The following is a 55,849-nucleotide window of genomic DNA, read 5'->3' on the forward strand; positions in this document are numbered from 1 at the left end:
CACGGGAGAGCGCACAACCGACCGGGAAACCGGCGGCATGCAGGCCCTCGGCCCTACCGTCAGTGATCATCATCTCTCCAGTTCCCGACCCGACTTTTCTCGTCTTCGTTCAGGCGTTCGCGGTCGGCAGGACCAGGCGGCGGAAGCGGCGTGGGCCGTAGAGCCGTTCCAGCAGTTCGTCGAGTTCACCGAGGAGCCGCCAGGCGTCGTACGGCCGTCGACGCGGGTCGCGCAGGGTGCAGCCCCGGACGAACCGGAGCAGGGCGGTGTCGGCCCGGGCCCCCATCAGCCACCCCATGCATCGGCTGGCCAGGTGGATGTCGGTGGCCGGCATGGCCGGGGCGCGGCGGGTGACCTCGGGTGGGTACCAGTCGCGGTAGCGGGCGACCAGTGCGGGCACCGAGCCGCCACCGGCACCGACGGAGTAGCACCAGTCGACCAGGACCACGCCGTGCCGCTCGGGCTCGATGAGCACGTGGTCGGGGAGGACGGCGCCGTGCAGGACGCCGGCACGGTGTGCCCAGCCGAGCGCGACCAGCAGGCGTCGCCAGATCCAGGCGACGTCACGGGGATCGAGGCCGTCGGGGTAGGCCCGGTTGACCTCGGTGAGCGGGACCAGACCGGGGGAGTGGGTGAGGACGTTCGCGGTGCGGCGTACGCCGGTGACCGGGTCTTCGTGCCGGAAGCTCTCCACCAGTCGCGGTGCGTAGGCGTGGTGTCGGGCCTCGCCGCGTCGGCGCAGCGTGTCGAGGGCGCTCGCCTCCCGGTCGAGCAGGTCGTTGTAGGCGGGCTGGCGGGGGAGCTTGAGCAGGGCGTGTTCGCCGTCGTACCGGACCCGGTAGAGGTTGGCGAGGTCACCGCTGGCGAACCGCTCGCCGATCGTGTAGCGGTGCCGCCGGGTCTGGAGTCCGGGTCCACCACGGCCCTGGTGCCGGGCCCAGAGGTCGGCGAGTCGGGCGAAGACGGCCGTCGCGGTCGAGGTTTCGCCGGTCGGTGCGACGTCGGGGTGCAGCAGCCGGGCCATTCTCCGGTACGTCACCGCCGGCTGTTCGTTCCCGAACAGGTCGCTGGGCGTACGGGCGGCGCGGACCAGCGCCACGGCTTCGGCGAAGGTCACCGCACACCGTCCTCTCGGGACGGCCGGAGCAGTGCCGGGTGGAGCAGCTTGGCGTCACCGGCCCGGTAGAGGCGGGCCCGGGGTCCGCCGCGTTCGCCGCCACGGGAGGTGGTCTCGCCGGTGCTCTCGACGAAGCCCGGCACCGAGAGCACCTTGCGGTGGAAGTTGCCCGCGTGCAGTTCCTCGCCCCAGACGGCGGTGTAGACCGCGCGCAGTTCGCCGATGGTGAAGCGTTCGCCGAGGAAGGCGGTGGCCAGTGGGGTGTATTCGAGCTTGGCGCGGGCCCGTTCGAGACCGGCGGAGAGGATCGCGCCGTGGTCGAAGGCGAGGGTGCCGGCCGAGCCGACCGGCACCCACTCCGCAGCCGCCGCGTCCGAGCCGGCCCGGGGATCGGGCAGGCTGGGCGCGAACGCCAGGTGGGCGACGGAGACGACGCGCATCCGTGGGTCCCGTTCGGGGTCGCCGTAGCTGGCCAGTTGTTCCAGATGTAGCCGGGCCAGTTCGCCTTCGCCGGGGTGCAGCCCGGTCTCCTCGGCGAGTTCGCGGACTGCGGCGGCGGCCAGCGGTTCGTCTCGGACGAAGCCGCCGGGCAGGGCGCGTTGTCCGGTGAACGGAGGCGCCCCGCGGGTCACCAGTAGCACGTGCAGGTCACCGTCGCGGATGGTCAGGGCGACCACGTCGACCGTCACGGCGAGCGCGGGGTAGGCGCTCGGGTCGTAGCTGTCGAGGAATTCCTGTTCGGTGCTCATGCCCTGCCTCCGGCCGATCATTCTCAAGCTGAGTGTTTCTCGGAACGAGAGTAACTTAACGCGTCGAGTGGGCCGGGTCAACGATCGGGAAGTGCCGGGTTCGGTTTCGGGCCCCGAGCTGGCAGCCCTTTGAGAGAGGGCTTTTGTGTCGTGATCGGTTGGGTTTTCCGGATGTTCCAGCCTTCGGGGTGAATCCGCCGATAGGGGGGTTTACCGCGAGTCTTCCTCAGTTACCTTCAACCGGAAGATTCGCCCAAGTCGGACATTGACCTTGGACGGGCTGTTGCCAACCAAACGTGTCGAAGAAGTGGCGGAAGGTGGAAAGGCAAATGGTTGCACGAAGGCAACTTCTCGCGGCCGGTGCCGCAGGCGGTGCCGCACTGATGATTCCGACAGCGAGCCGTTCGGCGAGCGCGAACGGTCGCTCGGCGTTCGCGATGAACCCCGCGACCATCCCGAAGTACGTCACCGACCTGGTGATCCCACCGGTCATGCCGCCACTGCCGTCGGACGGCAAGCAGGCCCTCGACGACTACCTCATCGCCGTACGACAGTTCCAGCAGCAGGTCCTTCCGCCCGGCTACCCGAAGACCACCATCTGGAGCTACGGCTCACCCACCCACGGCAACACCTTCACGTACCCGGCGTACACGGTGGAGGCGAAGGTCAACCGCCCGGTACGGGTCACCTGGGCCAACGAACTGGTCGACGACAACGGCAACTTCCTGCCGCACCTGCTGACCGTCGACCCCACCCTGCACTGGGCGAACCCGGCCGGCGGTATCGAGCACCGCGACCACCGCCCGACCTTCACCACCACGCCCGAGGCGTACACCGGGCCGGTCCCACTGATCACCCACCTGCACGGCGCCCACTCGACCCCGGAAAACGACGGCTACCCCGAGGCGTGGTACCTCCCCAACGCGAAGAACATCCCGCCCGGCTACGCCCCGGTCGGCAGGTACTACGACGAGTTCCACGAGACCTTCGCCCGCCAGCACAAGGTGGCGTGGAAGACCGGCTCGGCAACGTTCCAGTACCCGAACGACCAGCGCGCCACCACGCTCTGGTACCACGACCACACCATCGGGATGACCCGGCTGAACGTCTACGCCGGACCGGTCGGTTTCTACCTGCTGCGCGGTGGCGCGTCCGACCTGCCTCCCGGTGTTCTCCCCGGGCCGGCCCCGGCGCTGAACGATCCGCCGGGCTCCCGCTACTACGAGCTGCCGCTGATCATCCAGGACCGCTCGTTCCACGAGGACGGTTCCCTCTCCTACCCGAGTACGACGCAGATCGACGGCTTCGACGGCCCGTACATCCCGGAGAGCGACGTCTCGCCGATGTTCAACCAGACCTTCTTCGCCGACACCATCGTGGTCAACGGCGGCACCTGGCCGTTGCTCAAGGTGGAGCCGCGCCGCTACCGGTTCCGGCTGCTCAACGCGTGCAACTCGCGTTTCCTGGTCCTTCGGGTGGCCAGCGACGGCACGGCCCGGCCAGCCACCACCGCCCTACCGATCTGGCAGATCGGCAGCGACGGAGGCTTCCTGCCCAAGCCCGTACGGCACGAGCAGTTGGTGATCGGCAACGCCGAACGGGTCGACGTCGTGATCGACTTCACCGGCATCGCCGAGGGAACCGCGCTCTACCTGATCAACGAGGGTCCAGATCACGAGTTCAGCGGCGGTACGCCCGGCACCGACTACGCGGTCGCCAATCCGTCCACCACCGGACAGGTGATGAAGTTCCTGGTCGGGTCGCTCGTCGGACCGGACGGGAGCGTCCCGCCGGAGCGGCTGGAACTGCCCGCCTTCACGCCGCTGGGCAAGGAGACCGTCACCCGCCGGCTCTCGCTCAACGTGCAGCCCTCCGCGTTGGCGCCGGCTGCGGGTCCGATCGCCCACCTCGCCGGGGGCGTCGACGCCAACGGTGCCCGGGTGCCACTGCACTGGCACGACCCGGTCCGGGACAACCCGACCCTGGGGGCCACCGAGATCTGGGAGTTCCAGAACTTCACCCCGCACGCCCACCCGGTGCACATCCACCAGGTGCAGTTCCAGGTGCTCGGCCGGGGACCGGACGGGCAGACACCACCGGACCCGTCGGAGACCGGCTTCAAGGACACCGTGATCACGCTTCCTGGCCATGTCACCCGGGTCAAGGCAAAGTTCGACCTGCCGGGACGGTACGTCTGGCACTGCCACATCCTGGAGCACGAGGACAACGAGATGATGCTGCCGTTCTTCGTCGGCCAGCCTCCCAAGGGTGGCGCGCACACCGGTGACGGCGGCGCGAGCCGCGTCGACCCGGTGCTCGCGGCGGCCGGGGCGACCATGGTGGCGGCAGCCGCCGCCACCGGCATCGTCATCACCCGCCACACCTCCGCTTGAAAGGAAGGGCCCCCTGTTATCGCTTTCGGTAGAGGAAGGGCCCCCTGTTAACACCTGGCGGCGCGCGGTCAGGAGCGTGGACTGCGCGGTGTCGGGTGGCGTGGTGAGTGCGGGTCGCGGCCCGGCGTCGTTTTGGGCGCCGGGCCGCCGATCGGGGCGAGGATGTCGTCGAGCAGTGCCCGCATCGCGTTCGACGGCTCCAACTGCAACTCGCTGAGGATCAACTGGCGGTACGCGTAGAAGGCGTGCAGCGCCTCGTACGCGTTCCCCTCGTCGAGGTGGACCTGGACGATCAGCCGGTGCGGCGTCTCCCGCAGCGGTTCGGCACGCATCGCCTCCAGAGCCGCCTGCAACGCCTCGCCGTGCTGGCCGGCGCGCAGGTACGCGCGAGCGACCTGCTCCAAGGTGTGCAGGCGCAGTTGACGCAGGCGTTCCCGTTCCAGCAGCACCCAGTCGTCGTACCAGCCGGGGAGCAGGTCGTGCCGGCCGGCGGCGAGCACCCCTTCGGCCCAGCGCGGGTCACCACCCTCGCGAACCCGGGCTGCGGCCCGAACCAGGTCGTCCACGTCCACCTCGACCCGCGCGTCGAGGCGTACCGCACCTCCGGTGGTGACCACCGGGCAGGCACCGTTGCGGCGCAGCCGCCACAGTGCCGTACGCAGCCGGGAGAGTGCGCGCTCCTCGGGGGTGTCCGGCCAGAGCAACCCGGCCAGATGGGTACGGGTGGCGCCCGGCCGCAGGCCGATCAGCGCGATGACCCGTTGCAGTCCACGCGGGACGACCGCCGGTGTCCCCGCGTGGAGCAGTCGGAACCCGTCGAGCAGGAAGAGCTGGACCGTCCCGGGCGGGTACCGCTCGCCGGTGACCGGTTGGCGGAGCACGGTGGGCGCCATGCTGCTGTCAGAGGTCATGGTCGAACCCCCTGCACCGGAACCCGTGTCCCGAACCGCGCTGGCCCAGGGGTGGTGCCCCTGGCCTGGCTGGGCATGACCGTGTGCCAACGGCTCTGTCGTTGATCGGTCCCATGCCCCCGAAATTGTGACGAAGAGTAGCAATCGCCCATATGCTCGGTCAATCGTCGCGGCGCTCTTCCGACTCCCGCGCGCCGCCGCCCCGGCCGGCTCGTTGGGCTCAGCCCGAGTCGTTCTCCCAGGTCAGACGGGGTGTCGATCCGATCGATGATCCACGGACAGCGTCACTGGAGCGTCACCGGATCGGTACATCGACCCGCTCCATGCCGTGACATCACGTTGACGGTCCTGAGCGCATCGTGACCAGCGTTTCCGTGGACGCGTCGTCGCCGAGCAGTGGCGGCGACCGGAACGTCCGTTGGTCCGATCGCAGTACGCGCCACATCACGTCCCCACTCCGATCCGATGCGGCACGGGGCACTGACCGCTGGGAGGTCGCTGATGCATCGATCGCTGATCGTCGCCAAAATCATGCCCGGAGCCGAGTCGGAGGTGGCGCGGATCTTCGCCGACTCAGACCAGACGGAGCTGCCGGGGATCGTCGGCGTACGACACCGGTCCCTGTACCGCCTCGACGACCTCTACGTACACCTGCTGGAAACCGAGGAACCGGTCGCCGCCGGGCTCATGACGGCCAGCCAGCACCCCGAGTTCGTCCGGGTCAGCGAGCGACTGCGGCCGCACATCTCGCCGTACCTGTCGACCTGGCGCTCCCCGCGTGACGCGGTCGCCGGTTGCTTCTACCGGTGGGACGCGGCGGTCCAGGCGAGCGGGAGTGGACGATGACCGCGACCACCACCGAGGCTGTCGCCGAACAGTTCTGGACGCGCTGCCGGTCCTGTTCCTCGCTGCTCTACCTCAAGCGGCTGCGCCGCAACCTCGACGTCTGTCCCGAGTGCGGCGATCACCAGCGTCTCGCCGCGCCGGACCGGATCCGGCAACTGGTCGACCCGGGAACCTTCGCCGCGCTGCCCGGCGAGGTGGCTCCCGTGGATCCGGTCGAGTTCGTCGACTCGGTGTCCTACCCGCAGCGGCTGGTCGCCGCCCGGTCCGACACGAACCTGGCCGAGGCGGTCCTCTGCGGCGAGGCCCGCATCGACGGCTATCCGCTGGTTCTCGCGGTGATGGACTTCCGTTTCCTCGGCGGCAGCCTCGGGGCCGTCGTCGGTGAGCTGATCACCCGGGCCGCTGAGCGGGCACTCGACCGGCGCCTTCCGCTGCTCCTGGTCACCGCCTCCGGCGGTGCCCGGATGCAGGAGGGCGTGCTGTCGCTGATGCAGATGGCAACGGTGAGCCAGGCGATCGCCGCGCTGCGCGAGGCGGGCCTGCTCACCATCAGCCTGATCACCGATCCGACCTACGGCGGGGTCGCCGCATCCTTCGCCACCAACACCGACGTGGTGGTGGTGGAGAGCGGTGCCCGCATGGGCTTCGCCGGCCCGAGGGTGATCCACCAGACCATCCGCCAGCCGCTCCCGGAGGGATTCCAGACCGCGGACTTCCTGCTCCGTCACGGCCAGGCCGACATGGTGGTCGAACGGTGGAGTCTGCGGGGTCGCCTGCGGCCACTACTCGCCACCGCATCCGCCGTCCGGCCCGCACCCGTACCCGAGGATGACCGCGGCACCGACGTCGACGACGCGGTGTCGCCGCTCGGGCCGGGACGTGCGGTCCTCATCCGGGACCCCGGGCAGCTCGCCGAACCGGATGGCTGGCGCGCGGTTCAGGCCGCCCGGAACCTGGACCGCCCCACCACGCTGGACTACCTCGCCACCGCGTTCGACAGCTTCACCGAACTGCACGGCGACCGACTCGCCGCCGACTGCCCGGCCATCGTCGCCGGCCTGGCCCGCCTCGGGGGACAGCCACTGGTCGTGGTCGGACACCAGAAGGGACACCACACCAAGGACCTGCTGGCCCGGAACTTCGGCATGCCCACACCGGCCGGCTACCGCAAGGCACAGCGGGTGATGCGGCTCGCGGTCCAGCTGGGTCTGCCGATTGTCACGCTGATCGACACACCGGGCGCGTACCCCGGCATCGATGCCGAGAAACACGGACAGGCGGCGGCGATAGCGGACAGCATCCTGGCGATGACGGGGCTGCCGGTCCCGATCGTCGCGGTGGTCACCGGTGAGGGGGGCAGCGGCGGTGCCCTCGCCCTCGGGGTGGCCGACCGGGTGCTGATGCTGCAGAACGCCGTCTACTCGGTGATCAGTCCGGAGGGCTGCGCCGCGATTCTCTGGAACGATCCGACGGCCACCCCGCGTGCCGCCCGGGCGCTGCGGGTCACCGCGCCCGATCTACTCCGGCTCGGCGTCGCCGACGCGGTCGTACCCGAGCCGCCTCAGGGTGCGCAGAGCGACCCGGCCACCGCCGCCGATCTGTTGCGGCACGCCGTCGTCGAGGCGCTGACGCCACTGCTGCGGATGCCGGCGGAAACCCTGGTACGCCAGCGCCGGCTGCGGTTCCGCCGGTTCGGCGCGGGCAACGGTAGCGTCCCACCTCCGGTGGACCCGCGATGACCGGCGAACCGATCGAGAACGACCACCTGCTGGCCCAGTTGCGTGAGCAGGCGAGCCGGCTGGTGGCCGAGGTGGACGGTCCGCTGCGGCGGATCAGGATGCGCAGCGGCAACGCGGTGGTGGAGATCGAGTGGCACGGTGCCACGACACCGGTCGACGCGGGTCCCGTCCTCCCCACCGACACCGTGGGACGTCCGGTCTCCGCCGTCTCCGGCACACCGGCGGCGGCCGGCTCCAGCGCCGGCGCGGGGTCCCGCGACTGGGTGGTGGCACCAATGGTCGGCACCTTCTACCGGGCCGCGGAACCGGGCGCGGCGCCATTTGTCGAAGTCGGTGACCTGGTCGAGCCGGGGCAGGTGATCGGCATCGTCGAGGCGATGAAGTTGATGAATCACATCACCGCAGAGCACGCCGGCAAGGTCGCCGAGGTGCTGGTCGGTAATGGCGATCCGGTGGAGTTCGACCAACCACTGATCGCCCTGGTATCTGCCTGACGCCGAGGACGGTGTCCGATGTTCGAAAAGCTGCTGATCGCCAATCGGGGTGAGATCGCCCTCCGGGTTGCCCGCGCCTGCCGTGAGCTGGGCATTCGTACGGTCGCCGTGCACTCGACGGTGGACCGCGAGTCGGCCGTGGTCCGGTACGCGGACGAGAGCGTCTGCATCGGCCCGGCCGCCAGCCGGCACAGTTACCTGAATGCGGCCGCCATCATCGAGGCGGCCCGGCAGACCGGCGCCGGGGCGATCCACCCCGGTTACGGTTTCCTTTCCGAGGACCCCGACTTCGCCGAGATCTGCGCCGACAACGGGCTGGTCTTCGTCGGCCCCCGTCCCGAGGTGATGGCCGTCCTCGGCGACAAGGCACGCGCGCGGGCGCTGATGCGTGACGCGGGTCTGCCGTTGCTGCCGGGCAGCGTCGAGACGCTGGCCACGGTCGGGGAGGCGCGGGCGGTCGCGGACGAGATCGGCTACCCGGTCATCATCAAGGTTGCCGCCGGTGGGGGCGGCCGGGGCATGACGGTGGTCTGGTCCGCCGCCGACTTCGCCCGGGCGTACGCGCACACCCGAACGGTGGCGCGGGCCATTTTCGCGGACGACCGGGTGTACGTCGAGCGGTACCTCCCCCAGGCCCGTCATGTCGAGGTGCAGGTTCTCTGCGACGGGCACGGTAGCGGAGTGCACCTCGGCACCCGGGACTGCTCGGTCCAGCGCCGGCACCAGAAGCTGGTCGAGGAGGGGCCGGCGCCGGCGCTCTCCGCCGGCACGCTCGACGCGATCGCCTCGGCTGCGCTACAGGGTGCGCTCTGTGTCGGATACAGCGGTGCCGGCACCGTCGAGTTCCTGGTGGACGAGGCGGAGCGGTTCCACTTTATGGAGATCAACTGCCGGATCCAGGTGGAGCATCCGGTGACCGAGATGATCACGGGAGTCGACCTGGTGCACGAGCAGCTCCACCTGGCCAGTGGTGCACCGCTGCGGATCCGCCAGGACGAGGTCCAGTTACGGGGCGTAGCGATCGAGTGCCGGGTCAACGTGGAGGATCCGGAGCGGGACTTCCTGCCGACCCCCGGCCGACTGGACCGGTTCCAGCCGCCGTCCGGCCCGTTCACCCGGGTCGACACCCACGGCACACCCGGGTACGTGGTCGGCCCGCACTACGACTCGCTCCTGGCCAAGGTCGTGGTCTGGGCACCGGAGCGGACCATGGCCCTGGACCGGCTGGAACGCGCGCTGGACGAGTTCGACATCGCCGGCCCCGGGGTGCACACCACGATCCCGTTCATCCGTCGGGTCCTCGACGACGCCCGCTTCCGCAAGGGCCGGTATTCGACCGACCTCGTCGACCGCCTGCTACGCGACGCCGGGGCACCAGCCGAGACGCCCGCCGGGGCACCAGCCGAGACGCCAGCCGAGACGCCCGCCGAGACGCCCGCCGAGACGCCCGCCGAGACGCCCGCCGGGGCGCCGGCCGGGGAGCCGGTCCGCGTGCCGGCCGTGGCGCCCGCGGAGCCGCCGGTCGACCGCGCGGGCGAGCCGGCCGCGCCGACGCGGTAACCGGCCGTACGCCACCTGACAATTTCCGATCTTCGACGTGAAGGAGAGCCAGATGACCGTGCAGAGGGCGGACAAGCGGCTGGCGACAGCCGAGGACATCACCTCGATCCTGGTCCGCAACTGCGGGCTCAACGCCGAGTCGGCCACGGCCGCGCCCACCGCCTCCCTGGAGGAGCTGGGCATGGATTCCCTGGCCCTGCTCGAACTACAGGCTGTCGTCGCGGAGCGCTACCAGGTGCAGATCCCGGAGGAGGTCAAGCACCTCACCATCGCCGACATCGCCGAGCTGGTCGACCGCCAGGCCGATCCGGCGGTGGTGCCCACCCAGACCACCGGACCGGACGAGACCGCCGGACCGCTCGCCGCGAACGCCGGCACCGATCCCACGGAACCGGCCGCCCCGCTCCAGGAGAACGCCCCGGTGGGACAGCACGCGCCGCCGAAACGAACCGAGCCGCCAGGACACGTCGACCCACCCGGGCACACGGAGAACAGCGTGGTGATTCTCGCGCCCCGACAGTTGGTCTGGGACCTGACCAACGACGTGAGCACCTGGCCCGGCCTCTTCACCGAGTACCAGTTGGCGGAGGTGTTGGAGCAGCGTGGCAACCGGGTGCTGTTCCGGCTGACCATGTTTCCCGACGAGAACGGCATCGCCTGGAGCTGGGTCAGCGAACGCACCATGGACCCGGTCGAGTTCGAGGTGCACGCGCGCCGGGTGGAGACGGGGCCGTTCGCGTACATGCGGATCTACTGGCGCTACGACGAGGTTCCCGGTGGCACCCGGATGACCTGGGTGCAGGACTTCGCCATGAAGCCCACGGCCCCGGTCGACAACGCGCAGATGACCGAGCGGATCAACACCAACAGCAGGATCCAGCTCAACATCATCCGCGATCGGATCGAACTGGCCGCGCGCGAGCGGGCCCTTGACGTACCCGGTGGGGGCGACGATGAGTGAGTTCAGTCCGTACCTGGTCGCCGCCCGCGACGTGGCACCCGACCAGCGCCGTGGCGGCGAACTGCGGGTCCTGCTCGGCCCGAAGACGGTCGGTAGCACCTCCGGTTTCATGGGGGTGGCGACGATGGCACCCGGGGAGCGGATCGCCGAGCACTATCACCCCTACAGCGAGGAGTTCCTCTACGTCACCCGTGGGTCGATCACCGTCGACCTCGACGACCAGCCGGTGCCGCTCGCCGCCGGCGAGGCGCTCTACATCCCGGTCGACACCCGGCACCGGCTGCGCAACACCGGTGACGAGCCGGCCGAGGTGGTCTTCCAACTCGGCCCGCTCGCGCCCCGACCGGAACTGGGTCACGTCGACACCGAACGGTCCGCCACCCCACCGTCGCGGCCGGAGTTCGCGTCATGACACCCCGCCGTACGGTGGTCACCGGCATCGGCGTGGTCGCGCCCGGCGGACCGACCCGCAAGCAGTTCTGGGCCACCATCACCGAGGGCCAGACCGCGACCCGTCGGATCAGCTTCTTCGACCCGTCCCCGTTCCGGTCGCAGATCGCCGCCGAGTGCGACTTCGACCCGGGTGCCGCCGGCCTCACCCCCAGAGAACGCCGCCGCGCCGACCGGTACGTGCAGTTCGCGCTCGCCGGCTCGATCGAGGCACTGGCCGACAGTGGGCTGGAACTGACCGACGAGATCCGAACCCGTACCGGGGTGGTGCTCGGCTCGGCCGTCGGCGGCACCATGGCCCTGGAGGACGAGTACGTGGTGGCCAGCGATTCCGGCGCCGAGTGGCTGGTCGACTACGAGTGCAGCGGACCGTACCTCTACCAGGCACTGGTGCCGAGCAGCCTGGCGGCGGACGTCGCGGTCCGGCACGGGCTCTACGGACCGGCGCAGGTGATCTCCACCGGCTGCACCTCCGGCATCGACTCGATCGGGTACGCCTACCAGCTCATCGCCGACGGCGAGGCCGACATCGTCGTCACCGGAGCTTCGGACACGCCCATCTCACCGGTGACGGTCGCCTGCTTCGATGCGATAAAGGCGACCACACCGGACAACGACGACCCGGCGCACGCCTCCCGGCCGTTCGACCGCGACCGGCACGGTTTCGTGCTCGCCGAGGGGGCCGCGGTGCTGGTGCTGGAGGAACTGGAACACGCGCTGCGCCGGGGTGCGCACGTCTACTGCGAGGTGGCCGGATACGCCAACCGCAGCAACGGCTACCACATGACCGGCCTACGGCCAGACGGGGTGGAGATGGCGCTCGCCATCAGCTCGGCACTCGACCAGGCCCGGATCAACCCGGACGAGATCTCGTACATCAGCGCACACGGTTCGGGCACCCGGCAGAACGACCGACACGAGACGGCGGCCTTCAAGCGGGCCCTCGGCCCGGCCGCGTACCAGGTGCCGATCAGTTCGATCAAGTCGATGGTCGGGCACTCACTCGGCGCGATCGGTTCGATCGAGATGGCCGCCTGCGCGTTGGCGATCGAGTACGGCGTGGTGCCGCCGACCGCGAACTGGGCCAACCGCGACCCCGAGTGCGACCTCGACTACATTCCGAACATCGCCCGGGACCACCCGGTCGACGTCGCGCTCTCGGTCGGTAGCGGATTCGGCGGCTTCCAGTCGGCGATGGTCTTCACACGGCTGCGGGAGAGCGCCCGATGAGCCCCCGTCCGGTGGTTACCGGCATCGGCGTTGTCGCGCCGAGCGGGATCGGCGCGGACACCCACTGGAAGACCGTGCTGGCCGGGGAGAACCGGATCGGGCGGATCACCCTGTTCGACCCGGACCGCTACCCGACCACCCTCGCCGGCGAGGTGCCCGACTTCGACGCCACCCGGTACGCGGACAACCGCCGGCTGGTGCAGACCGACCGCTGGACCCATCTCGGCTTCGCCGCCACCCGACTCGCCCTGGCCGACGCCGGACTGCCCGAGGTGGCCGGCAACCCGTACGGCTACGCGGTGACGCTGGCGAGTTCGTCCGGCGGCAACCTGTTCGGGCAGCGCGAACTGCAACGGCTCTGGAGCCAGCCGTCCCGGACCGTCGGGGCGTACCAGTCGATCGCCTGGTTCTACGCGGCGAGTGTCGGTCAGGTCTCCATCCACCACCAGTTCAAGGGACCGTGCGGGGTGCTGGTGGCCGAGGCGGCCGGCGCGTTGGACAGCCTGGCCCACGCCGCCCGGATCATCCGCAGGGGGACCCCGGTCGTGATCGCCGGCGGGACCGAATGCCCGCTCAGCCCGTACGCCCTGGCCTGCCAGATGCGCAACGGGCTGCTCAGCGCCAGCGACGACCCGGAGCGTGCGTACCGGCCGTTCGACATCGCCGCGTCCGGGTACGTCCCGGCCGAGGGGGGAGCGGTCTTTGTCGTCGAGGACCTCGAACACGCGTTGGCCCGAGGGGTCACCACCATCTACGGCGAGATCGCCGGTTGGGGCGCGACCCACGACGGGCGGCACACCGGGCAGGTCGGCCCGGTCGACCCGACCCAGTACGCCCGGTCGATGCGGCTGGCGCTGGACCGGGCCGGATGCGCCCCGGAGCAGGTCGACGTGGTGTTCCCGGACGCGCTCGGGGTGCCGCGCTACGACCGGAGTGAGGCGACCGCGCTGCGTACGGTCTTCGGCCCGGACACCCCGCCGGTGACCACTCAGAAACCGTTGGTCGGACGGGCGCACCAGGGCGGGTCGGCGCTGGACGCGGCGAACGCGCTGCTGGCGCTCCGGCACCGGGTGCTGCCGCCGACCGCGGGGTTCGACCAACCGGCCCCGGGCTGTGAGCTGAACTTCGTCCGGCGGACCCGGGAGCACCCGGTGAACGTGGCGCTGGTGGGGGCACGGGGGTTCGACGGGTTCAACAGCTCGGTGCTGATCCGCGCCTACCAGGCAGCGGGAGAGCTGCCTGAACAGCGCACCGGTGACGACCGGTGAGCCGGGCGGCGGGAGAGGAGGAGCGACCGGTGGCGGGGGAGGAGACGACGATGGGCGAGTCCGGCAAGGCGCGGGTGGTGTTCCTCATTCGGATACCCCGGGAGCGGACCGACGAGTTCCTCCGGGCGTACGACCGGATTCGCTACCAGGTCGCCGAGGGGGTGCCGGGGCACCTGGTGGACCAGGTCTGCCGTTCGGCCACCGACCCGGAGCAGTGGTTGATCACCAGTGAGTGGAGTTCGTTGGCGCACTTCGAGGCGTGGGAACGCAGCAGCGACCACCGCGAGCTGGTCAAACCGATGCGTGAGTGCATGACCGAGGCCCGCTCGCTGCGATTCGCCGTCCACGAGCAGACCTCAGCCCGTGACCGCACGCCCGCGCGGGCCGGCTCCGCCGAGCGGGCCGACGAGTGATGGACAGGTACGGCGCACGTCCGGCTGGGACGCCGCGGTACCCCTAGGGAAGGAAGAACGGATGACTTCGAACTGGCACGCGCTCTACTACCCGCTCAAGCCGGGCAGTGAGGAGAAGGTCAAGGAGCTGTTCCGGATCAGTGGACGGCCGCAGTTCGAGATCTATGGCGACGACGGCCGGCTGGTGGGGCGGCTGCTCGGCACGATGGCCTTTGTGGGACGGGAGATGGCCGTCCGGGTGATCGAGGTCGAGGGGCCACTCGGCCTGGTCGCCGCGCACATGAGCCGCCAGGAGGCGGTCCGGGAGTTCGAGCGGGAACTGCACGAGCACCTCGCGGTGCCGCGGGACATGGCCACCCCGCAGGGGGCCCGGGACTTCTTCCGCAGCGCCTCGATGGAGTGTGTGCTCTCCCGCCGCCACGACCAGTAGCGGGCCGGGCGTACGGGTGTCCCCTCACCACCACCGTCCGCCCGGCCGCACGTGTGATGACTCGGTGGGTCGTACCCGGCAGCCGCTGGCCGGTCACCACGTCCGGCAGCTCGGGTGCGGCCGGCAGGACCAGCGGGTCCCGGGCCTTGGCCACCAGATCCTGGCGTGGGGGCCGTTCAGTGCCTCCGGTGCCGCCTCCGCCGAACGATCACCCAGCGGACGATCACGGCGAGCACCACGGCGGCGGCGAGCACCACGCTCGCCTGACCGAGGTAGTCCTGTGCCCGTTGCCAGGACGCGCCGAGGGCGTACCCGATCAGGACCACCGCGGTCGCCCAGGTCACCCCGCCGATGACGTTGAAGAGCAGAAACCGCCGGTACGGCATCCGGGTCATCCCCGCCAGCGCCGGCACCAACGCCCGCAGCACCCCCACCCAACGGCCGAGCATGACGGCGGCCGGACCGTGCCGCTCGATGAAGGTCTCCGCGCGCTGCCAGCGTTCTTCGCCGACCCACCGGCCGAGTCGACTGCGCCGCAGCGGCATGCCGACCCGGCGGCCGATCTCGTACCCGACGCTGTCCCCGAGGATGGCGCAGACCGCTGCCACGATCACCAGGGCGGCGATGTTGGTCCGCCCGGTGGAGGCGAGAGCACCACCGAGTAGTAGTGCGGTCTCGCCGGGCAGGATCAGGCCGACGAAGGCCGCGCATTCCCCGAAGGCGAGCACCCCGACCAGGACGAGCAGCGGCCAACCGGAGAGGTCGGAGAGGATGCCGGTGAACGTGTCCACCCGGAGTCCGATCAGCCGTCGCCGTACGGCGGGCGGGTCCTGCCGCCACCGGTCCGGCGCGACGGCGCTCCGACGGTTATCGGCATCTCGTCCCTCCGCCGGGTGGGGTGAGGCCGCTGGCATCGCCGCGAGCCGGTGGCTGGTCTCTTCCTGCCACCAGGACCATCAGATCACTCGGCGCGGTCCTCACCAGCGGAAATCCCCAGCCTCACAGACTCGACCGCTGTCGCCGTGACAGGCGTCGTTGTTGCCGGGCCGGGCGGTTCACGCCTCGGGGCGGAGCCGACGTGCGGGTGAACCGCCCGGCGCGGAGGTCGGTCAGCCGACCTTGATGTCGCCGAGTTCCAGTGTGATCGGAATCCAGGACAGGTCCGGGGTGCGGTCCTCGGTGCGGATGAGGACGTGTCGTTCGGTGGGCACCACGATCCCGCCGACGGGCTCCTGTGCCCGGATGTAGTGGGCGACCGGTGTGCCGCCGGTGACGTCGGGCTGATAGTCCATCCGGCGCAGGTGTCCCGCCTGGTCGAAGTAGTAGATCTGGGTCCTGTTGTGGGTGTCGATCGAGTCGGGGAAGGTGACGCTGAGCGCCCGCCAGGTTTGGCCGTTCTCGGTCCACGGCTCCACCTCGTGCGCTTCCACCCCGGGCCAACTGAAGAGGTACGGCTCGACCAGGTAGTGCCAGGTGGCGTAGCCGCGGAAGTAGGCGATCTGGGCGAGACTCCACGGGGTTTCCGGGGTGTAGCCGGCGAAGGTCCGTCGTGGGTTGTCGAGTGCATCGATCACCCGGCCGTCCGCGTCGCTGACGGTCACCCGGTTGGCCGCCCCGTCGAAGACGACAGTGCGTCCGGTCGACTCCTGAACGTGCCGGATGTGCTCCTTCTGGAGGCTCGCCTCGACGGTCTCGGTGCCGACGAAGTCGGCGTGACCCTTGGATTCCCAGAACGGCCCACCGTAGGTGATTCGTGCGTTGAAGGTCGAAAGGCTCTTCCAGTGCTCCAGCCCACCGTTGGCCTTGAGTACGCGTTCCAGCAGCGCATCCACGACTTACTCCTAATTTAGGACTAGTTAGTGTCACACTAGCACCGATCGGTGCGGGTATCATGGGGCTGTGGCGCAGAGGACGTACGAGGACGCGTGCCGCATCGCGCTCACCATGGACCTGGTGGGCGAGCGGTGGGCGCTGCTGGTCGTCCGCGAATTGATCTTCGGTCCGAAGCGGTTCCGGGACCTGCGGGTCGGGCTGCCGAAGGCGAGCCAGAACGTGCTCAGCCAGCGTCTGCGGGAGCTGGAGGAGGACGGCATCGTGCGCCGGGTCGAACTCGGCCCTCCGGTGAGCGCCCACGTCTACGAACTCACCGAACGTGGGCGGCAACTGGAGCCGGTCCTGATCGCCCTGTCCCGCTGGGGGGCGTCGATCCCCGCGCCGCAGGGAGCCGAGGCGAGCACCGACGCGTTCATGTTCCTGTTCAAGGCGCTTCCGCTTCCGCCGGCGCGGGAGGTGCCGACGCTCGCCGTCCGTCTCGTCGTCGGTGCGGACTCGTTCGACGTCGAGGTCTCGCCGACCTCGGTCGAGATCACCCGGGGCGCCCGCGCGCACGTACAGGCAACCGTGCGCGCGGACGTGGCGACGCTCTGGGAGTTGATCTTCACCGATCTGACCGTGGCGGCGGCCGTCGACGCGGGAACACTCGACCTCACCGGCGACCGGTCTGTCGCACAGCGGTTCTTCACGCTCTTCGGCTCGACGCCGACCTGATCCTGGTCAGAGGTCGAGCACCAGCCGAGGCCCCAGGGACCGGGAGACGCAGATGAACATCGTGTCGTTGGCCGCCCGTTCCTGCTCGGTCAGGAGCGAGTCGCGATGGTCCGGCTCTCCGGCCAGCACCGTCGTCTCACAGGTGCCACAGGTCCCCTCGGTGCAGGAGAAGAGCACGCTGACTCCTGCCGCCTCGATCGTTTCCAACACCGAGCGGTCCGGCGGCACGGTCAGCACCAGGCCCGACGCCGCGAGTTCGACCTCGAAGGAGCCCTGCCGCACCGGCGGTCCCTGCTCCTTCGGGGCGAACCGCTCCACCCGCAGGGCGCCCGGTTGGCAGACCGCCTCCATCGCGAGCAGCAGCGGCTCCGGGCCGCAGCAGTAGACCAGGGTCGACGGGGCCAGGTCCGCCATGATTCGGTCGAGGTCGAGCAGGCCGGTCTCGTCCTGCGGCCGGATCTCGACGCGGTCGCCGTACCGGGCGAGCAGTTCGTCGACGAAGGCCATCGAGTCCCGGGTCCGGCCGCCGTAGACGAGTCGCCACGGCGTTCCGGCAGCCTCGGCGGCGGCCAACATCGGCACGATCGGGGTGACGCCGATGCCGCCGGCGACAAAGAGATAAGCGGGCGCCGATTCGAACGCGAAGTGGTTGCGTGGCCCGCGCACCCGTACGGCCACGTCGACCGCCAGCCTGTCGTGCACGAACCGGGAACCGCCCCGCGACTCCGGCTCGAGCAGCACGCAGACCGACCACTGTCGCCGGTCGGCCGGGTCGCCGCAGAGCGAGTACTGGCGGGCGATGCCGTGCTCCACGATCAGGTCGATGTGCGCGCCGGGCGCCCACTCCGGCAGCGGGCCGCCGTCGGGCCGCACCAGCGTCAGGCGTACGACGCTGGCGGCGACCCGTTCCCGGTCCCCGACGACCAGGTCGAAGTCCACCTCGTCGCCGGTGCCGCCCATGTCCGTTCCTCCTGGTGCCTCATCGTGCGGGGGAACCGGCCAGCGACCGCCCCGGAGGGACCGGCCGGCTGGTCGTCCCGTCCTCGTCGTCGTGCTGGTCCGGGTGGTTCAACAACCAGTCCCAGAGTGCGACCGGATCCTCGGCGTCCCGGGTCGCGCCGCACCAGCAGTGCCCGCGGAGCCGGTCCGATCCGGGCAGCCAGACGATGCGGTAGATGCCGGTGCCGGTGAGCCTGGTCGGCTCGGCGGTCATCGCGCCGCAGCCCGCGCCGGCGGCGGACTCGCCGCCGCCATCCGCCGGAGAATCCGCCGGGCGGCCAGCCCGCCGGTGTCGATGTTGATGCTGAGTTCCTGGTAGCCGTCCGGCTCGCTGGCGATGACCTGTTCGAGTTTGTTCAGGGCGGCCACATCCTGGAGCACCACGGTCCGGTTGCTCCGCTCCAGGAAGTCCGAGACATCCTGGTCGTCCAGGGCGAAATCGCGGGCCACGGCCCAGAAGTCGTGTGTGCTCGTCTCGGTCTCCGGCGTGATGGCGTAGACGACCTCGACATGGAACGCGTGTGCGTCGTTGCCGTCCGCCTCCGGGTAGACCCCGACCGGGGCGATCCGGCTGTGCAGCAGGTAGAGGCAGGGCGGGTGGTACTCGATGTCCTGCCACCGAACGATCCGCCCCTCGATGCCGGTGGAGCGGGAGTAGAACGGCGGGCACTCGGCGTCGTCCATGTGCCGGCTGACGTAGACGATGCCCCGATCCTCGTCGACCTCGGTGGTGATCGGGGTGTTCGCCACCTCCGGCGTGCCGATGTACCCACCGTGCAGGTACGTCTCGTGTGACAGGTCGAGCAGGTTGTCGACCAGCAGGTCGTAGCGGGCGGCCAACGGTTCCATCCCGTACACGGTGGTGTAGCCCGCCAGTCGCAGCCATGGTGCCCGGGGGATCAGCGACTCGTCGGCCAGTGCCCGCTCGCCGATCCAGACCCAGACGAAGGAGTCCTGCTCCTTCACCGGATAGGCGGTCAACCTGGCCGTACGCGGGATCCGGGTCTGGCCCGGCACCGCCACACAGACCCCGTCCGCGCCGTAGGTGAAACCGTGGTATCCGCAGACCACCGTGTCGCCGACCAGGTGGCTCGGCGGCTCCGAGAGCGGGAACCGCCGGTGCACGCAGCGGTCGCTCATCGCCACCACCGCCCCGGCCTCGGTCCGCCAGAACAGGATCGACTCGCCGCAGACGGTACGGGAGAAGAGTTCCCGTCCGATCTCGGTGCCGTAGGCCGCGACGTACCACTGGTTCCTGACGAACTCCATCTCCGTCTCCTTCCCGTCGACACCCGTCGGGCTGGCGGCCCCGGACTACTGGAACAGTGCGCTCACCTGCGGTGGCTTGGTGACCAGCCCGTCGCGCTCGGCCATGTCGGCGAGGGCCTGTACGGACTCGCGGTTGATCTGTGCCGGGAAGGCGGGCAACGTCAGGGTGGGGATGATTTCCGCCCCGATCGAGGTGTACGTGGAGAGCACCTGCCGGGTTTCGTCCGGGTGCGTCGCGGCGTACGCCTGCGACTCCACCATCGCCTCGCTGAATGCCTTGACCAACTCCGGGTCGGACTTGATCAACTGGTCGGAGGTGAAGTAGGTCGCCACCGAGAGGTTCGGGGCCGCCTCCGCGTAGGCCGAGGCGATGTCCCGGCCCTTCTGGTTACGGGCGATGGTGAGGAAAGGCTCGACGACAAACGCGGCATCCACCCGTCCGTTCGCGAGCGCGGCCGGCATCTCCGGGAATGGCAGCTCGACGAACTTGACACTTCGGGGGTCGCCGCCGGCCTTACGGACCGCCTCGCGTACGACGGTGTCGCTGATGTTGTTGAGGGTGTTGATGGCGACGGACCTGCCGGAGAGGTCAGCGCTGGACCTGATCGGGCTCCCGTCGGGAACCACGACGCCGGCGAAGTCCTTGCCGGGGGTGCCGGTGGAGGAGGAGCCCGGCGCCACGATCTTCAACGGCAGGCCCCGGGTCTGCGCGAGCAACAATGAGGTGTTGTTGCTGAAGCCGAACTGGAACTGGCCGGAGAGAACCGCTGGCACGATCGCCGCACCTCCCTGGGCCAGCTCCAGCTTCACCTCCAGTTTGCGATTGCTGAAGAATCCTTTTTGGACGCCGAGGTAGATGGGGGCGACGTCGAGGATCGGGATGACCCCGACGGTGATTTTCCTGGTCGCGTCGGTGCCGCGGCTGTCCGGGCTCTCTGTGCCCCCGTCGCCGCACGCGGTCAGCAACAGCGCCGTGGACAGCAGGAGGGCAAGCTTTCTGCGCATCATGGTGCTCCCGATCCGGCCGGTGACGGTGTGATGTCCCGGCCAACCCCGTGTGAATCGTGAAGGTGAATGCCTCTATGGACCCTAGAGTCCGCCCGGTCGGCCGGTCAACAAACAGTCGATCGGTGGTCGTCATTGCCTGGCAATGAGGTCGACCGCTGACGTCCGTGGGTGGCTAGTCCTTGTTTTTCTCGCAGGCCACGCCGTCGCCGTCCTTGTCCAGCTTCGTCGAGTAGCCCGGATCGCCGGCCCGCAACGGAGTGACGCCGGCCCTGCGCGCCTGGTTGCAGTTCTTGTAGACGACTGAGGGTTGGCTGGGCTGGGTTGTGGCCGGCGACACCACGGGCTGACCCGTGGGCGCGGTCCGGGGTGCGGCGGTGGAGGTGCGCGGACCGGGGTCGGCTGGGAGGAGTGGCCGGTCCTGCCGCGCCGGAGGCGTCGTCCCGGTCGGAGGTCGGGGGGTCGGCGGTCCCGGTGGCGGTGCCACCCGCACCGGGGCCGGTGACGCCCCGTCGGGTGCGAGCGCGCTGGTGGTTGGGCTCGGCCCGGCGAAGACGGCCCCCAGGGTCGCCGCGCTGATGCCCAGGGCCACCAGCAGTGCCAGGGCAAAGAGCCAGAAGCGTCGGCGGTTTGGCCCGCCGGAGCGGGCGGGAACCTCGTGGGGCGAGGTCTCCGCTGGGCGGGGGATGGGCGACCGGTAGCGCGCGGCTGCCTGGTTGCCCCGTCGGTAGGCGGCCGCTCGGGGCACCTGCCGCTGGTTGTCGAGGGGCGGCTGGCTCACACGGGCAGGCTACAGGTGTGCAGTGAAGGTGACCGATACCGCCCGGGGGATGCGGGAAAGTGTGGGATCGATCCGGCACGCCGTGCTGCCCGGATTGCCAGAGACCCGCCTGTGGCCTGCGTCACAGCCAGGAACACGGGGCACCATTTGTTACTTGAGTCGTACAGGCTCAACTCAAACGATGGCAGGTGTTCGATGGCAACTCTTCCGGTTCTGCCCCTGACCGACGCAGTCCTGCTGCCCGGGATGGTCATCCCGGTGACCCTCGACCCGAGCACCCAGGCTGCCGTCGACGCCGCCCGCGCATCGGGTGACAAGAAGGTCCTCGCGGTGCCCCGGGTCGACGGGGAGTACGGCTCGATGGGCGTGATCGCCCTGATCGAGAAGGTCGGCCGGCTGCCCAGCGGTGAGCCGGCGGCAGTGGTCCGGGGTACCACCCGGGCCCGGATCGGCTCCGGCGTGCCCGGACCCGGGGCGGCGCTCTGGGTCGAGGCGACCGAACTCGACGAGGCCACGCCGAACGGCAAGGCCAAGGAACTCGCCCGCGAGTACAAGGCGCTCGCCACGTCACTGCTCCAGGAGCGCGGCGCGTGGCAGGTCATCGACGCCCTGGAGCGGATGACCGACCTCTCCGAACTCGCCGACTCGGCCGGGTACGCGCCCTGGCTCAGCCTGACTCAGAAAATCGAACTTCTCACCGCGCCCGACGTGACGACGCGGCTGGAACTGCTCGTCGGCTGGGTCCGCGACCACCTCGCCGAGCAGGAGGTCACCGAGCGGATCAACTCCGACGTACGCGAGGGACTGGAGAAGTCCCAGCGCGAGTTCCTGCTCCGGCAGCAGCTCGCCGCGATCCGCAAGGAACTGGGGGAGGACGAGCCGGACGGTTCGGCCGACTACCGGTCCCGGGTCGAGGCCGCCGACCTGCCGGAGAAGGTACGCGAAGCGGCGATGCGCGAGGTCGGCCGGCTGGAGCGGGCCAGTGACGCCTCCCCGGAGGCCGGCTGGATCCGTACCTGGCTCGACACGGTGCTGGAGATGCCGTGGACGACCCGTACCGAGGACAACACCGACCTGGTCGCGGCCCGTGAGGTGCTCGACGCCGACCACGCCGGCCTGACCGACGTCAAGGACCGGATCCTGGAGTACCTGGCGGTACGGAACCGTCGGGCCGCCCGCAACCTCCAGGTCGTCGGCGGCCGTGGCTCCGGCGCGGTGCTCGCCCTCGCCGGTCCGCCCGGGGTGGGTAAGACCAGCCTCGGCGAGTCGGTCGCACGGGCGCTCGGACGCAAGTTCGTCCGGGTCTCCCTCGGCGGTGTACGCGACGAGGCCGAGATCCGAGGCCACCGGCGCACCTACGTCGGCGCGCTGCCCGGCCGGATCGTGCGGGCACTGCGCGAGGCGGGTTCGATGAACCCGGTGATCCTGCTCGACGAGGTCGACAAGATCTCGGCCGGCTACGCCGGTGACCCGGCCGCGGCACTGCTCGAGGTCCTCGACCCGGCGCAGAACCACACCTTCCGGGACCACTACCTGGAGGTCGATCTCGACCTCTCGGACGTGCTCTTCCTGGCTACCGCCAACGTGGTCGACACCATCCCCGGCCCGCTGCTGGACCGGATGGAACTGGTCACGCTCGACGGCTACACCGAGGAGGAGAAGGTCGCGATCGCCCGTGACCACCTGCTGCCCCGGCAGCTCGATCGCGCCGGGCTGACCAGCGAGGAGGTCAGCGTCAGCGACGAGGCCCTCGGCCAGGTCGCGGCCGAGTACACCCGCGAGGCGGGGGTACGTCAGCTGGAGCGGGCTCTGGCCCGGATCCTGCGCAAGGTCGCGGTCGCGCTGGCCACCACCGACGGACCGGTACGGGTCGACACCGACAACCTCAAGGACTACCTGGGACGGCCCCGGTTCACCCCGGAGTCGGCCGAGCGCACCGCCGTCCCCGGCGTGGCGACCGGTCTCGCGGTCACCGGCGCCGGTGGCGACGTGCTCTTCATCGAGGCGACGAGCATGGAGGGTGAACCAGGGCTGACCCTGACCGGCCAACTCGGCGACGTGATGAAGGAGTCGGCGCAGATCGCCCTGTCGTACCTGCGCTCGAACGGACGCAAGTTCGGGCTCGACCCGAACGCGTTGGCCGGACGCCGGATCCACCTGCACGTGCCGGCGGGTGCGGTGCCCAAGGACGGCCCCAGCGCCGGCATCACCATGGTGACCGCGTTGGCGTCGCTCGCCTCCGGACGGCCGGTCCGCCCCGAGTTCGGGATGACCGGTGAGGTCACCCTCGCCGGCCGGGTGCTGCCGATCGGCGGGGTGAAGCAGAAACTCCTCGCCGCGCACCGGGCGGGCCTCACCGAGGTCATCATCCCGGCGCGTAACGAGCCGGACCTGGACGACCTGCCGACCGAGGTACGCGAGGCGCTGACCATCCACACCCTGGCCGACGTGGCCGACGTACTCGCGCTGGCCCTGCGGCCGGCCGAGGAGGTCGACGGGATCCAGGCGCTGGGCGACTCGGCGCTGGCAGCGGCTTGACACCTGCGATCGCCCACGGTCCCAGGGCGATCCAAGCGGGGGCGCTCCACTTCGGTGGGGCGCCCCCGCTGTTTCGGTGACTGCGATGGCACACTGCCGGTCATGGCTGACGTACGGCTGATCCAGGACGATGCGGGCGGGGACGGGGAGTCGCCGACCCTGCTGTTGTTGCACGGGCTCGGTGCGAACGGTGCCGTGTGGCAGCGGTGGCGTCCCTATCTGGACGAACACTGGGCCGGTCGCTGGCTCGCACCGGACCTGCCTGGTCACGGTGGCGCCACACCACTGCCCCGTTACACCTTCGGCGCTCTGGCCAGCAGCCTTGCCGACCTGCTCGACCGGGACCGGCCGGTGGTGGTGCTCGGACACTCCCTCGGTGGGGTGATCGCCCTCGCCCTCGCCAGCGGCTGGTTCGGGGTGCGGGTGCGGGCCGCGATCGGGCTTGGCATCAAGGTCCAGTGGAGCGCGGACGAGTTGGCGAAGGCCGGGGCGCTCGCCCACCGGCCGGTCACCTGGTTCGACTCGTACGAGGCTGCGGCCGAGCGGTGTCTGCGGGTCTCCGGGCTGGCGGGTCTGCTGCCGCCCGACGACCCCGCCGTGTCGAGCGGAATCGTGGCGCACGACGGGCGGTGGCGGCTGGCGATGGAGAACGCCGCTTTCGGTGTGGGGGAGCCGGACCTGTCCGGCCTGCTCGCGGCGGCACGGGGCCGGGTGGTGCTGGCCCGGGGTGAACACGACGCGATGGTCACCGACGAACAGTTGGCCCGCCTGTCGTCGTCGGCGGTGAACCTGATCGGCCTCGGCCACAACGCTCACGTCGAGGATCCGTCGGCGGTCTCGGCGCTGCTCGCCCCTTTCGTCTGAGGTGACGTCGGCGGGGCGCGTGGATCTGCCGCGCTCACCTGTTGATCGTCCGATGCGTGAGGGCGGTGGCCACCCGAGGGTAGCCACCGCCCCAGTTTCGCGGATTACCGCTGGGCGGTGCGGACGAGGTACTGCACGCCGCCGACGTCGGTCTTCTCCCCGCCCGCCGTGGCGGGGCCGAACTGGATCACGTCGACCACGAACTGCCGTGACGACACGGTCTGCGTGGAGAAGATCAGGCTGAACGCCGGCCGTTCACCGGGGTTGAGCAGCAGATCGCTGATCTTGGCGTTCGCCCCGACGATCTCCACCTGGGTACGGCCGACCTCCCGGATGCCCACACCGGGCCGCCCAGCCTGCACCCACCGTTCGAACAGGACCGGTCCCAGGTCGGCGACAATTCGGCCGCCGGCGTTCTGGAATGGCTCTCCGCGCTGGGCGAAGACGATGTCGTTCCTGGTCGGCACATTGGTTTCGTTGCCAATCGCGAATGGGCGCACCTCGGGGGTTCCCGGAGCCGGGTTGACCGAGTCGACGTTGCGCCACGCGATGTTGTTGTTGTTCCGGGTGTTGGTGCTGTGGCTCGGCCCCTCGGACGTCATCGGGTCGGTGGGAGAGACCCACCGGGCCAGCAGACAGAAGTGCCCGGGACCGGGTACGCCGTTCCACGGAATCGTCACCGTGGTGACGCCCGGGAAGGCACTTGTCGCGACCGCGCCGATCGACGTCCAGTGGATCGGCCAACTCGCACCGCCACCGGGGGTCGTCCGGTAGAGCTGCACCGTGCCCGTGCTGACGCCGGAGCCGTACGGGCCGGGGTTGTTGAGCTTGACGAAGACGTAGTTGGTCACGCCCACGATCGGGTTCTGGCTGGTCGCACACTCGATCGCGGTGGGGCAGACCTTGATGTCGGGGCTCTGCCAGATCGGATTGAGGTTGTGCGGTTCCACGCCCACGTCGCCGGCGACGTCCCGGATGTAGGCGTCGGTGCGGGCCGCGACCGAGGCCCCGTCGGTGCTGGGCCCCCGACCGAGCGCGGCGCCGGCGGTGGTCAGGGTCAGCAGTGCCGTCAGTACCGATCCGACGATCAGCCGTGGAGCGGATCGGTGTGCCTTTTGCCGTACGGTGCCCATGCGTCATTCCCTCCGGTTGGTGGTGGAGTGGGCCGACAAATTCTGCTCCGATGAGCTGCGAAGGTCGGCGCAATTACTGTATGGCACCATTGGGCGACGATGAGATCAGGGCCAATTCTGATTGTGCTTGGTGCCCGGTTATGTCAGATTAGGTTGGCATTTCAAATGGAGCCGAATCGCCGGCATAATGTGATTGTCACGCCGGTTTCGGAGGGGTGTTCGGCCCTTGGTGTTCCGGCGAGGCCAGTGGGTGCCGTCGGCGGATCGTGACGCGACGAGGGGCTCTCGGCAACACTCGTGGTGGTCGGATCCACGCTGGTCGGGCCCGCTGTGACGGGTGTGCGCGGGTGTCGTCGAGGGGGCCGAGCACGCCGCCCCTTGGATCTTCGCCTGGTCCTTGGGGAAAGACCCCTGAGTCTCTCTTACCTGGCTGTTGGTGGCGCCTTCCGCATCGGATAGTGGACCAGTCGAAACGAGGGGGCCAGTAAGCCGGCAGACCGGTTGACGAACGTCCCTGAGTCGTACGTCGTTCCGCCGCCCATCCCCGACTCGATGGTGCGGGCGCCGGGAGGCCGGATGCTCGTTCTTCCCCGAACGAACGGTCCGGCCTCCCTGCGGCCATCGGTCAAGGTGTGTCGACCAGCCCGGTCCCCTCGGTCCTGCGGGACAGGTTCCGGTGGAGGTCGTGCCGGACGTAGCGCTGTCCGACCGCGTGCCGACCCGCGTTGCGGCGAATCCGCCGTAGTTGCCGCAGTCGGTCGACGGAGGGGTCAAAGCGCTGGTCAGCTTGATTCGGCATGCGAACCTTCCTGGTGCTCGTCGATGTTGTCGGAGAGGTGCCGCAGTGCTGAGGTGTCCACGTCGACGGAGGGCCCGTGGCCGGTGTCGATGGAGACGTCGAACGCGTACCCCCGGTAGCTCGGTCTCTCCTCCGCTTCGGACTCCCCGGTCGGGGCGTCGTCGTATCGGGGGGCCGCTCCCTCTTGTCGGCTCACTCGTTCATCCCTTTGTTGTGGGGCGGCAGCCTCGTGTGCCGACCCGGGTCAACGTCAAGATCACCTAGGGTGACCATGACGCTACAGACCATACATCGACTGACCTGAAGCCATATATGTGTGCCCCTATGGCACGGTGTGTCCCGGCAATACCGGCGTTCGGCGTACAACCTGGACCGCTCGCCCGAACGGCGGCGCGGGGTGCCGGCCGGTGCCGACCACTCCGTGAACAATTGGCGGCGATCGGGTACGCCACAGAGACGCCTGTCAAACCCCGACTGTCCATGTCGCACATTCGGTCCGCCGAATACGCCCACCTGGTCCCGTCAGTCACATTCCTGACAGCAGCCTGCCGTCCGCCGGGAATAGCCTCCGGCGACCGCCGTGTGGGCGAGTCGGGCGGTCGATGTCCCGACACCGGTCACGCGCGGATCTGACAGCCGTCGGCGCCGGCCCTGCCGGAACCGACAGTCGAACGGTCGGCATCGAGGGGATAAACCGTGATCACACCCGGGGGCGCGCTGAGACGACCAGGAACAGCACTGGGAGGTCAGCTCGCGGTCCGGGCCGGTGAGGGGTGTCGGCGATGACGCGAGTGACCGACGGGCGGCCTGTCGCCGACGGAGAGACCGAGGACAGCCGGGCAGTGGTCGGGGACCAGGAGGTCGCCGCGGGCATCCCGGCGTCCGGCGAGAGTGGCCGCTCGTTGGTGAAGGTCACGGTGAACCTCACCCCGAGGGCGGTCGACGCCCTCGAACTGGCGTGCGCGCGTACCAGGGACACCAAGACCGACACGATCAACCGTGCGCTGGTCGTCTACAACCTGGTCCTCGAATTGATGGAACGCGGCGGGGGGAGCCTCACCCTGCAGAACAGCGACGGCGGCACCGAACGCGTCCACCTGCTCTGAGCAGACCGGCGCGGCGACGGCGCCACGGAAACAGGGCGGCGCGGTACCGGAGGCCACGGGGAAGCCCACCGGCACCGCGCCGCGATCACACCGGCCGTCGCTGGGCTCAGTTCTGCTCGGTCCGGCCCAGGCGCCAGTAGCCCATGAACGCCACCGCGCGGCGATCCATGCCGTACTCGCCGACCAGTTGGCGGCGGAGCGTCTTGACCACTCCGGCCTCACCGGCCAACCAGGCGTAGAGGTCTCCACCATCGGTCTGTGGCGTCTCCGCACCGTCATCCGGGACCTCCCAGAGGATGTCGGTGTCGACGTCGACATCCTCCAACTCGACCGCTGCCGTCGGGGTCGGCGTGCCAGCGCGCAGTCGCCGCGCCGCGTCCCGTACCGCCGGCACCAGTTGGCTGCCGTGGGCGGCACCGTTCCGGGCCAACCAGGTCACGTCTACGCCGGAAGGGCCGCTGACCGGGAGCGAGTCGCCGCTCTCCGGCACCTCCAGCACCACCTCGCCGACCGCGTCTGCTGGCAACCGTTCCAGGATCGAGCAGATCGCCGGTACGGCGGTCTCGTCGCCGGCGAGCAGCAGCCGGTCGGTTCGGGCCGGTGGGTGGAACTCCAGCCCGCCGTGCACTCCCGAATAGCCGGCGACCGGACCGAACAGCCCGGCGATCGAGCCGGGCCGGGCGGCGACGGCCCAGCGGGCGGCCGGCCCGCCGTCCCCGTGCAGGACGAGGTCGACGTCGACCTCGGCGACCTCCGCGCGGACCGCGCGCACGGTGTAGGTCCGGATCGGGTTGCGCCGCTCGGGCGGCAGTGCCCGCCACCGCGCGTACCAGTCCGGGCCGGGGGGCATCTCCGTCAGGCCGGTCTCCGGCAGCGGCAGGATCAGTTTGATCCGCTGGTCATAGCCGTTGTCGGCGAACTGGCCCAGGTCGGGGCCGGTGAAGGTGACCCGCAGGAAGCTGGGACTCAGTCGATGTACGCGTAGCACCTCGGCGCCGAAGACGCGGAACGGCTGGATCGACGTGGGTCGCTCGGCGGTCTGGGTCACGGACGTCTCCTCATTCCTTAGGCATGGCTAACCTAACCCACCAACTGCGGAGATCGTCAACCCCCGGGGCCTCGCCAGGAGCGGTTTCTCTCACTGGCGATGGAAGGGCATGATGATGCACCACACGCACCGATCGATGGAACCGGTGACGGGCGTCGATCCTGACGACCGGAGGAGGAGCGGATGGAGCTGCCCGAGGAGAGGCCGTGGACGCCGGAGGAGGGGGACCCGTCCGGGCCCAACCTGGCTCGGGTCTACAACGCGCTCGGGGGTGGCACACATACCTTCGGCGCGGACCGGGAGATGGCCAACCGGCTGCTCGCCGTACAACCCGAGGTCGCGTACTGGGTGCGCACCAACCGGGAGTTCCTCGCCCGGTCGGCCCGATTCCTCTTCGAGACCGGTCTCCGACAGGTGCTCGACGTCGGCGCCGGACTGCTCGCCCCCGGCAGCGTGCACGAGGTCGCCGCGGCGGTGGCGCCGGACGCCCGGGTGGTCTACCTGGACCTGGACCCGGTGGTGGTGGCCCAGGCGAACGACGTCCTACGCGACCGACCGCGGGTAACGGCGCTCCGGGGCGATCTGCGTGACCCGGCGGAGGTGCTGCGGCTGGCCGTCGAGGGTGGCCTGGACCTCGCCCGGCCGGTGGCGATCCTGCTGGTCGCGGTGCTGCACTTCGTACAGGACGCCGAGGATCCCGGGGACATCCTCGCTCGGCTGCGCGACGCCGTACCCACCGGTTCCTATGTGGTTATCTCGCACGCCTCGCCGCCGCCGCAGAACAGCGCCGAGGGTGTCCAGGCGAAGAAGGAGTACAGCGAACGGACCGCGCCGGTGGTGCTGCGGACCCGTGAGCAGGTCGAGCGGCTCTTCGCCGGTTGGGAACTGCTGGAACCGGGAATCGTCCAGCCCTCTTTCTGGCGTCCCGAATCCGACGAGCTTGTCGAGCCGGCCGAGATCGAGCGCGCGAAAGGCACTCCCGCCTGGGTGGGGGTGGCGATCAAGCGTTGAGCAGGCGGCCGTGCCAGCGGGTCACGGGCCGTCTGTCGGAATGAACACATACTCCCGACCCAAGGTCCACTTTAGAGTCTGGCGAGGCGATCGAATTGCCTTGTCTCGACCAGGAGGTGACTCTTGGTACGAAGGAGGATGTTTCATGTCCGGTGACTACGAAGTCGGGCGACGGCGGGCGCTCCAACTGTTCGGGCTGAGCGCGGGGGCGAGCGCCGCCGCCATGGTCGCGGCCGACCCGGTGCTCGGCGCCACCCTCGGCTACGACGAACGCACGGGATTCACCCCGTCGACGTACCAGGCACCCACCGACCCGGCCCGCGACAACGCGGCCAAGCAGACCGCGCTGAGATGGATCGACGCAAACGCGGCCGCGCTCACCGGACTCAGCGACCAGATCTGGCAGCACGCCGAGGTGTCCCTGCGAGAGTGGCGCTCCTCGGAGGCGACCGCGGCGCTCCTGCGATCGCACGGCTTCAGCATCCGGTGGGGGGCGGCCGGCTTCCCCGCCGCCTTCGTCGCCACCTTTGGCTCCGGCGGACCGGTGCTCGGTTTCAACGCGGAGTACGACGCGCTCCCCGGACTGTCCCAGAAGCGTGCGGTCACCACGCACGACCCGCTGATCTACCACTACGACGCGTACGGGCCGACCTACGGTCCCGGGCACGGTGACGCGCACAACGCGCTCGGCGCCGGGTCCGTCGGGGCCGCGATCGCGGTCAGCAAGGCCATCCGGGCACAGGGGCTCACCGCCACGGTCAAGGTGTACGGGTCCACCGGCGAGGAGCAGTTGGTCGGCAAGTCGTACGCGGTCAAGGCCGGGGTGTACGCCGGGCTCGACGCGTACCTCGACTGGCATCCGTTCGCGAACACCCTCGCGACCTGGAACACCACCAGCGCACTCGCCTCCGCCACGTTCACGTTCCTGGGAGCGGCCGGGCACGGCGGCTCACCGCTGGGTAACAAGAGCGGGCTGGACGGTGCGCTGCTGATGGCGACCATGTCGGAGTTCCTGCGGGAGAAGAACGTCGCCGCCTCCGGCCGGTTCCACTACGCCATCATCAACGGCGGCGGCGCACCGAACGTCACCCCGGACATGTGCTCGATCTGGTTCTTCATCCGGGAGGGGAGCCCGGCCCGGGTCAAGGTGCTCTACGACAAGATCGTGGAGTGTGCGAAGGCCGCCGCGCAGGCGAGCCAGACCCGGCTCACGTACCGGTACCACGCGGGAACCTGGAACGGACTCGGCAACCGGGCCGGGGCCGAGCTGGCCAACGCCAACATGCAGCTGATCGGTCCGCCGGAATTCACCGCCGCCGACCAGCAGCTCGCCAAGGGGCTGCAGAAGTCGCTCGGTAAGCCGGAGGTCGGGCTGCCGACCACCCTGGTGCCACTGACCCCTCCTCCGCCCACGTTCCTCGGCGGCCCGTCGACCGACTCCGCCGACGTGAGTTGGCAGGTTCCGACGGTGAACGTCCTGGTCACCACGTTCCCGCCGGGCGTACCTCATCACAACTGGGCGGTGACCGCCGGGGCCGCGACCAACATCGCCCACCAGGCGCTGCTCTCCGCCGCCCGGTACCTCTCCGCCACCGCGGTCGACCTGATCATCCAACCGGAGCACTTGGCCGCGATGAAGGAGGAGTTCAGGTCCCGTACGGCGGGCGTGCAGTGGCAGAGCATGATCCCGGACGGTAGTCAGCCGCCGATCTACGAGCCCCCGGCCGACTTCCTCGCTCGGACCGGACAGAGCTGGCCGCCGGCCGGGGTCACCTGGCCGGTGCCGCAGGTCATCGCCACCGAGCAGCTCGGTACCACCGGCCCGGACCTGCCGCCGCAGTCCTGAGCGGTCCGGTTCGCCGCTCTCCGAGCGCGGTAGCGGCTGGCCGCTGTCTCGGCGGCCCTCGTCCACCGACCGGTGGACGAGGGCCGGTCCGGTCCCTTCGGTGCGACGTGGCCGGGGCGACGGCTCACCGAGGAGGTGGCGATCAGGTGCTCGGCCGCGTCCATGCCTTCGTGAAGCACGTCGGCACGTCCACGGCCGCCGTCTCCTTGCGGTACGTCCTCGGCGACCGGCCGACGATGTCGCGGAACGTACGGCTGAAAGTCCCCAGGCTGCCGAAGCCGACGTCGAAGCAGATCTCCGTCACCGGCCGGTTGGTGTCCCGCAGCAGGAACATCGCCCGCTCCACCCGGCGGCGCTGGAGGTAGCGGTGTGGCGTCTCGCCGAACGTGGCCCGGAAGGTGCGGGTGAAGTGGGCCTGTGACACATGGGCGATGCGGGCCAGGGCCGGGACGTCCAGCGGCTGGGCATATCCGCGGTCCATCGCATCCCGCGCGCGAAGCATCCGGCGGTTGGTCTCCTCTACGGCGCGGCTCACGAAGCCATCACATCACGCCTCCTCGCCGCCGTGACGAGCCGGCCGACCGCCGTGACGAGCCGGCCGACCGGTTAGTCCTTGACCGCCCCGGTGAGGCCGTTGACGAAGTAGCGCTGCGCCACGAGGAAGAGCACGATGACCGGCACCACCAGGATCAGCGAGCCGGCCATGATCTCGTTGTAGCGGGGTACGTTGCCCGAGGCGAGCGCCTCCAGGGCCAGCGGCAGGGTGTAGCGGGACTCGTCGTTGAGCGAGACCCGGGTCAGCACGTACTCGTTCCAGGTCGGCACCGCGGTCAGCACCGCGACGGTGATCAGAGAGGGGCGGCTGAGCGGGAGGTAGACCCGCCAGAAGATCCGGGTCTCGCCGGCCCCGTCGACCCGGGCGGCGTCGTGCAGTTCGCGGGGGATCGACCGGAACGCGTTGGTCAGCAGCAGCACGGTCAGCGGCGCGGTGCCGTTGACGAACGGCAGCACCAGTCCCAGGTGGGTGCCGAGGATGCCGAGCTTGTTCTCCAGGATCACCAGAGGCAGCAGCACCGTGATGCCGGGCACGAAGAGCAGCGCGACGAAGAACCAGAAGAGGAACCGGCGGCCGGGGAAGTCGAGCACGGCGAACGCGTACGAGGCCAGGCTGTAGACGGCCAGCACCCCGAGCACGGTCAGTCCGGTCACGTTGACGCTGTTGAGCAGGTAGTCGAAGAAGTGCAGCCGGCTCCAGGTCCCGACCAGGGTGTCCCAGGTCGGTTCGCGGGGCACGAGATGGCCGCCGCGCAGGATCTCGTCCCGGTTCTTCAGCGCGCCGGAGACCATCCAGGCGAACGGGTAGAGGCTGACCACCGCGTAGAGCGCGAGTGCGGCGTACGCGACGAGTCGGCCGGGGGAGAGGTGGCGTACCAGACCTTTCATTGGCTGCTCCGCAGCAGTCGGGCGTTGACGACGGTGAGCAGTAGGGCGGCCAGGAAGATCATCCAGCCGAGTGCGCTGGCCACGCCGAGGGTGGGGGAGAGGCCCTGGAAGAAGGCGAGCTGGTACGCCTGGAGCCCGAGTACGTCCGTGTGGCCGCCCGGTCCGCCGTTCGTCATCAGCAGGAAGATCTGGAAACCCTGCATCGTGTCCCGGATGCCGAGCAGGGTGATCGCCGCCGTGATCGGCACCAACAGTGGCCAGGTGATGTGCCGGACGACCCGTACGCCGCCCGCGCCGTCGAGTTGGGCGGCCTCGATCAGGTGCGGGTCGATCGCCTGGAGGCCGGCGAGGTAGAGCAGCATCGCCACCGGCACACTGCCCCAGATGATGATCACGATGAGGGTGCCGAGCGCGGTGTCCGGGTCGGCGAGCCAGCCCTGGGGTCGGGCCAGGCTGCCCAGGCCGGTCGAGCGGAGCAGCAGGTTGACCGCCCCGTCGGGTTCGAGCACGTACCGCCAGGCGTAGTAGACCGCGATTCCGGTGGTCACGTACGGCAGGAAGTAGATCGACCGAAGCAGGCCGCGCAGCCGCTGGATGCGGTTGAGCAGTACGGCGAGCGGCAGTGCGACCGCCACGGTGCCGAGCGGCACCGCGATCATCGCGATCGCGGTGTGCAGGGCGGCGGCGCGCAGTTCGGGGGCGAGCGACGGGTCTGCGTAGAGCAGGTCGCGGTAGTTGTCGAGCCCGACCCATTCCCAGTCCGGGGTGAAGCCGTTCCACTTCGCGAAGCTCAACGTGACGCTGTAGCCGACGGTGTAGAGCCCCATCACCAGGAAGAGCAGCACCGCGGGCGCGATGAAGGCGTACCCGGTCAGCCATTGCCGGCGGGCGGACCGGCGGCGACGGGGCGGCCGTGGGGACGGCCCGGCCTCGGGTCGTCCCCACGGTCTGATCACGTTCGTACGGGCCACGGTCGTGCCGTCCTAACCGGACTTCTGCCACATGGCGGCGAGCACCTTGTCCAGTTGGGCGGCGGTGGCGGCCGGATCGGTCTCGCCCAGCGGGGAGAACTTCACCAGCGGATCGCCGACCTGCACCTCGTCGTAGTCGGGCGGCCGGAAGCCTCGGTTCGCCGCGTCGTAGGTGCTTTCCGGTGGGCCGGTGAAGTACTGCTGCAACGCGGCGAGTTTCGGGCCGAGTAGGGTGGCGGCCTGCGCGCCGAGGTCGGTCGCCGGCAGGTCGAGTGAGGCCTTGGCGAACGCGCCGGAGCCCTCCGGTGAGGTGAGGTGATCGATCCACTTCACCGCTGACGCCCGGTTCTTCGTCTGCGAGCTGACCGAGAGCCCGGTGAGGGCCAGCGGGGCGAGTCGCAGGTCGCTGACCTTGCCTCCGGTCGCGGGCGGAATCGGGAAGGTGATCAGGTTCTCTGCCGGCATCCCGTTCTGGGAGAGGAAGGCGAGGGTGAAGGTGCCGCCCACGTTGAACGCCGATCTGCCCTGGGCGAAGGCGACGTCGGCCTCGTCGATGCCGAGCGCGCTCACCCCGGGAATCCAGTGGGGCGTGAGTTGCTGGTAGAGGCGGAGTGTCTGGAGCCCTTCGGGGCTGGCGAAGCCCTGCGCCGGGTCCTTGTCGAAGAGCGCCTCGAAGCCGGCCTGGCCGAGGTAGGCGAAGGCGAGTTGTTCGTAGATCCAGTTGAAGCCGGTCTGGCTGACCTTCAGGCCCAGTGACAGGCCGCCCTGCTTCGGGTCCGCGGTGGTGGTCGCCCGGAGGTAGCCGACGAACTCCTCCCAGGTCCGGGGCGGCTTGTCCGGATCGAGCCCGGCCGCCTTCATCTTCTCCCGGTTGCCGTAGACGATGCCGAAGGTACCGGCGGTGAACGGCACGCTGAAGAGGCTGCCGACCTTGGCGTTCTTGACCTCCTCCTGTTCGGCCCGGCGCTTCTCGGTGACGAGCCCGGCGCTGCGGGTGCTGGGCAGGAACCGCGCCATCGCCGACTCCGGGAAGTCCGGCGCGAGGTCGCCGAGCAGGCCAGCGCCACCGACCCGGAGGTCTTCGCCGCCGGCGTGCAGTTCGAGCACGTCCGGCAGGTCACCGGTCTGCGCCGCACTCTGAATCTTGCTGGTGAAGACGTCGTCGGGGGTGTACGCCTCGATCTCGACGCTGATCCCGGTCTTGGTCCTGAACTCGGCGGCGACCTGCTCCAGGGCGGCGACGTGGGTGTTCTTGAAGGTCCACATGGTCACCGACCGGTCGCTGGACTCGCTGTCGTCGTCGCCGCAGGCGGTCATGCCGAGCGCCAGTGTCGCGGCGGCGAGGCTGGCGACCAGTCTGTGGCGGCCCGTCGACGATCTGCTCATGGTCACGGTCTGCTCCCCAGGAGGACGAGTGTGCCGGGTAACGGGTCGGCGGTGCGCGAGTCACCTTCTTCGTGGACCATTCATCCGAGCTATCGCGCACGGTGGGACCGCGACTGCCCGTATCTCGAACATTCCGCCTAGCCAGAGCTGGTAGGCATCCGATGTTTATCGCAGGTTACGAGCATCATGGCGAAGAAACAAGATGTTGGTAAATATTCACGGAGATCGTCCCGGCGATCCCCGGAGAAGTTGTCGGCTGAGCGGCCACTCGACCAGGGTCGAGATTTTGCCCCCATCGGTCCAAATGTTTCAGACATCGATCGGAGTATTGCGGTCATGTGAAGGAAGCTGGCACGATGGCCGCACCCCGCTCCGTCCCGAAAGGGGAAGCACCCATGGCCGTCTCCCGTCGCAGCTTCATCTCGTCGGTCGTGGCCGGTTCGGCGCTCGCCGCAGTCTCCACTTCGGAGCTGCTCGCCGCCCGCCCGGTGCACGCGGCGAGCCCGCCCGGCGACGTGGTCGGCAAGATCTCCGTGGGCTACCAGGGATGGTTCTCCGCGCCCGGCGACGGAGCCCCGATCGGCGGCTGGTGGCACTGGAGCCGAGACCGCTTCCAGCCGCCCTCGCCCAGCAACACCACGATCGTCTCCTGGCCGGACATGCGCGAGTACACCCGGGGATACACCACCTCGTACCCGAACCTCGGCAACGGCCAGCCGGCGACCCTCTTCTCCTCGTACGACCAGCAGACCGTCGACACCCACTTCCGGTGGATGCAGGAACACGGCTGCGACACCGCCGCACTGCAACGCTTCAACCCGTTCGGCGACGAGGGCCCGACCCGCGACGCCATGGCTGTCAAGGTCCGCAGCGCGGCGGAACGGTTCGGCCGCAAGTTCTACATCATGTACGACGTCACGAGCTGGACGGCGATGCAGAACGAGCTCAAGACCGACTGGACCACCAAGATGTCCGCGTACACCACCTCACCGGCGTACGCCCGACAGAACGGCAAGCCGGTCGTCTGCATCTGGGGCTTCGGCTTCGACGACCCGGGACGCCCGTTCGCCCCGGCACCCTGCCTTGAGGTGGTCAACTGGTTCAAGGCACAGGGCTGCTACGTCATCGGCGGCGTGCCGACCTACTGGCGTACCGGCGTCAACGACTCCCGACCCGGTTTCCTCGACGTCTACCACGCCTTCAACATGATCTCGCCGTGGATGGTGGGGCGGACCGGCACCCTCGACGGGCTGGACTCCTTCTACACCAACGTCAACGTCCCCGACCAGGCCGACTGCAACGCCCGGGGAATCGACTACCAGCCCTGCGTCATGCCCGGCGACCTCTCCTCCGGACACCGCTACCACGGTGACTTCTACTGGCGACACCTCTACAACATGGTGCGGCTCGGCGCGCAGGGACTCTACGTCTCCATGTTCGACGAGTACAACGAGGGAAACCAGATCGCCAAGACCGCCGAGACCGCCGCGTGGGTGCCGGCCGGCACCGGGATCCGCCCCCTCGACGAGGACGGCGTCGCCTGCTCCTCCGACTACTACCTGCGGATCACCGCCGACGGTGGGCGGATGCTCAAGGGGCAACTCGCCCTCACCCCGGTCCGCCCCACTCCGCCGGTCGTCGGAGGCCCCGGACCCGGACCGGTGAACCTGGCCGCCGGCAAACCGACCAGTGCCAGCAGCCAGAACGGTCCGTACGCGGCGTCGAACGCGGTGGACGGCAACCCGTCGAGCTACTGGGAGAGCAGTGGCAGCCTGCCGCAGTGGTTCCAGGTCGACCTCGGTGCCAGCACGGCGGTGAACCGGGTGGTACTCCGGTTGCCGGCCGGCTGGGAGAGCCGTACCCAGACGCTGACGGTGCAGGGCAGCACCAACGGGTCGAGCTTCACCACCGTCGCCGGCCCGACCGGCTACCTGTTCAACCCCGCCAGCGGCAACCAGGTCACCGTCGACTTCGCCAGCGCCAACCTGCGCCACCTGCGTCTCACCGCCTCCGCCAACACCGGCTGGCCAGCAGCGCAACTGTCCCAGGTGGAGGTCTACGGTGGTGTCGTCAGCGAGCCGGGCACCCCACCCAGCGCACCCGGCGCGCTGACCGTCACCGCCAAGACGGCGACCAGTGTCTCGTTGGCCTGGACCGCGTCGGTCGACGACATCGGCGTGACCGGTTACCAGGTCCGGCAGGGCGGGACCGTCGTCGGCACGCCGACCGGTACGTCGTACACGGTGGGCGGGCTGAGCCCGGCGACCCCGTACAGCTTCTCCGTGGTCGCGCTCGACGCCGCCAACAACGTCTCACCGCCGTCGAACACGCTGGCCGTCACCACCGACACCGCACCGCCGCCCACCACGAACCTGGCGCTGAACCGACCCACCGCGGAGAGCGGGCACGTGCAGGCGTACGGCTCGGTCAACGTGGTCGACGGCAACCCGAACACCTACTGGGAGAGCCCCAACAACGCGTTCCCGCAGTGGGTGCAGGTCGATCTCGGCGCACCGACGTCGATCCGTCGCCTGGTGCTGAAGCTGCCTCCCTCGTCGGCCTGGGGCACCCGGAACCAGACCGTCACCGTGCAGGGCAGCACCAATGGCTCCAGCTTCGGCACCGTCGTCGGCCCGAGCACACTGACGTTCAATCCGGCCAGCGGCAACGCCGTCACCGTCGCCCTGCCCGCCACCACCACCCGTTACGTACGGGTGCTGATCGGCGCCAACACCGGCTGGCCCGCCGGACAACTCTCCGAACTCGAAATCTACGCCACCCCCTAGCTGCCCTCCTCCGGTCGCTGCTCGCGCCGACCCTGCTGGTTCGTGTACTTCCGGGCCGCGAACCCGTGTGCCTCGGTCAGCAGTGTCTGGACGGTCTCCCACGTCTGCGTGCCCGGATTCACCACGCACACCCAGTACTGCGAGGCATAGACCGGGTGGGGCATGAGCCTGTCCACCACCGCGTAGTCCAACCCTGTCTCCAGCACACCGTCGGCGTCGCGACGGGTGGGTACGGCGCCGAACGAACCGGTGTACGTGGCCTTGGTCAGGCCAATGTTGAGCCGGTAGGTGTCCGGCCGGTTCAGCCTGGAGACGCTGTCGTAGTGATCTCCGGTCACGATCGTCGCGAAGGGGAACTGGCGCTCGGCGGGGAGATCGCCGTCGGGGTCGTACATCAAGAACGTGTCGCCGGAACTGTCGAGGGCTCTGACGCCGTCGAACGCCTCGCAGACGTACCGCTTCATCTCGTTCGCATCCACGGTTCAATTTTCTCATTGAATTGCTATTAGAGACTTTTACCCAGAGCCTCCGACGTGGAAGCTTCTGAACCCTCAAATAGGCTGGCAAGGTGAGCGAGCAGCGGTGGCGCCTGGTGGAACTGGCCCGGTTGGCGGGGATCACCGAGCAACAGGTGCGCAACTACCTGGCCACCGGCCTCCTGCCGCCCGCCGAGCGCGCCGCCAACAACTACCGGGTCCTCACCGACCACCACGCCGATGCTCTGCGCACCGCCCGTGCTCTCGCGGCCGGCCACGGATGGGCCCGCGCCCGCGCGATCCTCACCGCCGTCCACCAGGGCAACCTCTCCGCCGCGCTGGCCGCCGTCGACGACAGTCACGCCGAACTCGCCCGTGAACGCGCGACCATCGCCGCCGCCACCCACGCCTTCGCCCAAACCGCCGGTCGCCCGGCCCCCGCCGCCCGGCGTCGGGCCCGCATCGGCCAGGTCGCCGCCGACATCGGCGTCCGCACTCCGGTTCTGCGCCTGTGGGAGCGTCGGGGACTGCTACGGCCCCAGCGGGACCCGACGACCGGTTACCGCCTCTACGAGCCGGCCGAACAGCGCGCCGCCCACCTCGTCGCCGTCCTGCGCGCCGGTGGCTTCGGTTTCCCGATCATCGACTCTGTCATCGCCACGATCCGCTCCAACGGCAGCCTGGAGCGTGCCCTCGCCGAGCTGTCCCGCCGCGACGAGCAGGTCCATCAACTCAGCCTCCGCCGCCTTCATGCCTCGGCCGCGCTGCACACCTACCTGGCGACGCACTATTCGCCAGCGTGACCAACCGTGCGACGAGTCACGGGCATCCGTCGCGGCGGCCGGGCGGCGTGGTCTCCGGGTGGTCGGGAACCGGGGGCGTCCTGGTCGGTGAAGGCGCCGACGGAATCGCGGATCGCTGCCACGAAGGCGGCGACGGCCGGGTGGGCGGCGGCACCCCGGCGGTACGCGACGCGGGTCCGCCGCCGAGTGTCGAGCGGAAACAGCCGTACGCCGACGGGCGGGTGCGCGGCGGCGAGTTGGGGTACCAACGAGACGCCTTGACCGGCTGCGACCAGGGCAAGCACGGTGGCGAAGTCGTCGGTGTGGTGACGCGCCCGGGGCGTGAAACCGGCCGAACGGCAGACATGCAGCGTGACGGTGTGGCAGAGGGTGCCCGAACTCGCCATGATCCACGCGGCGTCCTGGACGTCCGGCAGCGGGTCGACGCGCCCGATGGTCGGCGCGGTGTCGGGTACGGCGAGGAACACCGTTTCGTCCAACAAGGACACCGTGTCCAGCATCGGGTCCGGCTTGACCGGGACAACGTCGTAGTCGTGCAGCAGTCCGACGTCGAGTTGGCGCTCTCGTAGGGCCGCCGGAACCGCGACCGGGTCCAGTTCGGTCACCATCAGCTCAAGCCCGGGATGTTGCCGGCCGAGTGCGACGAGCGTCGACGGCAGGAGCGTACGCACCGCGCTCGGGAAGGCGCCGATCCGCAGCGGGCCGGACAGTCCGGTGGCCACGGCGGCGAGCGCGGCCGTGGTCCGTTCCAGGGCGGCAAGAACCGTACCGGCGTGTTCGACAAGAACCCGGCCGGCCGGAGTGAGGGCAACCCGACGGCCGGTGCGTTCCAGCAGCGGTACGCCCGCCTCCCGTTCCAGTGCGGACAGTTGCTGGGAGACCGCCGACGGCGTGTACGTGTGCGCCTGGGCGACTGCGGCGATGGTGCCGAGGCGGGCGAGGTCGGAGAGCAGTCGCAGCCGGCGTACGTCGAGCATCAGTAAAGCTTACGGTTTCGTCAAGTAACGTGAACTGGACCTTACATGTCTGCTTGCCAGACGCTGTGACCATGACACTCACCGGTCTGTACGTCCCCCTGGTCACGCCGTTCGACCGCACCGGGGCGATCGCCCTCCCCGCGTTGGAGGCCCTGGCCCACGAGGTGCTGGATGCCGGCGCCTCAGGCGTCGTGGCGCTCGGCACCACCGCGGAACCCACGTCGTTGAGCGCGATCGAGCAGCGCGCCGTTGTCGACGTGATCGCCCGCGTCTGCGGCGAGCATTCGGCTCAGTTGCTGGTCGGCGCGAACACGGTCGAGCAGGTACGGGCCCTTGACGGACGGCCGGAGGTCACCGCGGCGCTGAGCCTGGTGCCGCCGTTTCTCCGCCCCGGGGAGGCGGGAGTGGTCGCGCATTTCGCGGCACTCGCCGAGGCCAGTTCGGTTCCGCTCGTCGTCTACCACGTGCCGTACCGGACCGGACAGTGTCTGCGCACCGACACCCTCGTACGGCTGGCTGCCCTTGACGGTGTGGTCGGCGTCAAGTACGCGGCCGGCGGGATCGACTCCACCGTCGTCGCGCTGCTCGCCGACCCACCGTCCGGCTTCGCGGTGCTCGGTGGGGACGACGTGCTCATCTCGCCCCTGCTGGCACTCGGCGCGCAGGGCGGCATCCTGGCCTCGGCGCACTTTGGCACAACACGCTTCGTCGAAATGATCGATGCCTGGCGAGCTGACGACGCCATTCGGGGTCGGGCGCTCGGTCACCGCCTTGCCATGATGTCGAACGCGATGTTCGCCGAGCCCAATCCCACCGTGGTCAAGGCGGTCCTGCACGCGCAGGGTCGTATCCCGACCCCTGCCGTACGACTGCCGTTCCTGCCGGCCGGCGCCGACACGTCGCGATCCGCGTCGCGACGTGTCGAAGCCGCCAGCGAAGAGTTCCTCCGCCCTCCTGCCCCCTTGTGCTAGGAAGCAGATCGCCGGGGAACGGGGGGATCAGGCGGAGCGGACGCCCTCGGCCAGGTCACGGGCGATCGCCTCCACCGCCGCCAGACCGGACTGGCGATCGGGGGCGTCGAGCAGGGCGCGGACGAAGGCCGAGCCGACGATCACGCCGTCGGCGAAGGCGGCGACCTGCGCGGCCTGCGTGCCGTTGCTCACCCCGAGGCCGACACAGACCGGTACGTCGCTGACCGCCTTCACCCGCTCGACCAGGCCCTTGGCGCCACCGCCGACCGAGGCGCGTTCCCCGGTCACGCCCATCAGCGAGGCGGCGTAGACGAATCCACGGGAGGCGTTCGCGGTCAGCTCCAGTCGCTGCGGCGTGGAGGTGAGCGCCACCAGATAGACCCGGTCCAGGTCGTGCGCGTCGGAGGCGGTCTGCCAGGGTGCGGCCTCGTCCGGGATCAGGTCCGGGGTGATCAGTCCGGAGCCCCCGGCGGCGGCCAGGTCGGCGGCGAACCGGTCCACGCCGTACCGGTCGACCAGGTTCCAGTAGGTCATCACCAGCGCCGGTGCGCCCGCGTCGACCACACCGCGGACGGCGGTGAAGGCGTCCGCGGTGCGGGTTCCGGCGGCGAGCGCCGCCTCGGTCGCCCGCTGGATCACCGGACCGTCCATCAGGGGATCGGAGTACGGCAGGCCGACCTCGACGATGTCCACGCCACCGGCGACCATTGCCCGCATCGCGGCGACGGAGGTCTCGACGTCCGGGAAACCGACCGGCAGGTAACCGATCAACGCCGCTCGGCCTTCGGCCCGCGCCTTCTCGATAGTCGTACGGACCGTCACTTGGTCACGTCCTCTCCGTGCGCCGCGTCGGCGGCCTGAGCCGGCGCGGAGGTGGCGGTCGACGCGGGCGCGTCGTCCAGCAGGCCGAAGTAGCGGGCAGCGGTGTCGACGTCCTTGTCACCGCGACCGGAGAGGTTGACCAGGATGACGCCGTCCGGGCCGAGCCGGCGGCCTTCGCGGATCGCACCGGCGAGCGCGTGTGCACTCTCGATCGCCGGGATGATCCCCTCGGTACGGGAGAGCAGTAGGAATGCCTCCATCGCGTCGGCGTCGTCCACCGGCTCGTAGCGCCCCCGACCGATCTCGTGCAGCCAGGAGTGCCCCGGCCCGACGCCGGGGTAGTCCAGTCCGGCCGAGATCGAGTGGCTCTCCACCGTCTGACCGAATTCGTCCTGGAGGATGAAGGAACGGCTGCCGTGCAGTACGCCGGGCGCGCCGCCGCTGATCGCCGCCGCGTGCCGTCCGGTGTCGATCCCGTCCCCGCCCGCTTCGAGCCCGACCAGCTCGACCCCGGTGTCGTCGAGGAACGCCTGGAAGATCCCGATCGCGTTCGACCCGCCGCCGACGCAGGCGCAGATCACGTCCGGTAGCCGCCCGACCAGGTCGAGCACCTGCTGCCGGGCCTCGATCCCGATGATCTTCTGGAAGTCGCGCACCATCGAGGGGAACGGGTGTGGCCCGGCCACCGAGCCGATCAGGTAGTGGGTGTCGTGCACGTTGGTGACCCAGTCCCGCATGGCCTCGTTCATCGCGTCCTTGAGGGTGCGCGAACCGGCGGTCACCGGGACGACGGTGGCGCCGAGCAGTCGCATCCGGGCCACGTTCAGGGCCTGCCGGCGGGTGTCCTCCTCGCCCATGTAGATCACCGCTTCGAGCCCGAGCAGCGCGGCGGCGGTCGCGGTGGCGACCCCGTGCTGTCCGGCGCCGGTCTCGGCGATCACCCGGGTCTTGCCCATCCGTACGGTCAGCAGGGCCTGGCCGAGGACGTTGTTTATCTTGTGGGATCCGGTGTGGTTGAGATCCTCGCGCTTGAGGATGATCCGGGCGCCACCGGCGTGTTCGGCGAACCGGGGTGCCTCGGTGAGGATGCTCGGGCGCCCCGAGTAGCTGCGGTGCAGCCCTTCGAGCTGGGCGATGAACTCGGGATCCACCAGCGCCGCCTGGTATGCGCTGTCCAGCTCCTCCAGCGCCGCGATCAGCGCCTCGGGCACGAATCGCCCACCGAACCGCCCGAAGTACGGTCCGGTCTGCGCGGAGAGGGGAACGGCCGGGGCCGTCGGATCCTGTGCGGTGCTGTCGGCAGTCTGGGTCACCGGGTCCTCATCAGTTCGGATCAGTCGGGTCGCGGCGGCGTGGCCGGGCCCCGGGGCGGAGCGGCGCGACGGCGGGGTCTGCCACCGGCCGCCGGTGGCCATCCGTCGACCATGCCCACTCCCTCGGCGGGATCCGCCGGTGCCGGAGCTGGTCGGAGCGACGGAGGTCACTCCGGCGGTGAAGATCACCCTGGCCGGGCCACCTTCTGCCTGCGGGCAAGCTTACTGTCCGCGTTTACCAGCTCCGGCGCACCGGATCCGACCTTTCCCGAGGTTCAGGACACGCGGGGCGCGGCGCTGGCCAGGCCGGGCGGGGCGCTGGCGAGCGCGGCCTGGATCGCGGCGATCAGCGCGAGGGCCGACTCCTCGGTCAGCTCCACGGCCACCCGGGCACCCGGACCGGCGGCCGGATTGATCAGGTCGATGTTCACCGTGTGCTCGTACGGGGCGTGCTGGGGGTGGTCGACGTAGACCGTGGCGCCGGTCAACCCGAACCAGCCCGCCGGACCCTTGCCGCTGCCGTCGATCTCGATCTTCTCGGTGACATAGGTGCACATGTCCGGCTCCTCAGGCGCTCAGGTAGCGGTCGAACCAGGTGAGGATCTGCTGCCAGCCCTCGACCGCCGCCTGCGGCCGGTAGCTGGGCCGGTCGACGGCGAAGAAGGCGTGACCGGCGTCCTCGTAGGTGTGGAACTCGAACGTCTTGCCCAACCGGGTCAGCTCCCGCTCCAACTCGGCGGTCTGCTCCGGGGAGGGGTACTGGTCGTCCGCCCCGAAGAGCCCGAGCAGTGGGGCGGAGAGCTGGTCGGCCATCCCGATCAGCGGCTGGAAGGTGGCCGGCATGCCCGCCGGGGGCGTACCGACGACGAACGCGCCGTAGCAGTCGACCGCTGCGTCGAGCGGCAACTGGCAGGCGGCGAGGAACGTCTGCCGACCGCCCGAGCAGTAGCCGATCACGCCGACCTTGCCGTTGCTCGACGGGATCCCACGCAGGTACGCGGCAGCGCCGGCCACGTCACCGACCAACCGGACGTCCGGCACACCCCCGTTCGCGCGGGCAGCGGCTGCCGCGTCGTCGTGGCTCGCCCCGGGTGCCTCCCGGCTGTACAGGTTGGGGCAGATGGCCAGGTAACCGTGGTGGGCGAAGCGACGAGTGATCTCCTTCGTCGCCTCGTCGTACCCGGGCATGTGGTGGATCACCACCACCGCGCCGTACGGGCCGGGGCCCATCGGCCGGGCCAGATAAGCCTCGATCTCATCGCCGTCCGCCCCGGTGATGGTGACCGTCTCCGCCAGCATCGTGTCGTACATGGTGGCTCCCGATTTCCGCGCGTTCGCCGTACCTTGGGCCGGATATTCCGACCCGGACCGGGCCAGCCTAGATCAGCTATCTCCACCGATCAGGCGTGGCCGCCCGCGTCCACTCGGTCGGGCCTGCCAACTCGGCGGACCCGGGCCTCGGCGGTCAGCGTCACCGTGTGGTGCCCGCACGGTTCACCAGCGGTAGTCGGGCCCTTCCGTACCCATGTTGATGAACATGCCGGTGTGGGTGTAGAAGTTCATCGCACTGAACAGGGCGAACCCCAGTCCGGCGATGGTCCAGGACCAGTAGAGGACGAGCCAGGCCGCTCGGCCCCGGCCGCGTACGGCGGCGGGGAAGAGCAGACAGCCTATTGCCGCCGGGGCGTACAGCACCAAGGCGAAGAAGAGGTTCTCCAGCATCGGCCAGTCGTGCAGCAGCCCGGTGATCGGTTCTTCCTTCGGGGCGGAGCCGACGACGTTGAACCGGATGATGGCCAGGGTGCACCAGACCAGGATGACGCCGAGCCAGAACACCACCCAGCTCACCGGGGTGAGCACCGCCCGAAGCGCCGCCGGCTCCAGTTCCTCGCCGTCGGGGCGTCGTCCCAGGTACCAGGCGGCGGCGAGCAGGATGACGCCGAGCAGCAGCGTCGGTTCGCCGAAGATGGTGTCGATGTAGTCCTTGGCGGGGGACGAGGGGTGCCAGACGGTGGTGACGAAGCCGAGCGAGGTGAGGACCACGCCGAGGATGCCGAAGGTGGCGGCCCAGCCGCTGGCACTGACCGGTTGGTTACCCAGCAGAAGGAACGGCGGCCGTTCGCCCCGGACCGCGGCCCAGAAGCGCGGTACGAGGAGCAGTGCGGTGCCGGCGCATACGCCCATCAGGGTGTTGAAGATGATCAGCCGCATGGTGTCTCTCCTTTGGGGTGCGGCGAGAACTGCCATCGTGGTGCCGTCCGAACCGAACATCGCGCGGTAGCGGGTGTGGGCTGACGCAGAGCGGTAGGGAAGGAGGGCTGACGCGGTGGGATGCCGACGGCCGCAGGCTGGCGCGGTGGGATTCCGACTGCCGTGGGGTGGATGTCACCACGGTCCGGGGAGGGTGCCTGTGGGTGGGGCGTTGGGGTTGACTCATGATCGTGATCAGCCTGCCCGTGGTCGTCGTCCGGCGACCGCCGGCATCGGATGGGACTGATCACCGATGGCCCCCGATAGGTTGAAGTTTGTCAACAATCGAGGCGTCGTCTCCGGTGTGTCGGATGAGTGAAAATGAAGCATTCTCGGGCTCACCCCCGGTGGCGCCCCGACCAGCGGTTATGGCTCGCTCACCGAGGGGAGTCACCGGCCGGGCCAGTTCGCCGCCATTGGCTGTCGTCGGTCATCCGGCCCCCGCGTAGGGTCGCGACCATGGAGATCCTTCGGTACGCCGCCTTCAGCACGGACCCGAGCGGCGGGAACCCGGCCGGCGTCGTCCTGGACGCCTCCGGCGTGGACGACGCCGACATGCTCCGGATCGCGGCCGAGGTGGGCTACTCCGAGACAGCGTTCCTGATCCCGGCCGGCGACGCCGAGTTCGACGTCCGCTACTTCAGCCCGCTCGCCGAGGTTCCCTTCTGCGGGCACGCCACCATCGCCACCGCCGCCGCGTACGCCCAGCGCCACGGCGCCGGCCGGATGCGCCTGCACACCCGGGCCGGGCAGGTGGAGGTGACCACCGCGGTCACTCCGGACGGCACGACGACCGCGACGTTGACCAGCGTCGCGCCGCGTACCGAACCGATCGGCGACGCCGATCTCACCGAACTGCTCGCGGCCCTCGGCTGGCGTACGGCTGATCTCGATCCGGCACTGCCGCCACGGGTGGCGTACGCCGGAGCGTGGCACCCGGTGATCGCGGCGGCGACCCGGGCGCGACTCGCCGACCTGGACTACGACCTGCCGGCGCTGGCCGCGCTGATGGCACGCCGCGACTGGACCACCGTCGACCTGGTCTGGCGGGAGTCCCCGGACGTCTTCCACGCGCGCAACCCGTTCCCGCCGGGCGGGGTCGTCGAGGACCCGGCCACCGGTGCCGCTGCCGCCGCGTTCGGCGGCTACCTGCGCGAACGGGGCCTGGTCACGGTGCCGGCGCTGATCACCGTCCATCAGGGCGTCGACCTCGGGAGACCGAGTGTGCTCACGGTTGGCATCCCCGCCGACCCGCACACCGGAATCGCGGTGACCGGCACCGCCGTGCCGTTGGCGTAACCAGCACCGCGCCGCCACGCGCGTCAGGCGACGGCCTCGCCCCGGCGTAGTCCCGCGATGTCGCTGTCCGAGCGGCCGAGTTCGGCCAGGATCTCGTCCGTGTGCTCGCCCGGCTGCGGCGGCGGGCGGCGGATCGCGGCCGGCGTACCACTGAACCGGGGGGCCGGAGCGGGCTGGACGGCACCGGCGTGGTCGACGAAGACCCCCCGCGCACGCAGGTGCGGATGGTCCGGCGCCTCGTCCCAGTCCAGCACCGGAGCGACGCAGGCGTCGCTCCGCTCCAGCAGGGCGGCCCACTCGTCCCTGGTACGAGTGCGGAACAGTTCCGCCCAGGCGGCCCGGTCGACCGCCCAGCGCCGTGGGTCGAACCGGTCCGCGCCACCACCCGTGGGTGGCTCGAATCCGGTCAGGTTCACCAGTTCGGCGTAGAAGCGTGGCTCCAGCGCCCCGACCGCCACGAACCGGCCGTCGGCGCACTCGTACGTGTCGTAGAAGGGGGCACCGCCGTCGAGTAGGTTCCCGCCCCGTTCGCCCGGCCACATGCCGAGCCGACGCAGACCGTGCAGGGCGGTGGAGAGCACCGCGGCGCCGTCCACGATGGCGGCGTCGACCACCTGTCCGGCTCCACCCGCCCGTACGTCGAGCAGGGCGCAGACCACGCCGAAGGCGAGCATCAGTCCGCCCCCACCGAAGTCGCCGACCAGGTTCAGCGGCGGCACCGGTCGCTCGTCGGCCCGTCCGATCGCGTGCAGGATCCCGGTCGGCGCCAGGTACGTCAGGTCGTGTCCGGCGTACGCGGCGTTCGGTCCGTCCTGGCCCCAGCCGGTCATCCGGCCGTAGACCAGACGCGGGTTCACCGCGTGGCAGTCGCCCGGTCCCAGGCCGAGTCGTTCGGTCACCCCCGGACGAAACCCTTCCAGCAGTACGTCGGCGTTGCGTACCAGATCGAGCACGACTCGGCGGCCGGTGTCGGTCTTCAGGTCCACCCCGATCGAGCGGCGGCCCCGGTTCAGCAGGTCCGGGTGGGGGGTGCCGAACCGCTCCGGGCGTACCTCGGCGGCACGGTCCACCCGGATCACGTCCGCTCCCATGTCAGCCAGCATCATCGCGGCGAACGGACCCGGCCCGATGCCGGCGAGTTCCACCACCCGAAGACCCCTCAGTGGACCGCCGGACGGACCGGCGGGAGAATCGACGACGGGGTCTTGGTCGGACATTCCGTCACGATAGGCGAGCGCCCGAAGATCAGCCCGCTCCGGCGAGCCCGAGTCCGCCGAGCAGATGTGCCAGGCGCTCGTTCTCCGCCCGCAGGAAGTCACCGAACGCCGGCCCGTCGAGGTAGGCGTCGGTCCAGCCGTACTTGGCCAGGGCTGTCTGCCACTGGGGCGAGTCGTGCAACCGGGCGACCGCGTCCCGCATCCCGGTCACGTCCCTCTGGGACAGCCCCGGAGGGGCGACGATGCCACGCCAGTTGCTGAACACCACGTCGACCCGCTGTTCGCGAAGGGTGGGGGCGAGGATGCCGGGGATCCGCCGCGCGCTGGTGACGGCGAGGACCCGCAACTGGCCGGAGTCGATCTGGTCGGCGTACTCGCTCCGCCCGGAAACGCCGAACGCGACCTGGTGGTGCAGGATCGCGGCGAGCAGGTCGCCTCCGCCGTCGTACTGCCGGTAGACGACGTCCCGTGGCCGGATGCCGACCGCGTCCGCGACCAGCATCGGTGCCAGGTGGTCCGGGCCGCCGGCCGAGGAACCCCCGCCGACCGGTACGGCGCCCGGGTCCGCCCGCCACGCAGTGATCAGTTCGGTCAGGTCGCGGTACGGGGAGTCGCGGGTGACCACCACAATCGCCGGTTCCTCGATCAGCCGGGCGATCGGTGTGGTGTCCTGCAAGGTCACCGGGGCGCTCTGGGCATACTGGCTGCCGACCACCCCGAGCCCCATCAACATCATCAGCCGTCCGTTGCCGCGTTCGTAACCGAGCCGGCGCAGACCGACCACACCACCGGCGCCCGGCAGGTTGAACACCTCCACGCCCCGGATCACGTCGGCGTCCTCAAGGGCCTTGGCCGCGATCCGCGCGGTGACGTCGTAACCACTGCCGGGCGCGTTCGGCACCAGCACCCGCACCTCGGTCAACTCGTCCGCTGGGCGTCCGGGTGCGCAGCCCGGCAGGACGACCAGCAGGGCGAGGCCGACCATGACGGCGCGGCGCGGCGGTCGCATCCCCGGTCCCTCCTCCCTCGCGGTATTCGCCGATCCTGCTCGCCCGGCGGCCACTTGTCATCAGCCAGGGCTCGGGTAGTTTGCGGTTGACGTCGGCGCCGGTCAGGCGGACGCTTCCCACCATCCCCACCCGGGTCCGACGCGGTCGTACCCCTGGCAGAGGAGGAGCGATGCGTCAGCGGATGTCCCTGGCCGGACAGTTCCTGCTGCTGCAGCTCGGCATCGTGCTGCTCGTCGTCGGCGCGGTCGCGGCGGTCTCGATCGCCGAGGCCGACGCGGCGTTCCGGCGCGACGAGGGCGCTCGGCTGCGGTCGGTGGGGGAGAACGCGGCGATCAACCGTACGGTGCGGCTGGGCCTCGGCGACCCCACCGGGCAGGAGGCGCTGGCCGCGGTGGCGGAGAGCGCGCGGGCGGTCTCCGGCGCCTCGTACGTCCTGATCGCCGACGCCACCGGCAGGCTCGTCACCGGCCCGGACGCGGGGGCGCCGGCGGTCCTCGGCGACAGCGACGGACTCGCTGGCCGTTCCTGGGTCGGTCTGGTCGACGACGGGTCGAAGGCGCTGGTCGCGCACGTGCCGGTGCTGGACGAGCGGGACGGCCGGTTCCTCGGCCTGATCGTGGTTGGCGACATCTACCCCACGCTGCCCGAACAGCTCGCCGCCGGGTTGACCAACCTGCTCACGTATCTGCTGCTGGGTGGGGTGCTCGGGGTGGCCGGGTCGCTGCTGCTGGCCCGCCGGGTGAAGCGGCAGACGCTCGGCCTGGAACCGGACGAGATCACCGGCCTGGTCGAGCACCGGGAGGCGATGCTGCACGGCATCAAGGAGGGCGTCCTCGGCACCGACGCCGCCGACCGGGTCACCCTGGTCAACGACGAGGCGGTACGCCTGCTCGGCCTGCCCGCCTCGCCGGTCGGCCAGTCGCTGCACGCCCAGCCGATGGAATCCCGGCTGCGTGACGTGCTCACCGGCCGGGTCAGCGGGGTGGACCAGATCGTGCTCAGCGACGACCGGGTGTTGGTGCTCAACCGCCGTCCGGTGCTGGTACGTGGTCGTCGGGTCGGTTCGGTGACGACGCTGCGGGACCGGACCGAGCTGACCGCCCTGCGCCGCGAACTCGACGTCAGCCGACACACCACGGACACGCTGCGAGCGCAGGCGCACGAGTTCAGCAACCGGTTGCACACCATCGCGGGCCTGGTCGAACTCGGAGAGCACGACGAGGTGGTCCGGTACATCACCCGGGCCAGCCAGGTGCACGAGGCGCTCAACCGGGACGTGACCGCGCTGATCCGGGATCCGGCGCTGGCCGCGCTCCTGATCGCGAAGGCGAGTCTCGCCGCCGAGCAGGGGGTGCAACTGGTCATCGCGGCCGACTCGGACCTGCCGACGGTCGACGAACGGCTCGCCGGTGACCTGGTCACCGTGGTCGGCAACCTGGTCGACAACGCCCTCGACGCGATCGGTCCGGGTGACCGGGTGGAGGTGGGGGTACGGGCCGGCGACGGCGAGGTGCGGGTCACCGTCACCGACTCCGGGGCGGGTGTGCCGCCGGAGCTGCGTGAGGAGGTGTTCCGGCAGGGCTACAGCACCAAGGACGAGGCCCTCGGACACCACGGCCTCGGTCTGGCGCTGATCCGGTTGATCTGCCAGCACCGGGGCGGCAGTGTCGAGGTACGCGGCTCCTCGTTCCAGGCCCGGCTGCCGTTGGCCGGGGCGGCGTCGGCATGATCCGGGTGCTGGTCGTCGACGACGACTTCATGGTCGCGAAGGTGCAGTGCGGCTTCGTCTCCCGCGTCCCCGGCTTCACCGTCGCCGGGGTGGCACACAGCGGTGAGGAGGCGCTCGCCGAGGTGGAGCGGCTCCGACCGGACCTGGTGCTGCTCGACATCTACCTGCCGGACCTGTCCGGGTTGGAGGTGCTGCGCCGGTTGCGGGAGGGTGAGGCGGTGGTGGACGTACTGGCGGTCACGGCGGCTCGGGACGTGAACACCATCCGGACCGCGTTGCGCAGCGGCGTGGTGCACTACCTGATCAAGCCGTTCGGTTTCGACGCGCTCCGCGACCGGCTGGAGCGGTACGCCGTCGCCCACCAGGGACTCTCCGGCTCCCGCGAGGTGGCGCAGGACGACGTCGACCGGCTCTTCGTGGCGCTGCGGCCGGCCCCGACCGACTTCCCGAAGGGGTTGACCCGGCCCACCGCGGACCTCGTCGCACAGGCGCTGCGCGCCGCCGACGGCGACCTCTCCGCGACCGAGTGCGCCGACCGTGTCGGCCTTTCCCGCGTCAGCACCCGGCGCTACCTGGAGCATTTCGTCGGGGCGGGCAAGGCCGAGGTGAGCCTGCGGTACGGCTCCGCCGGCCGACCGGAACATCGTTACCGGTGGACCGGCGGAGCCTGAACTCGCGCTGAGTCGTGGTTCAGTCGTCCTCGCCGAAGGCGAGCCGCTGGGTCGACGCGGCGGACCGGCCACGCAACCGCGCCACGATCCTCGGCAGGTACGGCACCAGCACCGCCAACACCACCAGCGAGAGCAGTACGGCGGTGAGCGGCCGGGTGACGAAGACGCTCAGCTCCCCGTTGCTGAGCACCAGGGTGCGGCGGAACTGCAACTCCATCATCGGACCGAGGATCGCGCCGAGGACGACCGGTGCGATCGGGAAGTCGTAGTGCCGCATGAAGAAGCCGAGCACCCCGATCCCGTACGCGATCAGCACCTGGTTGACGTCGGCCGAGGCGGCGTACACGCCGAGGGTGGCGAAGACCAGGATGCCCGCGTACAGGACCGGTCGGGGGATCTGGAGCACCTTCACCCAGAGCCGGATCAGCGGCAGGTTCAGCGCCAACAGCAGCACGTTGCCGACGTAGAGCGACGCGATCAGCGCCCAGACCAGCTCCGGTGACTTGTCGAACAGTTGCGGACCGGGTTGCAGGTTGAAGATCTGGAACGCGGCCAGCATCACCGCCGCCGTGGCCGAGGTCGGAATGCCCAGGGTCAACAGCGGCACGAGTACGCCGGAGAAGGCCGCGTTGTTCGCCGCCTCCGGACCGGCCACTCCCTCGATCGCGCCCTTGCCGAACTCCGCCCTGTTCTTCGAGCGGTGCCGTTCGTACGTGTAGGACAGGAAGGTGGGGATGTCGGCCCCGCCGGAGGGGAGCGCACCGAAGGGGAAACCCACCGCTGTTCCGCGCAGCCAGGGCCGCCACGACCGGGCCCAGTCCTGTCGGCTCAGCCAGCCGAATCCGCCCCGCGCCGGTTCGAGCGGTGTGACGTGTTCGGGGAGTTGACGAAGCCGGCTGGCCACGTAGAGCGTCTCGCCGATGGCGAACAACCCGACGATGATCACTACGACGTCGATCCCGTCGAGCAGCTCCAGCGTGCCGAAGCTGAACCGGGCCTGACCGGTGAGACCGTCCAGGCCGACCAGACCGAGGAAGAGTCCGAGGCTCAGTGAGATCAGCCCGCGTACCAGGGAACGGCCGACCAGCGCGGTGACGGCGACCATGGCGAGCAGGGCCAGGGCGAAGTAGTCCGCCGCCCGGAACTCGACCGCCAGCGCGGCGACCGGCCGGGCGAAGAGGGTGAGCAGCAGGGTGGAGATGGTGCCGGCGACGAACGAGCCGATCGCCGCCGTCGCCAGTGCCGCTCGGGCCCGGCCCCGTCGGGCCATCTGGTAGCCCTCGATCGCGGTCGCGACCGAGGCGGATTCTCCCGGGGTGTTCAGCAGGATGCTGGTGGTCGACCCGCCGTACATGGCGCCGTAGTAGATGCCGGCGAACATGATGAACGTGCCGATGGGGTCGTCCAGGTTGAAGGTCACCGGCAGCAGCAGGGCGATGGTCAGCGCGGGCCCGATGCCGGGCAGTACGCCGACGAACGTACCGAGTGTCACCCCGATCGCGGCGTAGAGCAGGTACTGCGGCTCCAGCACGGTGCCGAAGCCGCTCAACAGGTCGCCGAAGACGTTCACAGTGGCATCACTCCGGCGGGCAGTGAGATCTCCAGCAGTTGGGTGAAGCCGAGGTGGATGGCGACGACCAAGGGCACCGCCACCAGCACGTCACGGATCGGGCGGCGGCTCCCCAGGATGCGGGCCGAGGCGACGAAGAAGACCGCCGAGGCGAGCACGAAACCGAGCGGTTCGAGGACGAGGACGTAGCCGAGCAGCGCCGCGCCGAGCAGTGCCGGGGTGAGCCACTGTACGGGCGCGTCCGGCTCCGAACCCTCGGCCGGCTCCGGGTCCTGAGCCGGCTCCGAACCCTCGACGGCCTCAGTGGCCCCGGTCGGCGCGGTGGCCTCGCTCGGGTCGACCGGCTCGGTCGGCGGGCTGGTCCGGACGAGCTGACTGACCAGGTACCAGGCGGCCAGCACCACCCAGCCGGCGGTCACCACCAACGGCGCCAGCCACGGCCCCTCGGCGGAGAAGTCGCCGTCGGCGGAGTCGTACGCCGTCCAGCAGAGGAACGCCCCGGCGAGCAGCAGTACGAGACCGAGGATCCGGGGTCCCCACGGTGCCCGGGGGAGGGCGACCCGTGGGTCGACCTCCCCCGTGGTGTCAGTGGTCGGCGCGGTCATCAATCGGCCAGGCCGATCTCGCTGAGCACGTCGGTGATCCGGTCGTTCTCGCTCTCGAAGTACGCCTTCGCCTCGTCTCCGCTGCGGTAGAAGTCTTCCCACTTCTGCTCGGTCAGGGTCTGCTTCCACTGGGCCGAGGAGTGCAGGTCGTCGACGAGCTTGATGATGGCGGCCCGTTCGCCGTCCTTGATGCCGGGCGGCGCCACCAGGCCGCGCCAGTTCATCAGCTCGACGTCGTACCCGGATTCCTTGATCGTCGGGGTCGGCTTGCCGGCGCCGACGTCGATGCCGGTGCTGCCGGAGACCGCGAGTGCCCGCAGCTTGCCGGCCGCCACCAGGTCGGAGTATTCGCTGGCACCGGAGACGGCTGCGGTCAGGTCACCGGAGAGGAGCGCGGCCTTGGACTCGCCGCCTCCGGAGTAGGCCACGTACTTCATCGCCTTGGGGTCGGCGCCGGCCGCCTTCGCGAGCAGGCCGACCAGGATCTGGTCGGTGCCGCCGGCCGAGCCGCCGCCCCAGTTGATCGAGGAGGGGTTCGCCTTGGCGTCCGTCATGAGCTGTTGCAGGCTGGTGTACTTCGAGTTGGCCGGGACCACGATCACCTCCTGTTCGGCGGTGAGTGTCGCGATCGGCGTGACCTGGCTGAGCTTGACCGGCGACTTGTTGGTCACCACGCCGCCGATCATCACCAGGCCGGTCACCATGAGCTGGTGCGAGTCGCCCTTGTTCTTGGTGACGAGTTGGGAGAGGCCGAGGGTGCCGCCGGCACCGGGCACGTTGTAGACCTCGACCGACTCGGTGACCAACTTGCTGTCGGTGAGCGTCTTCTGTAGTGCGCGGGCGGTGCTGTCCCAACCCCCGCCGGGAGCGGCCGGGGCCATCAGTTCGATGGTGGTCGTGGGGTACTTCGCCGTGCCGCCGGAGCCGGAGCCCGTGTCGTCCTTGGCGCATCCGCCGGCCCCGAGGGCCAGCAGCGGTACGCAGACCAGCGCGGCGGCGCGGCGTCGGGCGCCTGCTGTCCGCCCGAACGGGCCGCTACGGGATCGGAGTCCCGCCGTGCCGCGAACCTCTGTCATCGCTATCTCCTCGACCGGGATGGGCATCTTGTTGCCGCAGCGTTTCCACTGGGTTGCGTAGATGGTTCCGGTCGAAGTGATGCCGGTCACGGTTGCGGTCGCGGAGTTTGTTGTGGTCTTTGTGGTCGTACCGAGGGACCACCGGTTCCACCCGCGAGTGGTGCCGATCCGGGATACGCAGATGGTGCCTGGGGCAGCATCGCCCCAGGCACCATCCGGTGCGGTGTTTCGGGTTGTCCTACCGGTGGCCGCCATCGGCGACCAGGCGATCCCGGCTCTGTGGAGTGTGCGTGGCGCGGCCGGTGCTGGCGGCCGGGGTCGGTGCTACAGGAACCGGTACGCGGTTCCGCCGCGAACCGTGTCGACCCGTACGCCCGTGCTGGGTTTGGTGGCCGCGACCATCTTGTTGTTGCCCAGGTAGATGGCGACGTGGCCGGGTGTGTGGATGACGTCACCGGGCTTCCACTGCCCGGCCGGGACCCTTCGGCCACGACTGGCGATGGCCCCGCTCTGGTGCGGCAGCTTGACTCCGACCCGGGCGTAGCTCGCCTGGACCAGACCGCTGCAGTCGAAACTGTTCGGGCCGGACGCGCCGTAGACGTACCGCTTGCCAACCTGGGCGAGCGCGTACGAGACAACCGTGCCGGCTGCGCCGGACGGGGGCTTGACGGTGCTCCCCGGCTTCGGGGTACTGGTGGACTTCTTCCGCGCCGGTGCGGTGCCGGGACTCGTCGACCTGGTGGACGTATCCCCGGTAGGCGCCTTTGCCTTCTTCTCCGCTGGCGTCGCTTTCGCCTTCGGTGGCGTCGTCGCCGTGGGCGGTGTGGCGGGAAGTGCCGGCGGAATCATGGGTTGCCGGTGCGCCCGGTCGGCGCGTTCGGCGGCGAGTTGTCGGGCCTCGGTCGCGGCCTGCGGGGCCACACTGGCCCCGACACTCGCGGGTTCTGGATCAGGTCGGGCCCCGATG

The 55,849-nt window shown here is 70.0% G+C and carries 54 protein-coding genes; 23 read left to right on the forward strand and 31 right to left on the reverse strand.

What is annotated here, in order from left to right:
* Positions 1-109: 109 nt before the first annotated feature.
* Together ACIBF5_RS21695 and ACIBF5_RS21700 are read right to left on the reverse strand one after the other, a co-directional pair.
* Complete coding sequence (locus ACIBF5_RS21695; protein WP_396814329.1) at positions 110-1,117, reverse strand: molecular chaperone DnaJ; 1,008 nt, start codon at positions 1,115-1,117, stop codon at positions 110-112.
* Positions 1,114-1,866, reverse strand: coding sequence for an NUDIX hydrolase (locus ACIBF5_RS21700; RefSeq protein ID WP_396814331.1), 753 nt, complete (start codon positions 1,864-1,866; stop codon positions 1,114-1,116). Before ACIBF5_RS21700 ends, ACIBF5_RS21695 begins: the two co-directional genes overlap by 4 nt.
* Before the next feature lie 329 nt (positions 1,867-2,195).
* On the opposite strand from ACIBF5_RS21700, the gene ACIBF5_RS21705 reads away from it, so the two are divergent.
* Positions 2,196-4,259 (forward strand): multicopper oxidase family protein, encoded by a 2,064-nt coding sequence (locus ACIBF5_RS21705; RefSeq protein WP_396814333.1) that lies wholly within the window; start codon positions 2,196-2,198, stop codon positions 4,257-4,259.
* 68 nt (positions 4,260-4,327) lie between these two features.
* Here ACIBF5_RS21705 and ACIBF5_RS21710 read toward each other — a convergent pair whose 3' ends face one another.
* Entirely contained in the window at positions 4,328-5,170 is an 843-nt protein-coding gene (locus ACIBF5_RS21710) for a BTAD domain-containing putative transcriptional regulator (RefSeq protein ID WP_396814335.1), read from the reverse strand.
* A 501-nt stretch (positions 5,171-5,671) separates the two neighbouring features.
* Here ACIBF5_RS21710 and ACIBF5_RS21715 point away from each other — a divergent pair.
* The 10 genes from ACIBF5_RS21715 to ACIBF5_RS21760 all read left to right on the forward strand — a co-directional run bounded on the left by ACIBF5_RS21715 (position 5,672) and on the right by ACIBF5_RS21760 (position 14,561).
* Positions 5,672-6,016, forward strand: coding sequence for a TcmI family type II polyketide cyclase (locus tag ACIBF5_RS21715; protein WP_396814337.1), 345 nt, complete (start codon positions 5,672-5,674; stop codon positions 6,014-6,016).
* Complete coding sequence (locus tag ACIBF5_RS21720; protein ID WP_396814339.1) at positions 6,013-7,755, forward strand: acetyl-CoA carboxylase carboxyltransferase subunit alpha; 1,743 nt, start codon at positions 6,013-6,015, stop codon at positions 7,753-7,755. The genes ACIBF5_RS21715 and ACIBF5_RS21720 overlap by 4 nt, the downstream gene beginning before the upstream one ends.
* Complete coding sequence (gene accB / locus ACIBF5_RS21725; RefSeq protein ID WP_396814341.1) at positions 7,752-8,249, forward strand: acetyl-CoA carboxylase biotin carboxyl carrier protein; 498 nt, start codon at positions 7,752-7,754, stop codon at positions 8,247-8,249. Before ACIBF5_RS21720 ends, accB begins: the two co-directional genes overlap by 4 nt.
* Positions 8,250-8,267: 18 nt before the next feature.
* Positions 8,268-9,809, forward strand: coding sequence for an acetyl-CoA carboxylase biotin carboxylase subunit (locus ACIBF5_RS21730; RefSeq protein ID WP_396814343.1), 1,542 nt, complete (start codon positions 8,268-8,270; stop codon positions 9,807-9,809).
* Positions 9,810-9,861: 52 nt separating this feature from the next.
* Positions 9,862-10,770: an SRPBCC family protein gene (locus ACIBF5_RS21735; RefSeq protein WP_396814345.1), complete on the forward strand. Its 909-nt coding sequence runs from the start codon at positions 9,862-9,864 to the stop codon at positions 10,768-10,770.
* Entirely contained in the window at positions 10,763-11,182 is a 420-nt protein-coding gene (locus tag ACIBF5_RS21740; protein ID WP_396814347.1) for a cupin domain-containing protein, read from the forward strand. The genes ACIBF5_RS21735 and ACIBF5_RS21740 overlap by 8 nt, the downstream gene beginning before the upstream one ends.
* Entirely contained in the window at positions 11,179-12,450 is a 1,272-nt protein-coding gene (locus ACIBF5_RS21745; protein ID WP_396814349.1) for a beta-ketoacyl-[acyl-carrier-protein] synthase family protein, read from the forward strand. The genes ACIBF5_RS21740 and ACIBF5_RS21745 overlap by 4 nt, the downstream gene beginning before the upstream one ends.
* The gene (locus ACIBF5_RS21750) at positions 12,447-13,718 is read left to right on the forward strand and encodes a beta-ketoacyl synthase N-terminal-like domain-containing protein (RefSeq protein WP_396814351.1); all 1,272 of its coding nucleotides are present in this window, start codon (positions 12,447-12,449) and stop codon (positions 13,716-13,718) included. Before ACIBF5_RS21745 ends, ACIBF5_RS21750 begins: the two co-directional genes overlap by 4 nt.
* A gap of 50 nt (positions 13,719-13,768) precedes the next feature.
* Entirely contained in the window at positions 13,769-14,131 is a 363-nt protein-coding gene (locus ACIBF5_RS21755) for an antibiotic biosynthesis monooxygenase family protein (RefSeq protein ID WP_396814604.1), read from the forward strand.
* Positions 14,132-14,192: 61 nt separating this feature from the next.
* Positions 14,193-14,561: a SchA/CurD-like domain-containing protein gene (locus tag ACIBF5_RS21760; RefSeq protein WP_396814353.1), complete on the forward strand. Its 369-nt coding sequence runs from the start codon at positions 14,193-14,195 to the stop codon at positions 14,559-14,561.
* Between the two features lie 176 nt (positions 14,562-14,737).
* Here ACIBF5_RS21760 and ACIBF5_RS21765 read toward each other — a convergent pair whose 3' ends face one another.
* Entirely contained in the window at positions 14,738-15,475 is a 738-nt protein-coding gene (locus tag ACIBF5_RS21765; protein WP_396814355.1) for a DedA family protein, read from the reverse strand.
* A 195-nt stretch (positions 15,476-15,670) separates the two neighbouring features.
* Positions 15,671-16,393: a hypothetical protein gene (locus ACIBF5_RS21770; RefSeq protein WP_396814357.1), complete on the reverse strand. Its 723-nt coding sequence runs from the start codon at positions 16,391-16,393 to the stop codon at positions 15,671-15,673.
* Between the two features lie 67 nt (positions 16,394-16,460).
* Between ACIBF5_RS21770 and ACIBF5_RS21775 the strand changes: the two genes are divergently transcribed.
* Complete coding sequence (locus ACIBF5_RS21775; RefSeq protein WP_396814359.1) at positions 16,461-17,108, forward strand: winged helix-turn-helix transcriptional regulator; 648 nt, start codon at positions 16,461-16,463, stop codon at positions 17,106-17,108.
* Positions 17,109-17,114: 6 nt separating this feature from the next.
* Here ACIBF5_RS21775 and ACIBF5_RS21780 read toward each other — a convergent pair whose 3' ends face one another.
* The 5 genes from ACIBF5_RS21780 to ACIBF5_RS21800 all read right to left on the reverse strand — a co-directional run bounded on the left by ACIBF5_RS21780 (position 17,115) and on the right by ACIBF5_RS21800 (position 21,162).
* Positions 17,115-18,068 carry a PDR/VanB family oxidoreductase gene (locus ACIBF5_RS21780; protein ID WP_396814361.1) on the reverse strand — a complete coding sequence of 318 codons (954 nt, stop codon included), beginning with the start codon at positions 18,066-18,068 and terminating at the stop codon, positions 17,115-17,117.
* A 19-nt stretch (positions 18,069-18,087) separates the two neighbouring features.
* Positions 18,088-18,321: a hypothetical protein gene (locus ACIBF5_RS21785; protein ID WP_396814364.1), complete on the reverse strand. Its 234-nt coding sequence runs from the start codon at positions 18,319-18,321 to the stop codon at positions 18,088-18,090.
* Positions 18,318-19,376 (reverse strand): Rieske 2Fe-2S domain-containing protein, encoded by a 1,059-nt coding sequence (locus tag ACIBF5_RS21790; protein ID WP_396814366.1) that lies wholly within the window; start codon positions 19,374-19,376, stop codon positions 18,318-18,320. Before ACIBF5_RS21790 ends, ACIBF5_RS21785 begins: the two co-directional genes overlap by 4 nt.
* 45 nt (positions 19,377-19,421) lie before the next feature.
* Positions 19,422-20,381, reverse strand: a complete 960-nt coding sequence (locus tag ACIBF5_RS21795) for an ABC transporter substrate-binding protein (protein WP_396814368.1) — start codon at positions 20,379-20,381, stop codon at positions 19,422-19,424.
* Positions 20,382-20,556: 175 nt separating this feature from the next.
* Entirely contained in the window at positions 20,557-21,162 is a 606-nt protein-coding gene (locus ACIBF5_RS21800; RefSeq protein ID WP_396814370.1) for an excalibur calcium-binding domain-containing protein, read from the reverse strand.
* Between the two features lie 195 nt (positions 21,163-21,357).
* Between ACIBF5_RS21800 and lon the strand changes: the two genes are divergently transcribed.
* Positions 21,358-23,700 (forward strand): endopeptidase La, encoded by a 2,343-nt coding sequence (gene lon / locus ACIBF5_RS21805; protein WP_396814372.1) that lies wholly within the window; start codon positions 21,358-21,360, stop codon positions 23,698-23,700.
* 102 nt (positions 23,701-23,802) lie between these two features.
* Positions 23,803-24,564 (forward strand): alpha/beta fold hydrolase, encoded by a 762-nt coding sequence (locus ACIBF5_RS21810; protein WP_396814374.1) that lies wholly within the window; start codon positions 23,803-23,805, stop codon positions 24,562-24,564.
* 104 nt (positions 24,565-24,668) lie between these two features.
* On the opposite strand, the gene ACIBF5_RS21815 is transcribed toward ACIBF5_RS21810, so the two are convergent.
* The 3 genes from ACIBF5_RS21815 to ACIBF5_RS21825 form a co-directional block, all read right to left on the reverse strand.
* Positions 24,669-25,697, reverse strand: coding sequence for a hypothetical protein (locus ACIBF5_RS21815; protein WP_396814376.1), 1,029 nt, complete (start codon positions 25,695-25,697; stop codon positions 24,669-24,671).
* Between the two features lie 625 nt (positions 25,698-26,322).
* Positions 26,323-26,496, reverse strand: coding sequence for a hypothetical protein (locus tag ACIBF5_RS21820; RefSeq protein WP_396814378.1), 174 nt, complete (start codon positions 26,494-26,496; stop codon positions 26,323-26,325).
* Positions 26,480-26,692: a hypothetical protein gene (locus ACIBF5_RS21825; protein WP_396814380.1), complete on the reverse strand. Its 213-nt coding sequence runs from the start codon at positions 26,690-26,692 to the stop codon at positions 26,480-26,482. Before ACIBF5_RS21825 ends, ACIBF5_RS21820 begins: the two co-directional genes overlap by 17 nt.
* Positions 26,693-27,278: 586 nt before the next feature.
* Here ACIBF5_RS21825 and ACIBF5_RS21830 point away from each other — a divergent pair.
* Positions 27,279-27,602 (forward strand): hypothetical protein, encoded by a 324-nt coding sequence (locus tag ACIBF5_RS21830; RefSeq protein ID WP_396814382.1) that lies wholly within the window; start codon positions 27,279-27,281, stop codon positions 27,600-27,602.
* Between the two features lie 106 nt (positions 27,603-27,708).
* On the opposite strand, the gene ACIBF5_RS21835 is transcribed toward ACIBF5_RS21830, so the two are convergent.
* The gene (locus ACIBF5_RS21835) at positions 27,709-28,650 is read right to left on the reverse strand and encodes a siderophore-interacting protein (RefSeq protein WP_396814384.1); all 942 of its coding nucleotides are present in this window, start codon (positions 28,648-28,650) and stop codon (positions 27,709-27,711) included.
* Positions 28,651-28,833: 183 nt separating this feature from the next.
* On the opposite strand from ACIBF5_RS21835, the gene ACIBF5_RS21840 reads away from it, so the two are divergent.
* Both ACIBF5_RS21840 and ACIBF5_RS21845 read left to right on the forward strand, forming a co-directional pair.
* Positions 28,834-29,661: an SAM-dependent methyltransferase gene (locus tag ACIBF5_RS21840; protein ID WP_396814386.1), complete on the forward strand. Its 828-nt coding sequence runs from the start codon at positions 28,834-28,836 to the stop codon at positions 29,659-29,661.
* 145 nt (positions 29,662-29,806) lie between these two features.
* Positions 29,807-31,507 carry an amidohydrolase gene (locus ACIBF5_RS21845; RefSeq protein ID WP_396814388.1) on the forward strand — a complete coding sequence of 567 codons (1,701 nt, stop codon included), beginning with the start codon at positions 29,807-29,809 and terminating at the stop codon, positions 31,505-31,507.
* 142 nt (positions 31,508-31,649) lie between these two features.
* On the opposite strand, the gene ACIBF5_RS21850 is transcribed toward ACIBF5_RS21845, so the two are convergent.
* The 4 genes from ACIBF5_RS21850 to ACIBF5_RS21865 all read right to left on the reverse strand — a co-directional run bounded on the left by ACIBF5_RS21850 (position 31,650) and on the right by ACIBF5_RS21865 (position 35,307).
* Positions 31,650-32,042: a helix-turn-helix domain-containing protein gene (locus ACIBF5_RS21850; RefSeq protein ID WP_396814390.1), complete on the reverse strand. Its 393-nt coding sequence runs from the start codon at positions 32,040-32,042 to the stop codon at positions 31,650-31,652.
* Between the two features lie 71 nt (positions 32,043-32,113).
* Positions 32,114-32,950, reverse strand: coding sequence for a carbohydrate ABC transporter permease (locus tag ACIBF5_RS21855; protein WP_396814392.1), 837 nt, complete (start codon positions 32,948-32,950; stop codon positions 32,114-32,116).
* Complete coding sequence (locus tag ACIBF5_RS21860) at positions 32,947-33,906, reverse strand: carbohydrate ABC transporter permease (protein WP_396814394.1); 960 nt, start codon at positions 33,904-33,906, stop codon at positions 32,947-32,949. Before ACIBF5_RS21860 ends, ACIBF5_RS21855 begins: the two co-directional genes overlap by 4 nt.
* Before the next feature lie 27 nt (positions 33,907-33,933).
* Positions 33,934-35,307, reverse strand: a complete 1,374-nt coding sequence (locus ACIBF5_RS21865) for an extracellular solute-binding protein (protein ID WP_396814606.1) — start codon at positions 35,305-35,307, stop codon at positions 33,934-33,936.
* Positions 35,308-35,702: 395 nt separating this feature from the next.
* Here ACIBF5_RS21865 and ACIBF5_RS21870 point away from each other — a divergent pair, with 395 nt between their 5' ends.
* On the forward strand, positions 35,703-38,093 hold the full coding sequence (locus tag ACIBF5_RS21870; protein WP_396814396.1) for a discoidin domain-containing protein: 2,391 nt from the start codon (positions 35,703-35,705) through the stop codon (positions 38,091-38,093).
* On the opposite strand, the gene ACIBF5_RS21875 is transcribed toward ACIBF5_RS21870, so the two are convergent.
* Positions 38,090-38,572 (reverse strand): DUF6194 family protein, encoded by a 483-nt coding sequence (locus tag ACIBF5_RS21875; protein WP_396814398.1) that lies wholly within the window; start codon positions 38,570-38,572, stop codon positions 38,090-38,092. The two genes, ACIBF5_RS21870 and ACIBF5_RS21875, sit on opposite strands and share 4 nt — an antisense overlap.
* Positions 38,573-38,661: 89 nt before the next feature.
* Between ACIBF5_RS21875 and ACIBF5_RS21880 the strand changes: the two genes are divergently transcribed.
* Positions 38,662-39,372 carry a MerR family transcriptional regulator gene (locus tag ACIBF5_RS21880; RefSeq protein ID WP_396814400.1) on the forward strand — a complete coding sequence of 237 codons (711 nt, stop codon included), beginning with the start codon at positions 38,662-38,664 and terminating at the stop codon, positions 39,370-39,372.
* Here the strand turns inward: ACIBF5_RS21880 and ACIBF5_RS21885 are convergent.
* The gene (locus ACIBF5_RS21885) at positions 39,357-40,349 is read right to left on the reverse strand and encodes a LysR family transcriptional regulator (protein ID WP_396814402.1); all 993 of its coding nucleotides are present in this window, start codon (positions 40,347-40,349) and stop codon (positions 39,357-39,359) included. The two genes, ACIBF5_RS21880 and ACIBF5_RS21885, sit on opposite strands and share 16 nt — an antisense overlap.
* 71 nt (positions 40,350-40,420) lie before the next feature.
* Between ACIBF5_RS21885 and ACIBF5_RS21890 the strand changes: the two genes are divergently transcribed.
* Positions 40,421-41,320: a dihydrodipicolinate synthase family protein gene (locus ACIBF5_RS21890; protein WP_396814404.1), complete on the forward strand. Its 900-nt coding sequence runs from the start codon at positions 40,421-40,423 to the stop codon at positions 41,318-41,320.
* 27 nt (positions 41,321-41,347) lie between these two features.
* Here ACIBF5_RS21890 and trpA read toward each other — a convergent pair whose 3' ends face one another.
* From trpA to ACIBF5_RS21915, 5 genes are all read right to left on the reverse strand, one after another.
* Positions 41,348-42,142, reverse strand: a complete 795-nt coding sequence (trpA, locus tag ACIBF5_RS21895) for a tryptophan synthase subunit alpha (protein WP_396814406.1) — start codon at positions 42,140-42,142, stop codon at positions 41,348-41,350.
* Positions 42,139-43,353, reverse strand: a complete 1,215-nt coding sequence (gene trpB / locus ACIBF5_RS21900; protein WP_396814608.1) for a tryptophan synthase subunit beta — start codon at positions 43,351-43,353, stop codon at positions 42,139-42,141. Before trpB ends, trpA begins: the two co-directional genes overlap by 4 nt.
* A gap of 377 nt (positions 43,354-43,730) precedes the next feature.
* Positions 43,731-44,012, reverse strand: a complete 282-nt coding sequence (locus ACIBF5_RS21905) for a DUF6295 family protein (RefSeq protein WP_396814408.1) — start codon at positions 44,010-44,012, stop codon at positions 43,731-43,733.
* Positions 44,013-44,022: 10 nt separating this feature from the next.
* On the reverse strand, positions 44,023-44,766 hold the full coding sequence (locus tag ACIBF5_RS21910; RefSeq protein ID WP_396814410.1) for a dienelactone hydrolase family protein: 744 nt from the start codon (positions 44,764-44,766) through the stop codon (positions 44,023-44,025).
* Between the two features lie 183 nt (positions 44,767-44,949).
* Entirely contained in the window at positions 44,950-45,666 is a 717-nt protein-coding gene (locus ACIBF5_RS21915; RefSeq protein ID WP_396814412.1) for a DUF981 family protein, read from the reverse strand.
* 498 nt (positions 45,667-46,164) lie between these two features.
* Here ACIBF5_RS21915 and ACIBF5_RS21920 point away from each other — a divergent pair, with 498 nt between their 5' ends.
* The gene (locus ACIBF5_RS21920) at positions 46,165-47,004 is read left to right on the forward strand and encodes a PhzF family phenazine biosynthesis protein (RefSeq protein ID WP_396814414.1); all 840 of its coding nucleotides are present in this window, start codon (positions 46,165-46,167) and stop codon (positions 47,002-47,004) included.
* A 23-nt stretch (positions 47,005-47,027) separates the two neighbouring features.
* Here ACIBF5_RS21920 and ACIBF5_RS21925 read toward each other — a convergent pair whose 3' ends face one another.
* A complete protein-coding gene (locus ACIBF5_RS21925) occupies positions 47,028-48,221 on the reverse strand; it encodes a CaiB/BaiF CoA transferase family protein (RefSeq protein ID WP_396814416.1) in 1,194 nt (397 codons plus the stop codon).
* Positions 48,222-48,249: 28 nt separating this feature from the next.
* Positions 48,250-49,230 (reverse strand): Bug family tripartite tricarboxylate transporter substrate binding protein, encoded by a 981-nt coding sequence (locus ACIBF5_RS21930; protein ID WP_396814418.1) that lies wholly within the window; start codon positions 49,228-49,230, stop codon positions 48,250-48,252.
* A gap of 170 nt (positions 49,231-49,400) precedes the next feature.
* On the opposite strand from ACIBF5_RS21930, the gene ACIBF5_RS21935 reads away from it, so the two are divergent.
* Positions 49,401-50,960, forward strand: a complete 1,560-nt coding sequence (locus ACIBF5_RS21935) for an ATP-binding protein (RefSeq protein WP_396814420.1) — start codon at positions 49,401-49,403, stop codon at positions 50,958-50,960.
* Positions 50,957-51,631 (forward strand): response regulator, encoded by a 675-nt coding sequence (locus tag ACIBF5_RS21940; RefSeq protein WP_396814422.1) that lies wholly within the window; start codon positions 50,957-50,959, stop codon positions 51,629-51,631. Before ACIBF5_RS21935 ends, ACIBF5_RS21940 begins: the two co-directional genes overlap by 4 nt.
* 19 nt (positions 51,632-51,650) lie before the next feature.
* Here the strand turns inward: ACIBF5_RS21940 and ACIBF5_RS21945 are convergent, their stop codons facing one another.
* From ACIBF5_RS21945 to ACIBF5_RS21960, 4 genes are all read right to left on the reverse strand, one after another.
* Positions 51,651-53,201 (reverse strand): tripartite tricarboxylate transporter permease, encoded by a 1,551-nt coding sequence (locus ACIBF5_RS21945; protein WP_396814424.1) that lies wholly within the window; start codon positions 53,199-53,201, stop codon positions 51,651-51,653.
* The gene (locus ACIBF5_RS21950; protein WP_396814426.1) at positions 53,198-53,806 is read right to left on the reverse strand and encodes a tripartite tricarboxylate transporter TctB family protein; all 609 of its coding nucleotides are present in this window, start codon (positions 53,804-53,806) and stop codon (positions 53,198-53,200) included. The genes ACIBF5_RS21945 and ACIBF5_RS21950 overlap by 4 nt, the downstream gene beginning before the upstream one ends.
* Positions 53,806-54,882, reverse strand: coding sequence for a Bug family tripartite tricarboxylate transporter substrate binding protein (locus tag ACIBF5_RS21955; protein WP_396814428.1), 1,077 nt, complete (start codon positions 54,880-54,882; stop codon positions 53,806-53,808). Before ACIBF5_RS21955 ends, ACIBF5_RS21950 begins: the two co-directional genes overlap by 1 nt.
* Before the next feature lie 324 nt (positions 54,883-55,206).
* Positions 55,207-55,803, reverse strand: coding sequence for a C40 family peptidase (locus ACIBF5_RS21960; protein ID WP_396814430.1), 597 nt, complete (start codon positions 55,801-55,803; stop codon positions 55,207-55,209).
* Positions 55,804-55,849 lie beyond the last annotated feature (46 nt).

It is taken from the genome of Micromonospora sp. NPDC050417, from assembly GCF_044458865.1.
Classification (GTDB): Bacteria; Actinomycetota; Actinomycetes; order Mycobacteriales; family Micromonosporaceae; genus Micromonospora_G.

Bases quoted from the DNA above. Each gene is read 5' to 3' on its own strand.
- ACIBF5_RS21700 (WP_396814331.1), bottom strand. From the start codon at position 1,866: ATGAGCACCGAACAGGAATTCCTCGACAGCTACGACCCGAGCGCCTAC.
- ACIBF5_RS21705 (WP_396814333.1), top strand. From the start codon at position 2,196: ATGGTTGCACGAAGGCAACTTCTCGCGGCCGGTGCCGCAGGCGGTGCC.
- ACIBF5_RS21710 (WP_396814335.1), bottom strand. From the start codon at position 5,170: ATGACCTCTGACAGCAGCATGGCGCCCACCGTGCTCCGCCAACCGGTC.
- ACIBF5_RS21715 (WP_396814337.1), top strand. From the start codon at position 5,672: ATGCATCGATCGCTGATCGTCGCCAAAATCATGCCCGGAGCCGAGTCG.
- ACIBF5_RS21720 (WP_396814339.1), top strand. From the start codon at position 6,013: ATGACCGCGACCACCACCGAGGCTGTCGCCGAACAGTTCTGGACGCGC.
- accB (WP_396814341.1), top strand. From the start codon at position 7,752: ATGACCGGCGAACCGATCGAGAACGACCACCTGCTGGCCCAGTTGCGT.
- ACIBF5_RS21730 (WP_396814343.1), top strand. From the start codon at position 8,268: ATGTTCGAAAAGCTGCTGATCGCCAATCGGGGTGAGATCGCCCTCCGG.
- ACIBF5_RS21735 (WP_396814345.1), top strand. From the start codon at position 9,862: ATGACCGTGCAGAGGGCGGACAAGCGGCTGGCGACAGCCGAGGACATC.
- ACIBF5_RS21740 (WP_396814347.1), top strand. From the start codon at position 10,763: ATGAGTGAGTTCAGTCCGTACCTGGTCGCCGCCCGCGACGTGGCACCC.
- ACIBF5_RS21745 (WP_396814349.1), top strand. From the start codon at position 11,179: ATGACACCCCGCCGTACGGTGGTCACCGGCATCGGCGTGGTCGCGCCC.
- ACIBF5_RS21750 (WP_396814351.1), top strand. From the start codon at position 12,447: ATGAGCCCCCGTCCGGTGGTTACCGGCATCGGCGTTGTCGCGCCGAGC.
- ACIBF5_RS21755 (WP_396814604.1), top strand. From the start codon at position 13,769: ATGGGCGAGTCCGGCAAGGCGCGGGTGGTGTTCCTCATTCGGATACCC.
- ACIBF5_RS21760 (WP_396814353.1), top strand. From the start codon at position 14,193: ATGACTTCGAACTGGCACGCGCTCTACTACCCGCTCAAGCCGGGCAGT.
- ACIBF5_RS21765 (WP_396814355.1), bottom strand. From the start codon at position 15,475: ATGCCAGCGGCCTCACCCCACCCGGCGGAGGGACGAGATGCCGATAAC.
- ACIBF5_RS21780 (WP_396814361.1), bottom strand. From the start codon at position 18,068: ATGGGCGGCACCGGCGACGAGGTGGACTTCGACCTGGTCGTCGGGGAC.
- ACIBF5_RS21785 (WP_396814364.1), bottom strand. From the start codon at position 18,321: ATGACCGCCGAGCCGACCAGGCTCACCGGCACCGGCATCTACCGCATC.
- ACIBF5_RS21790 (WP_396814366.1), bottom strand. From the start codon at position 19,376: ATGGAGTTCGTCAGGAACCAGTGGTACGTCGCGGCCTACGGCACCGAG.
- ACIBF5_RS21795 (WP_396814368.1), bottom strand. From the start codon at position 20,381: ATGCGCAGAAAGCTTGCCCTCCTGCTGTCCACGGCGCTGTTGCTGACC.
- lon (WP_396814372.1), top strand. From the start codon at position 21,358: ATGGCAACTCTTCCGGTTCTGCCCCTGACCGACGCAGTCCTGCTGCCC.
- ACIBF5_RS21810 (WP_396814374.1), top strand. From the start codon at position 23,803: ATGGCTGACGTACGGCTGATCCAGGACGATGCGGGCGGGGACGGGGAG.
- ACIBF5_RS21815 (WP_396814376.1), bottom strand. From the start codon at position 25,697: ATGGGCACCGTACGGCAAAAGGCACACCGATCCGCTCCACGGCTGATC.
- ACIBF5_RS21820 (WP_396814378.1), bottom strand. From the start codon at position 26,496: ATGCCGAATCAAGCTGACCAGCGCTTTGACCCCTCCGTCGACCGACTG.
- ACIBF5_RS21830 (WP_396814382.1), top strand. From the start codon at position 27,279: ATGACGCGAGTGACCGACGGGCGGCCTGTCGCCGACGGAGAGACCGAG.
- ACIBF5_RS21840 (WP_396814386.1), top strand. From the start codon at position 28,834: ATGGAGCTGCCCGAGGAGAGGCCGTGGACGCCGGAGGAGGGGGACCCG.
- ACIBF5_RS21845 (WP_396814388.1), top strand. From the start codon at position 29,807: ATGTCCGGTGACTACGAAGTCGGGCGACGGCGGGCGCTCCAACTGTTC.
- ACIBF5_RS21855 (WP_396814392.1), bottom strand. From the start codon at position 32,950: ATGAAAGGTCTGGTACGCCACCTCTCCCCCGGCCGACTCGTCGCGTAC.
- ACIBF5_RS21865 (WP_396814606.1), bottom strand. From the start codon at position 35,307: ATGAGCAGATCGTCGACGGGCCGCCACAGACTGGTCGCCAGCCTCGCC.
- ACIBF5_RS21870 (WP_396814396.1), top strand. From the start codon at position 35,703: ATGGCCGTCTCCCGTCGCAGCTTCATCTCGTCGGTCGTGGCCGGTTCG.
- ACIBF5_RS21885 (WP_396814402.1), bottom strand. From the start codon at position 40,349: ATGCTCGACGTACGCCGGCTGCGACTGCTCTCCGACCTCGCCCGCCTC.
- ACIBF5_RS21890 (WP_396814404.1), top strand. From the start codon at position 40,421: ATGACACTCACCGGTCTGTACGTCCCCCTGGTCACGCCGTTCGACCGC.
- ACIBF5_RS21905 (WP_396814408.1), bottom strand. From the start codon at position 44,012: ATGTGCACCTATGTCACCGAGAAGATCGAGATCGACGGCAGCGGCAAG.
- ACIBF5_RS21910 (WP_396814410.1), bottom strand. From the start codon at position 44,766: ATGTACGACACGATGCTGGCGGAGACGGTCACCATCACCGGGGCGGAC.
- ACIBF5_RS21915 (WP_396814412.1), bottom strand. From the start codon at position 45,666: ATGCGGCTGATCATCTTCAACACCCTGATGGGCGTATGCGCCGGCACC.
- ACIBF5_RS21920 (WP_396814414.1), top strand. From the start codon at position 46,165: ATGGAGATCCTTCGGTACGCCGCCTTCAGCACGGACCCGAGCGGCGGG.
- ACIBF5_RS21925 (WP_396814416.1), bottom strand. From the start codon at position 48,221: ATGTCCGACCAAGACCCCGTCGTCGATTCTCCCGCCGGTCCGTCCGGC.
- ACIBF5_RS21930 (WP_396814418.1), bottom strand. From the start codon at position 49,230: ATGCGACCGCCGCGCCGCGCCGTCATGGTCGGCCTCGCCCTGCTGGTC.
- ACIBF5_RS21935 (WP_396814420.1), top strand. From the start codon at position 49,401: ATGCGTCAGCGGATGTCCCTGGCCGGACAGTTCCTGCTGCTGCAGCTC.
- ACIBF5_RS21940 (WP_396814422.1), top strand. From the start codon at position 50,957: ATGATCCGGGTGCTGGTCGTCGACGACGACTTCATGGTCGCGAAGGTG.
- ACIBF5_RS21950 (WP_396814426.1), bottom strand. From the start codon at position 53,806: ATGACCGCGCCGACCACTGACACCACGGGGGAGGTCGACCCACGGGTC.
- ACIBF5_RS21955 (WP_396814428.1), bottom strand. From the start codon at position 54,882: ATGACAGAGGTTCGCGGCACGGCGGGACTCCGATCCCGTAGCGGCCCG.